Origin of the sequence: Streptomyces sp. NPDC094032 (assembly GCF_040303965.1) — a bacterium.
Lineage (GTDB): Bacteria > Actinomycetota > Actinomycetes > Streptomycetales > Streptomycetaceae > Streptomyces.
This window is the reverse complement of record NZ_JBEOUE010000001.1, coordinates 680,636-723,280: the sequence shown is the minus strand read 5'-3', so window position 1 is coordinate 723,280 and position 42,645 is coordinate 680,636. Positions and strand designations below refer to the sequence as shown.

Annotated in this window: 29 protein-coding genes and 1 pseudogene (1 of these 30 running past the window's edge); 17 read left to right on the top strand and 13 right to left on the bottom strand. The window is 71.3% G+C overall.

Features of this window, described 5'->3' with window-relative positions:
- Window positions 1-109 precede the first annotated feature (109 nt).
- A complete protein-coding gene (locus ABTZ54_RS02880) occupies window positions 110-937 on the bottom strand; it encodes an AraC family transcriptional regulator (protein WP_351656349.1) in 828 nt (275 codons plus the stop codon).
- Between the two features lie 77 nt (window positions 938-1,014).
- On the opposite strand from ABTZ54_RS02880, the gene ABTZ54_RS02875 reads away from it, so the two are divergent.
- Together ABTZ54_RS02875 and ABTZ54_RS02870 are read left to right on the top strand one after the other, a co-directional pair.
- Window positions 1,015-1,854: an alpha/beta fold hydrolase gene (locus ABTZ54_RS02875; RefSeq protein WP_351656347.1), complete on the top strand. Its 840-nt coding sequence runs from the start codon at window positions 1,015-1,017 to the stop codon at window positions 1,852-1,854.
- 222 nt (window positions 1,855-2,076) lie between these two features.
- Window positions 2,077-2,919 (top strand): hypothetical protein, encoded by an 843-nt coding sequence (locus ABTZ54_RS02870; RefSeq protein WP_351656344.1) that lies wholly within the window; start codon window positions 2,077-2,079, stop codon window positions 2,917-2,919.
- 55 nt (window positions 2,920-2,974) lie between these two features.
- Here the strand turns inward: ABTZ54_RS02870 and ABTZ54_RS02865 are convergent, their stop codons facing one another.
- Window positions 2,975-3,472: a hypothetical protein gene (locus ABTZ54_RS02865; RefSeq protein ID WP_351656342.1), complete on the bottom strand. Its 498-nt coding sequence runs from the start codon at window positions 3,470-3,472 to the stop codon at window positions 2,975-2,977.
- Between the two features lie 215 nt (window positions 3,473-3,687).
- Between ABTZ54_RS02865 and ABTZ54_RS02860 the strand changes: the two genes are divergently transcribed.
- Window positions 3,688-5,316, top strand: coding sequence for a multicopper oxidase family protein (locus ABTZ54_RS02860; RefSeq protein ID WP_351656340.1), 1,629 nt, complete (start codon window positions 3,688-3,690; stop codon window positions 5,314-5,316).
- Here ABTZ54_RS02860 and ABTZ54_RS02855 read toward each other — a convergent pair whose 3' ends face one another.
- Entirely contained in the window at window positions 5,317-7,446 is a 2,130-nt protein-coding gene (locus ABTZ54_RS02855; RefSeq protein ID WP_351656337.1) for a LamG domain-containing protein, read from the bottom strand.
- A gap of 131 nt (window positions 7,447-7,577) precedes the next feature.
- Entirely contained in the window at window positions 7,578-8,786 is a 1,209-nt protein-coding gene (locus ABTZ54_RS02850; RefSeq protein WP_502997171.1) for a CAP domain-containing protein, read from the bottom strand.
- A gap of 932 nt (window positions 8,787-9,718) precedes the next feature.
- Here ABTZ54_RS02850 and ABTZ54_RS02845 point away from each other — a divergent pair.
- From ABTZ54_RS02845 to ABTZ54_RS02820, 6 genes are all read left to right on the top strand, one after another.
- Window positions 9,719-10,630 (top strand): sterol desaturase family protein, encoded by a 912-nt coding sequence (locus tag ABTZ54_RS02845; protein ID WP_351656331.1) that lies wholly within the window; start codon window positions 9,719-9,721, stop codon window positions 10,628-10,630.
- 79 nt (window positions 10,631-10,709) lie between these two features.
- Entirely contained in the window at window positions 10,710-20,030 is a 9,321-nt protein-coding gene (locus ABTZ54_RS02840) for a non-ribosomal peptide synthetase/type I polyketide synthase (protein WP_351656329.1), read from the top strand.
- Entirely contained in the window at window positions 20,017-21,738 is a 1,722-nt protein-coding gene (locus tag ABTZ54_RS02835; RefSeq protein ID WP_351656326.1) for a phytoene desaturase family protein, read from the top strand. Before ABTZ54_RS02840 ends, ABTZ54_RS02835 begins: the two co-directional genes overlap by 14 nt.
- An 11-nt stretch (window positions 21,739-21,749) precedes the next feature.
- Window positions 21,750-23,393 carry a phytoene desaturase family protein gene (locus tag ABTZ54_RS02830; protein WP_351656464.1) on the top strand — a complete coding sequence of 548 codons (1,644 nt, stop codon included), beginning with the start codon at window positions 21,750-21,752 and terminating at the stop codon, window positions 23,391-23,393.
- On the top strand, window positions 23,390-24,445 hold the full coding sequence (locus ABTZ54_RS02825; RefSeq protein WP_351656323.1) for an MDR family NADP-dependent oxidoreductase: 1,056 nt from the start codon (window positions 23,390-23,392) through the stop codon (window positions 24,443-24,445). The genes ABTZ54_RS02830 and ABTZ54_RS02825 overlap by 4 nt, the downstream gene beginning before the upstream one ends.
- Window positions 24,442-25,527, top strand: coding sequence for a Rieske 2Fe-2S domain-containing protein (locus tag ABTZ54_RS02820; RefSeq protein ID WP_351656321.1), 1,086 nt, complete (start codon window positions 24,442-24,444; stop codon window positions 25,525-25,527). The genes ABTZ54_RS02825 and ABTZ54_RS02820 overlap by 4 nt, the downstream gene beginning before the upstream one ends.
- A 112-nt stretch (window positions 25,528-25,639) precedes the next feature.
- Here the strand turns inward: ABTZ54_RS02820 and ABTZ54_RS02815 are convergent, their stop codons facing one another.
- Window positions 25,640-26,119 (bottom strand): hypothetical protein, encoded by a 480-nt coding sequence (locus ABTZ54_RS02815; protein ID WP_351656318.1) that lies wholly within the window; start codon window positions 26,117-26,119, stop codon window positions 25,640-25,642.
- A 158-nt stretch (window positions 26,120-26,277) separates the two neighbouring features.
- Between ABTZ54_RS02815 and ABTZ54_RS02810 the strand changes: the two genes are divergently transcribed.
- Both ABTZ54_RS02810 and ABTZ54_RS02805 read left to right on the top strand, forming a co-directional pair.
- Complete coding sequence (locus ABTZ54_RS02810; protein WP_351656316.1) at window positions 26,278-27,432, top strand: hypothetical protein; 1,155 nt, start codon at window positions 26,278-26,280, stop codon at window positions 27,430-27,432.
- An 81-nt stretch (window positions 27,433-27,513) separates the two neighbouring features.
- Window positions 27,514-27,894, top strand: coding sequence for an FKBP-type peptidyl-prolyl cis-trans isomerase (locus tag ABTZ54_RS02805; protein ID WP_351656313.1), 381 nt, complete (start codon window positions 27,514-27,516; stop codon window positions 27,892-27,894).
- Window positions 27,895-27,933: 39 nt separating this feature from the next.
- On the opposite strand, the gene ABTZ54_RS02800 is transcribed toward ABTZ54_RS02805, so the two are convergent.
- Window positions 27,934-28,581, bottom strand: coding sequence for a DUF1963 domain-containing protein (locus ABTZ54_RS02800; protein ID WP_351656310.1), 648 nt, complete (start codon window positions 28,579-28,581; stop codon window positions 27,934-27,936).
- 517 nt (window positions 28,582-29,098) lie between these two features.
- Window positions 29,099-29,929 carry a DUF4253 domain-containing protein gene (locus ABTZ54_RS02795; protein ID WP_351656307.1) on the bottom strand — a complete coding sequence of 277 codons (831 nt, stop codon included), beginning with the start codon at window positions 29,927-29,929 and terminating at the stop codon, window positions 29,099-29,101.
- A 363-nt stretch (window positions 29,930-30,292) separates the two neighbouring features.
- Between ABTZ54_RS02795 and ABTZ54_RS02790 the strand changes: the two are divergent.
- Window positions 30,293-30,670: pseudogene (locus ABTZ54_RS02790) on the top strand (transposase); the annotation flags it as partial.
- Window positions 30,671-30,702: 32 nt separating this feature from the next.
- On the opposite strand, the gene ABTZ54_RS02785 reads toward ABTZ54_RS02790, so the two are convergent.
- The 4 genes from ABTZ54_RS02785 to ABTZ54_RS02770 all read right to left on the bottom strand — a co-directional run bounded on the left by ABTZ54_RS02785 (window position 30,703) and on the right by ABTZ54_RS02770 (window position 32,566).
- Complete coding sequence (locus ABTZ54_RS02785; RefSeq protein ID WP_351656303.1) at window positions 30,703-31,224, bottom strand: hypothetical protein; 522 nt, start codon at window positions 31,222-31,224, stop codon at window positions 30,703-30,705.
- A gap of 81 nt (window positions 31,225-31,305) precedes the next feature.
- A complete protein-coding gene (locus ABTZ54_RS35665; RefSeq protein ID WP_502997163.1) occupies window positions 31,306-32,010 on the bottom strand; it encodes a transposase in 705 nt (234 codons plus the stop codon).
- 66 nt (window positions 32,011-32,076) lie between these two features.
- A complete protein-coding gene (locus tag ABTZ54_RS02775) occupies window positions 32,077-32,304 on the bottom strand; it encodes a S1 RNA-binding domain-containing protein (protein WP_351656300.1) in 228 nt (75 codons plus the stop codon).
- A gap of 34 nt (window positions 32,305-32,338) precedes the next feature.
- A complete protein-coding gene (locus ABTZ54_RS02770; protein ID WP_351656298.1) occupies window positions 32,339-32,566 on the bottom strand; it encodes a hypothetical protein in 228 nt (75 codons plus the stop codon).
- A 541-nt stretch (window positions 32,567-33,107) separates the two neighbouring features.
- Between ABTZ54_RS02770 and ABTZ54_RS02765 the strand changes: the two genes are divergently transcribed.
- From ABTZ54_RS02765 to abc-f, 4 genes are all read left to right on the top strand, one after another.
- Window positions 33,108-34,169, top strand: coding sequence for a hypothetical protein (locus ABTZ54_RS02765; RefSeq protein ID WP_351656295.1), 1,062 nt, complete (start codon window positions 33,108-33,110; stop codon window positions 34,167-34,169).
- A 988-nt stretch (window positions 34,170-35,157) separates the two neighbouring features.
- On the top strand, window positions 35,158-35,307 hold the full coding sequence (locus ABTZ54_RS02760) for an SflA family class IV lanthipeptide (RefSeq protein ID WP_351656292.1): 150 nt from the start codon (window positions 35,158-35,160) through the stop codon (window positions 35,305-35,307).
- A gap of 2 nt (window positions 35,308-35,309) precedes the next feature.
- Window positions 35,310-37,901 (top strand): class IV lanthionine synthetase LanL, encoded by a 2,592-nt coding sequence (gene lanL / locus ABTZ54_RS02755; protein ID WP_351656289.1) that lies wholly within the window; start codon window positions 35,310-35,312, stop codon window positions 37,899-37,901.
- 211 nt (window positions 37,902-38,112) lie between these two features.
- The gene (gene abc-f, locus ABTZ54_RS02750; protein WP_351656286.1) at window positions 38,113-39,771 is read left to right on the top strand and encodes a ribosomal protection-like ABC-F family protein; all 1,659 of its coding nucleotides are present in this window, start codon (window positions 38,113-38,115) and stop codon (window positions 39,769-39,771) included.
- A 19-nt stretch (window positions 39,772-39,790) separates the two neighbouring features.
- Here the strand turns inward: abc-f and ABTZ54_RS02745 are convergent, their stop codons facing one another.
- Together ABTZ54_RS02745 and ABTZ54_RS02740 are read right to left on the bottom strand one after the other, a co-directional pair.
- Window positions 39,791-40,669 (bottom strand): isocitrate lyase/PEP mutase family protein, encoded by an 879-nt coding sequence (locus tag ABTZ54_RS02745; RefSeq protein WP_351656283.1) that lies wholly within the window; start codon window positions 40,667-40,669, stop codon window positions 39,791-39,793.
- Between the two features lie 63 nt (window positions 40,670-40,732).
- The gene (locus tag ABTZ54_RS02740) at window positions 40,733-41,791 is read right to left on the bottom strand and encodes a hypothetical protein (protein WP_351656280.1); all 1,059 of its coding nucleotides are present in this window, start codon (window positions 41,789-41,791) and stop codon (window positions 40,733-40,735) included.
- Window positions 41,792-41,865: 74 nt separating this feature from the next.
- Between ABTZ54_RS02740 and ABTZ54_RS02735 the strand changes: the two genes are divergently transcribed.
- Window positions 41,866-42,645: the 5' portion of a class I SAM-dependent methyltransferase gene (locus ABTZ54_RS02735; protein WP_351656277.1), read on the top strand. The gene runs 48 nt beyond the window's last position; the window shows 780 of its 828 coding nt (coding positions 1-780); its start codon is at window positions 41,866-41,868; the stop codon falls past the right edge of the window.

Here is a 42,645-nt window from a genome sequence, read left to right as displayed (position 1 = left end):
CAGACCTTAGCGAACCGAGCTGACAGTGCAACCGACGGGTGAACCGCAACGAACCGATCACCCAGAACCACAAGATCCGCCGGACAGGCCGTAGGCCGCTCCCGGCCGTTCAGTTGGGCCACGCGATGTCGTCCACGGCCAGGAACGGTTCGGCGGACACCGTTGCGGGGGTTCTCCCCGTGTATGTCATCACGTCCCTGTGCAGGTGCGACTGGTCCGCGTAGCCGGATTCGGCCGCTACCCGGGCCGCGGGCACGCCTGCCAGCAGGCGGTGGGCCGCGTGGTCGAAGCGGATCAGTTTGATGGCCTGCTTGGGTGGCAGGCCGAGTTGTACGTGGAAGCGGGACCACAGGCGCTTGCGGGTCCAGCCGGTTTCGGTGGCCAGGGCGTCGACTCGGGTCCGGCCGTGTGTGGTGGCGATACGGTGCCAGGCCCAGGCGATCTCCTTGTCCACCGGACGCTGCGCCGCGTACCGGCGGGCGAGCAGCGCGTCGGTCAGGGCGAAGCGTTGCTGCCACGATGTCGTGTCCGCGAGTCGTTCGCGGATGCGGGGTGCTTCCCGGCCCCACAGGGCGTCCAAGGGGACGATGGCGCCGTCCAGGTCGGCGAGGGGGACGCCCAGGACGGCGCGGGCGATCACCGGGGACAGGCGTACTTGTACGCACTCGATGTTCTTCCCGCTCGCCTGGATCGCTCCCCTGGAACCGGCGCCCGTCCCGGCCGCCACGCATCCCTGCTGCCGCTCGCCGGAGGCCGATTCGACCACAGGTGAGCCCGCGCCGAACTCCAGGATCAGGGTCACGGCCGGATGCGGGACCATCCGGAGGGTGTCCAGTTCACGGATGCCGAAGCCGGCCATAGTGAGGCCGGGCACCCTGCTGGGCCGTTGCGGGCGCGCGATGTCCCACGCCGTCGCGCCGCGTGTGTAAGTCGGCATTCTTGGATGGTAGTTGAGGGCGAACCCGGGAACATTTGTTCAATCTCTGTGTGGGTGGGGGCGGTGACAGTGGGGGCATGACTGCTTCTGACTCCCGGCCTCTCTTGGGTGAGGCCGGCCTCCTATCGATAGATGACGGCGATATCTATGTGTGTCAGGGTGGGGTTGCTGACGGACCCGTCCTTCTCCTCATCCATGGGTCCGCCTCCTCCACCCGGTCCTGGGATGCTCTGGTCCCGCTCCTCGTCGGATCGCACCGTGTCATCCGTGTCGATCTCCTTGGGCACGGTCGGTCCGCCAAACCCGTCGACGCCAGCTACACGGTTCCTGAGCAGGCTCATCGGGTCGGTGCTGTGCTGGATCGGCTCGGGGTCGACCGTGTCGTGGTCGTCGGGCACTCCAGCGGTGGCGTCGTCGCCACCGCCCTCGCCTCGCAGCGGCCCGAGCTCGTGGCGGGGCTCGTGCTCATCGGCACCGGGCCCGGCCTGGACGCCTTCATCGCCCCGCAGACCGAACCGCTCGGGCTCTCGTCGTGGCCGCCGAGCGACGAGCAGCTGCGCCGGTTCGCCGGCACCGCCTTCAGCCGGGCCGGTTACCGGATCCCCTCGGAGATCCTCGATGATGTGCGGCGCATGAGCCCACACACGCTCGCGGCCGCCATGCAGGGCACCCTCGACTACCTGGCGCGTCAGGCCCTCCCCGAGCGCCTGACGCCGCTCGGCAAGCCGCTGCTCGTGCTCTTCGGCGAGGAGGATCGCAGGTGGCGGCCCTCCTCCGCCGCCGACTACCGCGTCGTACCGGGCGCGAAGGTCGAGTTGCTGGCCGGTCTCGGGCACTCGCCCATCCTCGAAGATCCTCCGCGGACCGCCGTCCCCCTGCTGGCCTTCGCCGCGCTCCACTCCGTACGCATGGACTGAAATGACACGTGTGAGGAGGAGAGGTGCCCTGCGCCTCCTCGTCTCCGCTCTCCGTCCTGCCCCCGGGACCGAGACGGGCCCTCCTCCGGCTCGCTGCCAAGTACGCACGTCTCTACGACTCCATGGTCGTCGACGACCACCCGCCGCCTTCCGCCCCAGCGCGTGGACACGGGGACGGCGTTGCTCTCGGGTGATGTCCCGCTGCCCGACTAGGGTCGGCCCGTGGGCCAGCCCGAGCAGCGCGCCGAAGGCGTGGGACCGTTCATCACCCGCCTCACCTGGCGGCCGCCCGGCGGCGGCACCGCCACCTGGGAGTCCCGGCCCGCCCGGCGCCGCGGGCTCATCGTCGTCCGTCCGCCCGGTGCGGGCGGTGGACGTCGTGCCAGGGCCGACAGTGCCGTCCTCGCCCGGCTGCGCAGGCTCAACGCCGTGGCCGCCACCGCCTTCGTCATCGGCGGGGCGCTCTTCGCGGCCGGTGCCGCCGTCGCCCAGTTCGGGTCCGGCGACGCCACCACCTGTGCCTCGATCTACTTCGCGGGCGGCCTGTTCTTCAACACCGGCGGATACGTGTCGCTGCTCCAGGTCGTCAACGCCCCGCGCCACGTGCCCGGAGGGGAAGGGGTCCTGGTCGCCCGACGGTGGCGGTGGTGGGCGTATGAACCGATGCGGGTCGACTGGCTGAGTGCCTTTGTCCTGTTCGCCGGCACCCTCGTGTTCGGTGTCGACCTGCTCGATTCCTTTCTCCAGGGCCTGAGCGTCCAGCAGGTCAACCGTCTGATCTGGGCTCCTGACGTGATCGGCTGCGTGCTCTTTCTGGTCTCCGGGCATCTCGCGTTCGTCGAGATCTGTCATGGACGGCCGTGCGTCCGGCGGCGTGATCTCGGCTGGTGGATCGTCGCCGTGAACCAGCTCGGCTCCGTCCTCTTCATGGTCTCGGCGCTTGCCGCCTTCACACGGCCCGCCACCGGCAGCCTGATCAATGCCGACATCTCCAATTGGGGGACGCTGATCGGCGCCCTCTGCTTCTCCGCGGGCGGCATCCTCCAGCATGTCGAACGCCCCTGACCCCGCCCCCGCTCGCAAGGAGAGCGGGGGCGGGGCCGCCATCAGCGATCAGCCATCAGCAGGGGCGGATGTGGTAGACCGGGGTCCAGGACGCGGTGCCCGTGCCCTTCGCCACGTGGGACCAGCGCTCGCTGCCGTCGCTGTTGTAGAAGCGGGCGCGGGTGCCGGGGGTCTGGTTGTTGTTGAAGGTGCCGTCGCCGATGCCGTCGAAGTCGTAGTAGCCACAGCGGTAGTAGTCGTAGTTGACGCCTCGGCCGTCCGTGATGCACAGGTGGCCTTCGTTGCAGGCGCGGGGCGCGCCTGCGGGCTGTCCGGGTACGGGGAGCGTGACGGTGGCGCCGGGGATCGCGAGGGTGTTCGCCGAGGTCTGGCGGGCCTGGGGGTCGCGGGCGAGAACGGCGTCCACCTGCCGCTGGAGCTCTCCCGCCTGCTGGTCGGTGAGGCCCGCCGCCCGTGCCTGCTCGATCGGGGCGGTCGGGGCGGTCGGAGTGGTCGGGGTCGCCGCGTAGGCGGACAGGGCGGGGCCCGCGAGCAGGGCCACGGCGGCGACCATCAATCCTGCGGACCGACGGAAATCAACACGCTTCAAGGTCTTCTCCCTGGGTGGGGTGTGCACCTCGTTCGAGGTAAGGCCACCCTTTCCAGCCCGGCGTCCCTTCAATGACCGGTGGCGAGGGTGCGCCACTCGGTGTGAGCGGGGTCGGCACCAGGGCGTCGTTGCGGCGCGCCATCCAGGATGATGGGCAGTTTGAACTACATTGCCCGGTTATGGGAAAAGGTGACGGGATCAGCCGTCGATCCGTACTGAAGGCCATCCCCGCCGCAGGTCTCGCGGTGGCGCCCGGCCTCATCCTCGCCCGGCCCGCGGTCGCGGCGCCGAAGTCCTTTCCGCAGCCCGCCGTGTCCGCCGTGTCCGCCGTGTCCGCCTCGCGAGCGGTGCCCGGCTCGGCGCGGGTGCTGGAGCAGACGCTGACCGTGCGGTACACGGACGTCTCCGTACCCGGGTTCGGGAAGGTCACCACGCGTACGTACAACGGGACGTTCCCGGGTCCGACGCTGCGGGTACGCGCGGGGGACACCGTGCGGCTGACGCACGTCAACGGCCTGCCGCCGAACCCGGACCACATGGGCCGCAGCAACACGCCGCACCACCCCAACAGCTTCAACGTGCACACCCACGGGATGCACGTCTGCCCGTCCGGGGAGGCCGACAACGTCCTGCGCGAGTTCGCGCCGCGCACCTCGGACGAGGTCGCCGCCGGTGCGCCGGAGCCCCGTTACACGACGACCATCCACGTACCGGCCGATCACCCCGCCGGAACCTACTGGTACCACCCGCACCTGCACGGATCCATCGCCGAGCAGATCGCCGGGGGCATGGCCGGGGTGATCGTCGTCGAAGGCGACGTCGACGACGTGCCCGAGATCAGGGCCGCCGACGATCTCGTCGTGTGCATCAACGAGCTCAAGGTCAAGGACGGCAAGGTCCCCGCCTTCACCTCCGGTGGCTGGGTGGCCGGCATCCCCTCCACCTTCACCGTCAACGGCACCGTCAACCCCACGCTCCGGCTGCGCCCGGGCCAGGTGCAGCGGTGGCGGCTGGTCGCGGCGACCGCGTTCTCCGCCCTGCGGCTCCAGGTCACCGGCGGCAGCGGGGGCAGCGGGGGCCTGAAGCTGCACCAGATCGCGCAGGACGGCGTCACGCTCACGAAGACCGTCGCCCTGGACCAGGTGGACCTGGCCATGGGCAACCGTGCCGACGTCCTGGTCCGGGGCGGCGCGCCCGGCCGGTACGAGCTGCGGGCCGACAAGGTGGCCGGGCCGCTGATGACGATCGAGGTCGCGGGAGAGCCCGTACAGCCGGCGATGGAACTGCCCACCTCCCTGCCGCCGGGCCGGCCGTTCCTCGACGAGAGGGACATCGCCAACCCCGACGCCGACCGGGAGGTAGTCTTCCACGCCGACTCCAATGTCTTCTCGGGGGCGTTCACCAACGCGTATCGCATCCTGGGCAGCAACCCCACCCCACCGGCGGACCCCAAGGGCGACCTCACCCGCGACCCCGCCTACGGCCTGTTCGACCCCGACTACACCAACCACACCCTGCGTCTCGGCATCGTCGAACGATGGACCGTCCGCACCGACGAGACCCTGCCGCCGCACCACCACCCGTTCCACCTGCACACCAACCAGGTCCTCCTCACCCACCGCAACGGCAAGCGGCTCGACCCGCCGGTCTGGCACGACACCATCGGCCTGGCCGGCGGCGCGCCCGGTGACTCCGCCACGTTCCTCGTCCGGTACGAGGACTTCACCGGGCGCGCCATCGCGCACTGTCATCAGCTCCAGCACGAGGACCTCGGCATGATGCAGACCGTCGAGTACGTCCGGGAGTGATCAGGCCGCCGGGGCCCTGAAGTGGCAGTTGGTGGAGATGGGCGAGGTGGTCGTGCCGTCGGTGGTGCGGACGCGCCAGCCGTACGCGTGGCCCGGGACGAGCCGCGGGACCGGGACGGAGACGGTGCCCTGGCCTCGGACCTTCGTGCTGGCCGAGCCCGCCTCGCCCATGGTGATCGGCTGCGGCTGGGTCTGGTCGGTGTTGTCCCAGATGGAGAACTCGGCCCAGACCTCCTTCGACGGGTCGGGGTGGGTGACCGTCGCCGTCAGGGTCGGGGTGAGGGTGGTGGCCGTGCCGTAGTCGGCGCCGAAGGGGTCGAGGTTCTGGTGGCAGCCCTGGGACAGCGGCTCACCCGGGACCTCGCGCAGCGCCGTGCTCCTGCCGGTCGGCGGCATCAGCCTGCCGGCGTACGCGGCGATCTGGTCGTCGCGCAGCGGGTAGTCGAACGCCGCCACGCGCTGCACGGAGCCGTTGAAGTAGGCGTTGTACGCGCCCTTCACCTTGTCCCGACCGACGACGAACGGACCCGTGGCGGCCCAGCGATCGGCCTCCGCGTGGACGGCCGTGGCCTTCTTCACGCCGTCGACGTAGAGGCTGACCGCGCCGGTGGTGGCGTCGTACACGCCCGTGAGGTGGGTCCATGTGCCGGTCGCGGCGGCGGGGGCGATGGCCTGGTCGACGCTCCACGTGGAGCTGTCGGCCTTCGGCAGGGCGAAGCGCCAGGTGCTGTCGCTCGCGTTGTACCAGAGCATCATGCCGCTGATCGTCGTGCCGTCCTGGGAGAGGACCACCGACGTGCCCGCGCCCGGGTTCACCTTCGCCCAGGCGGAGACGGTGAAGCTGTACGTGGTGTCCACGACGGGCCCTGACGCGGTGGCGGCGCCGGTGGCACCGTCCAGCGCGAGCGCCCCGCCGTGCTCGCCGGGTGCCCAGGAGGCGCCGCCGGTGAGCGTGCCGTCGAATCCGGCGGGGCTGCCGTCGAGCCGCCAGGACAGCTTCCCGCCGCCCTGGGTGTGACCGTACAGCGGGGTGTGGTCCGAGTAGCCGGTCGCGCCCGGCCTGCACGGGTCGGGGACCGTCACGGGCGTCGCTTCCGTGCAGGTCGGCTGGACCGCGAGCCGGTAGTCCGTCTGGTCCGCGAAGTCGGTCCGTGAGTCGCAGCCGGTGAAGCCGCCGGTGGCGAAGAGGTAGTCGATCTTCGAGGTCTGGTAACCGGCGTACGACAGGATCCCGCCGCTCGCGTCCTTCGTCACGCCGTCGAGCGTGAACTTGGTGGGCTCGTTGGAGGCGTCGCCGGGCCCGTACGCCCGCTGGTCACACTCCGACATCAGGCTGTAGAGCGGCTGGAGCCGGTCCTGGAGCCGGGTGTTGAAGTCACCACCGAGGACGACGGACGGGAACTTCCTCACCACGTCCGCGACCGTCGCGATCTGCTCGTCGTAGTACTGGTCGGCCTGCGCCTGCGTCAGCTTCAGCGGGACGGAGGCACCGAAGTTGGACACGTGCGTCGTGCAGACGTGGTTCTCCCAGCCGGCCACCTCCACGCACAGCACGGAGCCGCGCCCCATCGACAGGCCGAGCGGCGTGGTGAAGTCCGTCTCGGTCTTCCACGTCATCCGGCCCTTGACGCCGATGGCCACGCCCAGCGTGCCGGACAGCGCGCCTCGGCACTTCGAGCCCTGCTTGTCGATGAACTCGACTCCCGGCACATCCGGTTGGTACGTGTCGTCCGGGCGTGTGTCGCCCGCGAGCGCGAACGTCCAGTCGGAGCCCGGATCGTCGGCCTCCAGCTTCGCCTCCAGCGGGACCAGGTGGCTGACCGAGCACACCTCCTGGAGCATGACCACGTTGAGGTCGCGGTCCTTGACCAGCTGGGCGATGCCCTCGATCTTCTTGCCGGGCACGTTGCGGTACGGGCAGTAGCCGGCGTCCGAGGCGACCCGGCCGCCCGCCTCCCCGCAGATGTTCCAGGTCATCGCCCGGACCGACTCCCGGCTGGTGGCCGTACCGGCGGCGTCCCCGGGAATCGTCGTGACCGCGACGGCGGGCGCCGTCTGTCCCCCGACCAGGACGACTGCCGCGAGGACAGTCGCCATGACATGCAGCCCGTAGGCCGCGATTCTTCTCATGCGTCGTCTCTTACCGGCGGACCTTGGGGGGTCCGCTCCTCCCCCGCCCCGAGACCGGGGCAGTGGTCATGACTCTGCCATCCGCATACGCGCAGGTCGACGGCCCACCCGGCGTGACGGACCCCTCCGGGTCAGCGGGCGCCGAAGACCTGGGTCCAGTAGGGGCCGCCGGAGTCGTGGATGCCGATGCCGATCTCCTTGAAGTCGCAGTTGAGGATGTTCGCGCGGTGGCCGGGGCTGTTCATCCAGGCCTCCATGACCTGTTCGGGGCCGCTCTGCCCCTTCGCGATGTTCTCGCCGTACGTGGACCAGGGGTATCCGGCGGCCGTCACACGGTCGCCGGGGCCGGCACCGTCGGGGTTGGTGTGGTCGAAGAAGTCACGGGCGGCCATGTCGTCGGAGTGGCCCTGGGCCGCCCGGGTGAGGGTGGCGTTGGCGGTCAGGGCGCCGCAACCGGCCTTGGCGCGCTCGGCGTTCACCAGGGCGATGACCTGGTCTGCCGCCGAGGACTGGCCGGTGTCCTTACGGGTGCCACGGGCCGGGCCTTGGTCGGTGCCCTGGGCGGGGGCGGTCTTCGGCGCGGTGCCGGTCGTGGCGGTGGACGCGGGAGCGGTGGAGCGCTTCGGGGCAGGGGGCGCCGTGGTGGGCCGGGGGGCCTTGCCCGGTGCGGTGGTGGACGTCGTGCCGGGGGTCTGCGTCGCGGAAGCCGAAGCGGACGTGGAGGTGGAGGTGGAGGTGGAGGTGGTGGACGGCGGGGCGGTGAGGGTGCCGGGTTCGTTCGCCAGCGGGAGGTCGAGGCCCCCGGCCGCTGCCCGGTTGGCTCCTTCGTCGCCGCCACGGCCGGCGTTCAGCGTGAACGCGCCGCCGGTGACCGCGACGACGGCCAGGCCTGCCGCGACCACCGCGCGGCGGCGGTTGCGGTCGTCCGCCTGGCGACGGCGCCGAAGGTCGGCCCTGGTGCCGCGCCGCCCGGCGGCAGCGGTGGGGCGGGGGCTCGCGTCGGAGGGAACGGCCGTGAACGTCTCGGTCGGGGCGAGGGCGTCGGCCGCGCCGGGTCGGCCTGGGGCGCCGCCTGTCGAGAAGTCCCGGCCGACCGGGCCCTGGGCGGCTGCCGCGTACACGGGCGGCGTGACGTCGGCCGCCGTCACGACGAACCCGGTGGCGCAGTGCCCGCAGTGCGCGGTGTGCCGGGCCAGTTGATCGCGCCAGACGGCGCCGGGGTGTCCGTCCCAGGTGGCGGCCTGCTCGTCGAGGGCCGGGCAGCGGGGGGTGCGGGCGAGGGCGGTGGTCACCGATCGGGCGGCCTCCAGGCGTACGCGTACCGCGTCGAGGCGCAGCATCGTGTCCTGCGGGGACCAGTTCAGCGCCGCCGCCGTCTCGTATCGGCCGAGGATTCCCTCCTGCTCCAGGGACCAGAGGGCCGCCAGTACGGCGTCCTCGATGTCGAGCCAGCGCAGGGCGTCGGACGGGGCCGTGGAAGCGGTGGTCTGAACGGGGAGGCCGGCCGCGTGGGCGAGGGTGGTCGCCACGCCGATGCCGACGAGCCAGGGGCGGAAGGCGTCCGGCGACGGGAGGGTCCCCAGCGCGAACTCCGCACGGCCCAGCGTCTCGCGCACGATCGCGTGCACGGCGGCGTCCGCGCCGCGGCGGCCGTCGAGGGCGCGGGCGGCGAGCGCGTGGACGAGGGGCCGGCAGGCGCCGATCAACTGCTCCCGCGCCCACGGGGCGCCGTACTGCGCCCCCCGTATCAGCTCCGCATCCGTCTGCTGCTCGAAACCCGTGGTCCGCTGCACGCCGTCCGCCCTTCGCTTGCCTCGTGTGGAGATCCTTGTGGAGGGGAGAGCCGCCGCCCAGGGCCTGGACAACGGAAAAGCGGAGTCCAGAGTCGTGACGTGCGCCACACGGGTCGGCCTGGGCGCCGTTTTCGGGCGTTTCCCTTCCCTGGCCACTCCCCCGGGGCTGCGCCGCTCGGTCGCGAGTCAACGCCTTGCAAAGGGCTGCCGGGCGGCCCGTCCGCCCTCCCCGCGCGCGACGGCCGGTGGCGGTGGCCGCTTCCTGGAGCCGCTGAATCGTTGCTGCCGCGATCCGGCCGACGTGAATCGGCCTCCCGCAATAGGGCCGCGATTATCGCCGTAAAGCATCTCTTCCTATCAGTCGGATTACGGCGACCCCCTTCGCGCACTGGCCAGAAAGCATCGTTGAGGAATCAACGGGCGCCCGCACCCGCTGCTAGTGTTCAGTCCCTCATTCGGACGCGATGGAGATTCTCCGTATGGAAAATCGACCCGAGATGGGGTCACTGCCGGCGAAATCGTGGGCCATGGGGACTTCCTTGCGCGGGGTTCTCCGATGCGCCGCATACCCGGCCCTGGCGCTCTCCGCGGTCTGGCTGTTCGCCTCGACCCTGCGCTACGGCTGGGACCGCGGGCAGGCCGTGCAGGTCTTCCTGGTCGCCGTCATCCTCTATCTCGCGGCGCTGGAACGACTGATCCCCCATCGTGCCGACTGGCATCCGAGCGGTCGCGAACTCTGCTGGTACGCGGCCTACTTCGTGTTCACCATGGCGGGAGCCGTGCTCGCCCAGACGGTGGTCGCGGTCGTCGTCGCGGCGGCCGCGAGAGGAGGGCTGAGGCTGGGGCTCGCGCTGTGGGTGCAGATTCCCCTGGCCCTGCTGGCCTCCTCGCTGGCCGGGTACCTGGCGCACCGGCTCGCACACACCCACCGGTGGCTCTGGAAGGTCCATGGAATTCACCATGTTCCGCAGAAGGTGAATGTCGCCAACAACGGCGTCAATCACGTATTGGACGTCGCATTCAAACAGGGCGCGGTCCAACTGAGTCTCGGACTGCTCGGATTCTCCGCCGACTGCCTTTTCGCGGTGGCGCTCTTCACCATTGTCCAAGGGTATTTCGTGCATGCGAACATCGAGGTCCGCCTCGGTCCTTTCAACCATGTCCTGGCCAGCCCCGAACAGCATCGGCTGCACCACAGTGCCGACGTGGCCGAGGCCGGGCACTTCGGCGTCGACCTCTCGGTCTGGGACCGGCTCTTCGGCAGCTTCACCTGGCGGCCGGACCGTCAGCCGGCCGTGGTGGGCGTCCAGGATCCGGCCTCGTTCCCGGAGACCGGGGCGGTGCTCGGCGGCCTGCTCCACCCCTGGCGCCGCCCCACGCGCACCGCGTAGCCCCGTGCCGTACGGGCGACGCGCCCGAAACCGCCCCCGCCTGGCCCGTACCGAGGCGCCATCACCTCCGGATTGGATCATGACCGACTCACCCAACGCCGCCCTCCGTGACAAGGTCGCCATCATCGGCATCGGCTGCCGCCTCCCCGGACACGCGGGTGACCACCGGGCCTTCTGGCGGAACCTGATCGAGGGGCGGGACTGTCTCGTCCCCACCCCGGCGGACCGGTACGACACCACCACGCTCGGCAGCCGGGACAGGGCCAAGCCGGGCCGGCTGATCGGTGGCCGGGGCGGGTACATCGACGGCTTCGACGAGTTCGACCCCCATTTCTTCGGCATCAGCCCGCGCGAGGCGGAACACATGGACCCGCAGCAGCGCAAGCTGCTGGAGGTCTCCTGGGAGGCGCTGGAAGACGGCGGGCAGAAGCCCGGTGAACTGGCCGGACGGAACGTCGGGGTGTTCGTCGGCGCCTTCACGCTGGACTACAAGATCCTTCAGTTCGCCGACCTCGGCTTCGAGACCCTGGCCGCGCACACCGCCACCGGCACCATGATGACGATGGTGTCGAACCGCATCTCGCACTGCTTCGACTTCCGGGGGCCCAGCCTCTCCATCGACACCGCGTGCAGTTCCTCCCTGGTCGCGGTCCACCTGGCCTGTCAGAGCCTGCTGCGCGGCGAGAGCGAACTGGCCCTGGCCGGTGGCACCCTGCTGCACCTGGCGCCGCAGTACACGATCGCCGAGACCAAGGGCGGCTTCCTCTCCCCCGACGGGCGCTCGCGGGCCTTCGACGCCTCCGCCGACGGCTATGTGCGCGCCGAGGGCGTCGGCGTCGTGGCGCTCAAGCGCCTCTCGGACGCCCTGCGCGACGGCGACCCGGTGCACGCGGTGGTGATCGGCAGCGGGGTCAACCAGGACGGGCGTACCAACGGCATCACGGTGCCCAGTGCCGACGCCCAGGCCATGCTGATCGAGCGGGTGTGCGCCGAGGCGGGAGTGGCGCCGGGCAGCCTCCAGTACGTCGAGGCGCACGGCACCTCGACGCCGGTCGGCGACCCGATCGAGGCGGAGGCGCTCGGCCGGGTCCTGGGCATCGGCCGGGCGCCGGGGGCCCGTTGCTACGTCGGCTCGGTCAAGACCAACATCGGGCACACCGAGTCCGCCGCCGGAGTGGCCGGACTGATCAAGACGGCGCTCGCCCTCCGGCACCGCCGCATCCCGCCGCACCTGAACCTGGAACGCCCCAACCCCGCCATCGACTTCGCGGCGCTGCCGTTCGAGATCCCGACCGCCGCGGTCGACTGGCCGGAGCACGAAGGCCCCGCCCGGGCGGGCGTCAACTCCTTCGGCTTCGGCGGCACCAACGCGCACGTCCTGCTGGAGGAGGCGCCGCCGCGCCAGGAGGAGACGCGGAGCGAGGCAGGCCACGCCCCGGCCCACTCCGTGCTTCCGTTGAGCGCCCGCCACGCGGCGGGGCTCGCCGAACTGGCCGGTGGCATCCGGCGGGAGCTCGCCGCCGGGGTGCCGCTCGCGGATCTCGGGCACACCCTCGCGCACCGCCGCCAGCGCTTCGAGGAACGGCTGGCCGTCGTCCACTCCTCCCGCGAGTCCCTGGACGAGGCGCTGGCCGCCTGCGAGCGCGGCGAGCCCCACCCCCGGGCGGTACGGGGCCGCCGACGGGAGGCCGGGGAGCGGCGCCTTGTCTGGGTGTTCACCGGCATGGGGCCGCAGTGGTGGGGCATGGGACGTCAGCTGCTCGACGCGGAGCCGGTCTACCGGGCCGCGGTGGAGCGCTGCGACCGGGAGATCCGCCGGCAGGCAGGCTGGTCGCTGCTCGACGAACTGACCCGGCCCGAGCCGGAGTCCCGGATGGCCGAGACCTGGCTCGCCCAGCCCGCCAACTTCGCCGTCCAGGCGGGTCTCGCGGCGCTCTGGGAGCACTACGGGGTGCGGCCCGACGCGGTGGTCGGGCACAGCACCGGCGAGATCGCGGCCTTCTATCAGGCCGGGGTGTACGGGCTTGAGGACGCGGTACGGGTGGCGCTGGGGCGCAGCAGCCTTCAGCACCGGCTCGCCGGAACGGGGGCCATGCTGGCGGCGAACCTGCCCGAGGAGGAGGCCGAGCGGCTCGTCCTCCCGTACCGGGACCGGGTCTCGGTGGCCGCCGTGAACAGTCCGGCCTCGGTGACGCTCTCCGGGGACCGCGACACCCTCCGCGAACTCGCCGACCGGCTGGGCCGGGACCAGGTCTTCACCCGGTTCCTCGACGTGGAAGTGCCGTACCACAGCGTGCGGATGGACCCGATCCGCGACGAGCTGCACGAGGCGCTGGCCGGGATCGAGCCGCGTCCGGCGACGCTCCCGCTGTACCTGACGGCCCGGGACGGACGGGCGCACGGGCCCGAGCTCGACGCCGGCTACTGGTGGGAGAACGTCCGGCAGCCCGTCCGGTTCCGTTCGGCGGTCGACCGGCTCGTCGACGACGGGTACAGCCTCTTCCTGGAGCTCGGCCCGCACCCGGTCCTCGGCCACTCGATCCGGGAGTGCCTGGACGGCCGTGGCGCGGACGGGCTGACGCTGCCTTCGATCTGCCGCCGGGAGGACGAACCCGAGCGGTTCGCCCGCTCGTTGGCCGAGCTCCACACGCTCGGCGTCGAGGTGGACTGGACGGTGCTCCAGCCCGAGGGGCGGCCCGTACCGCTGCCCCGCTACCCGTGGCAGCGGGACCGGTACTGGGTCGAGCCCCGGCCGGTGGAGCAGATCCGCCTCGGCCGGCTCGACCATCCGCTGCTCGGCCGCCGCACCGCCTCGCTCCAGCCGACCTGGGAGAGCCGCCTCGACACCGAGCGGCTGGCGTACCTGGCCGACCATCGCATCGAGGGGAGTACGGTCTTCCCGGCCGCCGGGTACCTGGAGATGGCCGCCCAGGCGGTGCGCGCGATGACCGGCGGCGCGCTCGCCACCCTGGCCGACGTGGAGTTCTCCCGGGCCCTGTTCCTGCCCGAGGGCGAGTCCGCCACCGTCCAGCTCTCCTTCTCGCCGGAGGGGGCCGGGTTCACCATCGCCTCCACGGCGGACGCCGGAGCCGGGGGCGCGGAGCTCGTCGTCCATGCGAGCGGAGTCGTACGGACCGGCCAGCCGCGCCGGGTCGCGGGACCGCTGGACGCCGATTCCGTCCGTGCCCGCGGTGGGCGCCGTCTCGACCGGGCCGAGTGTTACGCGGAGCTGGCGGCGCTCGGCTATCAGTACGGCCCGGCCTTCCAGGCCATCGACGAGGTGTGGACCGGGCCCGGCCAGGCGCTGGCCCTGATCCGTCCCACGGCGGAGATCGGCGGCGACGCGGCGGGCTGTCACGCGCATCCCGTGCTGCTGGACGCCTGCTTCCAGACCATGCTGACCGCGGTGTCGGCGGACGGCGACCGGTCCGGTGGCATCCGCCTGCCGGTCGCGATCGAGGAGGTGCGCCTGGACCCGGTCGGGGACCGGGCGCTGTGGGCGCACGCCACCGTCACCGAGCAGAACGACGCGGAACTGGTCGGCGACATCGCCCTGTACGCCGAGGACGGGACTCCGCTCGGCGCGATCACCGGCTTCCGCGCGGCGGCGGTGGATCGCGTGGCCTCCGCGGTGAAGCTCAGCACCATCGACGGCTGGCTGGCCGAGGTCGGCTGGGAGGAGCAGGGCGCGGAGGGGGCGGAGGAGGCGCCGGCGGAAGTGACGGTGACGGAGGCGCCGGTCCCCGACCTGCTGCTGTTCGCCGACGCGGACGGCCTCGCCGATCGGCTGGCCGAGCTGGTCGGGGAGCGTGGCGGGCGGTGCCGGCTCGTGCGTCCCGGCCTCCGCTACCGGCGCGGTGCGCGGTACACGACCGTCCGGCCGGACTCGGCCGCCGATCTGCGGAGGCTGTTCGCGGACCTCGACCCGTCGATCCGGACCGTGGTCCATCTGTGGAACCTGGACCTGCCGCCACTGGACGCGGTCGCCCCGGAGGATCTCGCCGGGATCGGCACCATCGGCGCCTTCTCCCTGGTGCCGCTCGCGCAGGTGCTGCCCGAGGCGCGGCCGGACGGGCGGCTGCACATCGTCACGCGGGGCGCCCAGGCCGTCCGGCCCGGCGATCCGGTGGAGCCGTTCGGCGCGCCCGCCTGGGGCATCGGCCGGGTCCTCTGGCAGCAGGAACTCGTCGGTCACAGTGGCAAGCTGATCGACCTCGGTCCGGTCGCGGGACCGGCTTCCGGGTCGGCGGCGGAAGCCGAGGCACTGCTGGGCGAGCTGGCGGCCGACGACGGCGAGGGCGAGGTCGCTCTGCGGGACGGCCGCCGTCATGTCAGCCGACTGCGCCCGCCCGCCGGGCTCACCCGCCCGTTGCCGCTGCGGCTGCGCGCGGACGGCGGCTATCTGGTCACGGGCGCGTTCGGGGCGCTCGGGCGCCTGCTCTGCCGCACCTTGGTCCGGCGTGGTGCCCGGCGCCTGATCCTGCTCGGCCGCACCGCCGTGCCCGAGCGCGGCGACTGGCCCGGGATCGATCCGGCGAGCCCCGCCGGGCAGCGGATCGCGTTCCTGCGGGAGCTCGAAGCCCTGGGTGCCGAGGTGCTGGTCGCGGCAGTCGACGTGACCGACCGGGCGGCGATGGAGCGCTGGCTGGCCGAGCGGAGGAGCGGCGGGCTGCCGCCGGTGCGGGGTGTGTTCCACCTCGCCGGGCAGGTACGGGACGTACTGCTGCCGTCGCTGGACCGTGCGGCGTTCGACGCGGGCTACGGGCCGAAGGTGCACGGCGGGTACTTCCTGCACCGGCTGCTGTGCGAGGAGCCGGTGGAGCACTTCGTGCTGTTCGCGTCGGTCGCCTCGCTGCTGACGACGGCGGGTCAGGTCAACTACGCCGCGGGCAACGCCTTCCTGGACGCGCTCGCGCACCGCCGTCGTGCGGAGGGCCTGCCCGCGCTCAGCCTGGACTGGGGGCCGTGGGCCACCGGCATGATCGAGGAGCTCGGTCTCGTCGCCCACTACCGGGACGCCCGGGGCATGAGCTCGCTCGCGCCGGAGACCGGGATGGCGGTCCTGGAGCGGGTGATCGGTCAGGACCGGGCCCAGTTGCTCGTCGCCACGGTGACGGACTGGCCGGTGTTCCTCTCCTGGTACCCGACGCCGCCGCGGCTGGTGTCGGGTCTCGCGGCCGCCGCCGCGCGGGCGACCCCGACCGGGCAGGGCGGCAGCCTCCTGGACACGTACCGCCGCTCCGACGAGCCGGCGCGCGTGGCGCTGGTGGCCGAGCGTTTCGCGGCGCTGGCCGCGGGCGTGCTCCGGGTGGCTCCGGAGCTGGTCGACGCGGACAGCCGTCTCGGCTCCCTCGGTCTCGACTCGCTGCTCGCGATGGAACTGCGGGCCCGGGTCCACACCGAACTCGGTGTCTCGCTGCCGGTGGTGGCGCTGCTCAGCAACGGGCCGGTCGGTGAGCTGACGGACCGGCTCCACGCGGGTCTCGCCGAGCTGTTGTCGGCCGACGGAGTCGCGCAGGAGGCGGCGGTGGAGCTGTTCACCGACGAGCACTGCCACCCGCTCACCCACAACCAGCAGGCCCTGTGGTTCCTGCGGCAGCTGAACCCGGACGGTTTCGCGTACAACATCGGCGGCGCGGTGGAGGTCCGTGCCGAGCTCGACCCGGAGCTGCTGTTCGAGGCGTTCCGGACGCTGATCGCGCGGCACCCGAGCCTGCGGGCCGCCGTCACCACCGAGGCCGGCCGTCCCGTGCAGCGCGTCCGGAGCGAGGTCCGCGCCGACACCGGCCTGTTCGACGTCGAGGGCCGACCGTGGGAAGAGGTCCGCGCGCTGCTGGTCGGGGAGTACCGCAAGCCGTACGACCTGGCGGCCGATCCCCTGGTCCGGCTGCGGCTGTTCCGGCGCGCGCCGGACCGCTGGGTCGTCATGAAGGCCGTCCACCACATCGTGTCGGACGCGATCTCGACGTTCACCTTCATCGAGGAGCTGTTCGAGGTCTACCACGGTCTGCGCACGGGCAGGCCCGTGGAGCTCGCCCCGGTGCCGGCCCGCTACCTCGACTTCCTCAACCGGCAGAACCGCTTCCTGGCCGGGCCCGAGGCACGGCGGATGCTGGAGTACTGGCGCGGCCATCTGCCGGACGAGGTCCCGGCACTCGACCTGCCCACCGACCGGCCGCGCCCGCCGGTGCAGACCGACAACGGGGCCTCCGAGTTCTTCCTGCTGGACGAGGAGCTCAGCGCCCGGGTGCACGCGCTGTCCCGGGAGCACAACGTCACCGTGTACATGGTGCTGCTCACCGCGTACTACCTGCTGCTGCACCGCTGGTCGGGCCAGGACGAGATCGTGGTCGGCAGCCCTGTCACCGGGCGGACCGAGGAGGAGTTCGCCTCCGTCTACGGCTACTTCGTCAATCCGCTGCCCCTGCATGTCAGCCTGGCCGGTGAGCCGACGGTGTCCGAGCTCCTCGGCCGGGTGCGGGACACGGTCCTCGGCGGGCTCGACAACCAGGAGTACCCGTTCGTGCTGCTCGTCGAGCAGTTGGGCCTCCAGCACGACCCGAGCCGCTCGGCGGTCTTCCAGGCGATGTTCATCCTGCTCACCCACAAGGTGGCCACGGAACGCCTGGGCTACGAGCTGGAGTACATCGAACTCCCGGAGGAAGAGGGGCAGTTCGACGTCACGCTGTCCGCGTACGAGGACCGCTCGGACGGGCGCTTCCACTGTGTGCTCAAGTACAACACCGACCTGTTCGACGCGCGGACGGTCCGGCGGATGTCCGAGCACTACCGCAATCTTCTCGACGGGCTCACCCGCGCGCCCGCCGAGCGCCCGGCCGGCCGGCTGCCGATGCTCGGCGCCGGGGAGCGGGAGCGGATCGTCGCGGAGTTCAGCGGCGCCGCCCGCAGGATCGACCACGACGTCCCGGTGCACGAACTGATCGGGAAGATCGCCGCCCAGTGCCCGGAGGCGGTCGCCGTGTCCGTCCCCGGCGGGCGGCGGCTCGGCTACCGGGAGCTGGAGCGCCGCTCCCGGCGCATGGCGGCCGCGCTGCGCGAGCTCGGCGTCGGGGACGGCACCGTGGTGGCGCTCTGCCTGGACAAGTCCCCGGAGCTGGTGACCGCCCTGCTGGCGGTGGTCCGGGCGGGCGGCGCGTATCTGCCGCTGGATCCGGAGCATCCGGCCGAGCGGCTGGCCGAGCTGATGACCCACGCGGGCGCTGGGCTCGTCCTGACCGACCGGCACCGGGAGGGGGCCTCCCGGCTGCCCGGCCGGGCGGTGACCCTCGACGAGCTGGACCGGCCGGAGCTCGACGCCCGGCCGGAGCCCGTCGTGGGCCTCGACCAGGCCGCGTACGTGATCCACACCTCCGGTTCCACCGGCCGCCCCAAGGCCGTGCGGGTCAGCCACCGCAACCTCGCCTCGGTGTTCGTGGCCTGGCAGTCGGAGTACCGGCTGGACACCGAGGCCCGGGTCCATCTGCAGATGGCGGGCGTCTCCTTCGACGTCTTCACCGGCGACGTGGTCCGGGCCCTGTGTTCCGGCGGCACCCTGGTGCTTGTCGACCGCGACCTGCTGTTCGACACCGCGCGGCTGTACCGGACCATGCGGTCCGAGGGCGTCGACTGCGGCGAGTTCGTCCCGTCCGTGGCGCGCGCCCTGCTGGCGTACTGCGAGCGGGAGGGTCTGGGCCTGGACTTCATGCGGCTGCTGATCGTCGGCTCGGACGCGTGGAAGGCGGGCGAGCACCAGCGGCTCAAGGCCCTGTGCGGTCCGGGCACGCGGGTGGTCAACTCGTACGGCCTCACCGAGGGCACCATCGACAGCGCCTGCTTCGAGGGCCCCACCGGCCACCTGGAGGCGGGCCGGATGGTGCCGATCGGCCGGCCGCTGCCCAACAGCGAGGTGTACGTCCTCGACCGGCACGGCGAGCCCGTGCCCCCGGGGGTGACCGGCGAGCTGTGGATCGGCGGCGCCGGGGTCGCCGACGGGTACCTCGGCGAGCCGGAGCGGACGGCGGAGCGCTTCGTCACCCGCACGCCGGGCCGCGAACCCGTACGGCTGTACCGGACGGGCGACCTCGGTCACTGGGACGCCGACGGTGTGCTGCACCTCGTCGGCCGGGCCGACGGGCAGGTCAAGGTCCGCGGCCACCGGATCGAGACCGGCGAGATCGAGGCCCGGCTCGCCGCCCGGCCCGAGCTCGCCCAGGTGTGCGTCACCGTACGGCGGGACGAGACCGGCGAGAACCTGCTGTGCGCCTACTGCGTGCCCGCCGAGGGCGCCGGGCTCGACGCCAGGGAGCTGCGCCGCCACCTCGCGGAGCAACTGCCCACGTATCTGATCCCGGCGCACTTCACCGAGCTGACCGCCCTGCCGCTCACCGCGAACGGCAAGGTCGACCTCGCCGCGCTGCCGGAGCCCCGCGCCGAGTCCGGGCCGGACCGGCACGAGCCGCCGGTGACGCTGTACGAGCGGCGGATGGCCGCGCACTGGCAGGCCCTGCTCGGGCTCGAACGGCCGGGTCTGCGGGACGACTTCTTCGAGGCGGGCGGCAGCTCGATCAAGCTGATCGAGCTGATCCACCACCTGCGGACCGAGTTCAACGCGGCCGTCCCGGTCGGCGCGCTGTTCCGGACGAGCACCCTGCACGGCATGGCCCGCACGCTGGAGGACGTCGTCACCGGACGGCTCCCGGGCGCCGAGCCGTACCTCTGGTTCAACCCCGGCGCGGACCGGGACCGTACGATCCTCTGCCTGCCACCGGCGGGTGGCCACGGTCTTGTCTACCGGGAGCTCGCGGCCCGGATCCCGGAGTACCGCTTCGCCGCGCTCAACTACCTCTCCGGCACGGACAAGGCCGCCCGCTACGCGGATCTGGCCGAGGAGCTCCGGCCGGAAGGCCCGTACACCCTGTTCGGCTACTCGCTCGGCGGCAACCTGGCCTTCGAGATCGCCGAGGAGCTGGAGCGGCGGGGCCGTGTGGTGAGCGCGGTGGTCATCATGGACTCGTACCGGATCACGGAGGCGGTCACCCTAGGCGAGGAGCATCTGGCCGAGTTCGAGCGGGAGTTGGCCGGGCATCTGCTGCGGCACACCGGGTCCGAGATCGTGGCGCGGGAGACCGTGGAGCAGGCCCGGGAGTACCTGGCGCACTGCGGTGCCCATCCCGCCTCGGGCGTGCTCCGCGCCCCGATCGTGGTGATCTCGGACCAGGACAAGCTGCGGCACTTCGCGGCGGGCGAGCCCGGCAGCTGGCACAGCGCTTCCGCCGCCGGGTGCGCGCTGCACCAGGGGCACGGGCCGCACGCCGAGATGCTGGACGGAGCCTTCCTCGACGCCAACGCCGAGCTGGTCCGGACGCTGCTCGCGGGAGGTGCCCCGCATGGCGGCGCGTGACACCGGGCCCCGGTGGGACGCCCGGCCCCCCGGCGGCACGCCGCGCGTCATCATCATCGGCGCGGGCATGTCAGGTCTGGCCGCCGGCTGCTACGCGCAGATGAGCGGTCTGGAGAGCCGGGTCTTCGAGAAGCACGTCCTGCCGGGCGGCTGCTGTACCGCCTGGGCCCGGCAGGGCTATCTCTTCGACTACTGCATCGACTGGCTGATCGGCACCGCGCCGGGCACCGGGGCGAACGACGTCTGGCGTGAGCTCGGGGCGCTGGACGGCAAGCGGATCACGTTGTTCGACCAGTTCAACCGGGTCGTCGACGAGCATGGCAGGTCGGTCACCTTCTACAACGACCCCGACCGGCTCCAGCGCCACCTCCTGGAGATCTCGCCCGCCGACGCCCGGCTGATCCGGGCGTTCTGCCGGGACCTGCGGCGCTTCGCCGCCCTCGATCCGCGCTGGGAGCTGAAGCCGCCGCCGCTGAAGTCGGCGGCGGAGAAGGCACGGACGCTGCTCGGGATCCTGCCCGCGTTCCGTCTGTACTGGCGTACGGCCGCCACCCCGATGCGCCGCTTCGCCGACCGCTTCGAGGACCCGCTGCTGCGGCAGGCGTTCCCGAACATGTTCCTCCAGGAGCTGACCGGGTTCCCCCTGCTCCCGTACCTCTTCACGATGTCCTGCGCGTTCAACGGCAACGCCGGTTTCCCGGAGGGCGGTTCGCTGGGGCTCGCGCGGTCGGTCGAGGAGCGGTACGCCGGGCTCGGCGGGCGCGTCGACTACCGCGCCCGGGTGGAACGCGTCCTCGTCGAGGACGGGCGCGCCGTCGGCGTACGGCTGCGCGACGGGCAGGAGCACTTCGCCGACCATGTGATCGCCGCCTGCGACGGGCCTACGGTCCTGGACCGGCTGCTGGAGGGGCGGTGGACCAGCCCGCGGACCGACCGCCTCTACCGCGAGCTGCTGGACAGCCCGGACAACCTGTACCCGGCGGTGGTGTCCGCGTTCGTCGGCCTGGACGGGCCCCTGCCGGCCGGTGAACCGCACAGCACCACGTACCTGCTCGGCCCGGAGCAGGGGGCCGCGCTGCCGGGCTGCCTCCAGAACAGCCTGGTGGTCCAGCGGCGTTCGGATTACGCGGGCGGCTTCGCGCCGGCCGGGAAGTCGGTCCTGCACTGCACGTACTTCACCGACCACCGGTCCTGGCAGGAGCTGCGTACGGCCGACCGCGGGGCGTACCGGGCACGCAAGCGGGAGGTCGTCGGCTTCGTCCGCCGGTTCCTCGCCGAGCGGCACCCGGGCATCGAGGAGCGGATCGAGCTCGTCGACGTGGCCACCCCCGCCACCACGGAGCGGTACACCGGCAACACCTACGGGAGCATCCTCGCCTGGAAGGCGTTCTCGGAGGCCGACGACGTGTCGACGGCGCTGGTCAACCGGGACCGGATGCGGCTGCCGGGCCTGAGCGGCTTCTCGATGGCCGGGCAGTGGACGGGCATGGGCGGCCTGATCCGGGCGGCCACCAGCGGCCGCTACGCCGTCCAGTACCTCTGCGACGAGCTGGGGCTCGATTTCCGGGCCTGGCCGAGCGAGGGGACCGGACCCTGGCATCCCGGGAAGCTGGGCCGGCTGCCGCAGCTCGAACCGCGAAGGACCGACCGAGGGACCGGACCGGGGACCGACCGAAGGACCGCCCGGAAGGCGACGGTGGCCGAATGACCAGAAGGACGATGCTGATCGTCGGCGGGGGGCTCGGCGGCCTGTCCACCGGCTGCTACGCCCAGATGAACGGCTACCGCAGCAGGGTGCTGGAGATGCACGACATCCCCGGTGGTTCCTGCACCTCCTGGGACCGGGGCGACTTCACCCTGGACTCGTGCGTCAGCTGGCTGCTGGGCAGCGGCCCCGGCAACGAGATGCACCAGATCTGGCTGGAGCTCGGCGCCCTCCAGGGCAAGCGGATGCGCAACTTCGACGTCTTCAACACCGTACGCGGCCGGGACGGCCGGGCGGTCCACTTCTACTCCGACCCGGACCGTCTCCAGGCCCATCTGCTCAGCCTCTCGCCCGCCGACGCCCGGCCGATCCGGGACTTCTGCGACGGACTGCGCACCTTCCGCCGGGCCCTGGCCCGCTACCCGTTCCTCACCCCGGTCGGGCTGATGGGCCGGCGGGAGCGCTGGCGGATGCTGGCGTCGTTCGTCCCGTACTTCAACGTGATCCGTCGCTCCCTGACCGTCCTGATGCGGGACTACTCCCAGCGGTTCAGGGATCCCCTGCTGCGCGAGGCGTTCAACTTCATCCTGTACGAGAAGCACCCCAACTTCCCGGTCCTGCCGTTCTACTTCCAGCTCGCCGCGCACGCCGGGCAGTCGGCCGGAGTGCCGGAGGGCGGCTCGCTGGGCCTGGCCCGGTCGATCGAGGAGCGGTACCGCGGGCTCGGCGGGGAGATCACGTACAACGCCAAGGTCGTGGAGATCCTGGTCGAGGAGGACCGGGCGGTCGGGGTCCGGCTCAGCGACGGGAGCGAGCTGCGGGCCGACATCGTGGTCTCCGCCTGCGACGGCCGCACCACCCTGATGGAGCTGCTCAAGGGCCGGTACCTCACCGACGCCTACCGCGAGCTGTACACCAGGACCATCACCGAGCCGGGCATGGTCTTCCCCGGCTATCTGACCGTCTTCCTCGGTCTGCGCCGCGCCTTCCCGGAGGGCGCGCCCTGCACGACCCATCTGCTGGACGAGGAGTTCGCGGCCCGGCTCACCGGGATCCGGCACCCCAGCATCAACGTGCAGTTCCGCAGCCGCCACTACCCCGAACTGTCTCCCCCGGGCACCTCCGTCGTGTACGCCACGTACTTCTGCGACATCGCGCCCTGGCGGGAGCTGAGCACCGGCCCGGAGCAGGCCACGCGGCTGCGGCGCGGCGAGGAGCTGCACACGCTGCCGGTCGGCCGCGGGCGCGAGTACCAGCGGGCCAAGCGGCAGGTGCGGGACGCGATCACGGACTTCCTCGACCAGCGGTACCCGGGGCTGAGGGACGCCATCGTGGTCCGGGACGTCTCGACCCCGCTCACCCAGGTCCGCTACACCGGCAACCACGACGGCACGGTGCTCGGCTGGCAGCCGTTCGTGGCAAGCGGCGAGACCGTGGAGCAGGAGGTCAAGCGCCATGGGCCCGGCCTGCCCGGGCTCTCCGGCTTCTACCTCTCCGGGGTCTGGGCCACCACCGGCGGCCTGATCAGGGCCGCCGCGTCCGGGCGGCACGTCATGCACTTCGTCTGCCGTGACGACGGCCGGCCGTTCACCGCCTCCGTCGACCACGGCGCCCCCCTCCCCGTCCAGATCATCGAACCGGCAGGAGCAACCCCTTGAAGACCGAGAAGTGGATCGTCAGCGAGCACAACGACGGTGTCCCGGACGTGGACCGGATGTACGTGAAGGTGGTGGAGGACCTCGACACCGACCTGGCGGAGGACGAGATGCTCCTGCGCACCCGGTACGTCTCCGTCGACCCGTACCTCCAGGGCATCGCCCTCGACACCCCGGTCGGCGACCACATGGGCGCGGACTCGATCATGGAGGTGCTGGCGGCGGGACCGCGCGCCAGGTTCGCCGTGGGCGACCTGGTCCAGGGCTTCGGCGGCTGGCGCACGCACCTGGTCAGCACCGGTGCGCCCGCGCTGTGGCAGACCGGGACCTTCCCGATGGTGTTCCCCGCCTACCGCCGGCTTGACCCGGGCCACTACGACGACGCGCTGCCGCTGAGCACGGCGCTCGGCGTCCTTGGCGGTGCGGGCATGACCGCCTGGGGCACCCTCAACCGGTTCATGACCATCCGGCCCGGCGACACTCTGGTGATCAGCGGGGCGTCCGGCGCGATCGGCACGCTGGTCGGCCAGTTGGCCAAGCGCTCGGGCGCGCGGGTGGTCGGCACCACCGGATCGCCGGAGAAGGCGACCCGGCTGACGGCCCTCGGCTTCGACGCGGTCGTCCTGTTCCAGCACGGCGGGGACGCCGCCCAGCTCCGCGAGGATCTCGCCAAGGCGGCGCCCGGCGGGGTCGACAAGTACTTCGACAACCTCGGCGGGGTCCTCACCGACACCGTGTTCCCGATGCTCAACGTGGACAGCCAGGTCGCGGTCTGCTGGCAGTGGGCCAGCCAGGTCGGCGGCGAGTGGACCGGGCCGCGCCTGCTGCCGTACATCATGTTCCCGCGCACCACGATTCGCGGGATCTTCGCGCTGGAGTGGTTCACCGACGAGAACTGGGCCGCCCTGCACGCCGAGATCGGCCCGCTGGTCCGGGGTGGGGACGTCCGGTACCAGCAGACCGTGCACCGGGGCTTCGACAGCATCCCCGCCGCCTACCGCAGCCTGTACACCGACCGGGCGGCATCCTTCGGCAAGGTGCTGGTCGAGCTGTGAGCCGTCCGCACACCCGGCCCTTCACCGAGGGACCGAGCCCGGCCGACGCGCACGCGCCGACCCTCCCGTACCCCGACGGCTGGTTCGCGGTGGCCTTCTCCTCGGAGCTGGTGCCGGGCACGGTGCTGACCCGGCCGCTCCAGGGCGAGGACGTGGTCCTCTACCGGCTCCGCGACGGCGGCGTCCGGGCGGTCCGCCCGTACTGTCCGCACCTGGGGGCCCACCTCGGGCTCGGCTCGGTGGAGGGCGACGACCTGCTCTGTCCCTTCCACCGCTTCGCCTTCGGCCCCGACGGCTCCTGCGTGCGTACGGGGTACGGTACGCCTCCCCCGCCGTCGTCCGGCCTCACGCTGCTGCCGGTACGCGAGGTCAACGACGCCGTCTTCGTCTGGCGGCACCATGACGGGCGGGCACCGGACTGGGAGCTCCCGGCCTGGCACACCCTCGGCACGCGGGCCCCCCGCGTCGCCACCTGGGAGATGGCGGGGCACAGCCAGGACGTGGTCGAGAACGCGGTGGACCTCGGGCACTTCACGCCGCTGCACGGCTGGGGCGAGTCCGAGGTCGCCGAACCCGCCGTGTTCGAGGGCCGCAGCTTCCGGGTGTCGGTGCGTTCGCGCGAGCGGGTGCCGCTGCTGGGCGAGAGCCCGCTGGAGGTGACGCTGGAGGGCTGCGGCATCAGCCGCGTCCACGTGTGCACCGCGCTGCCGAGGTTCGGGGTGCGCACTTGTGCCATGTACGCGGCCACGATGATCACGCCCAGCGCCTTCCAGCTCCGGCAGGCGAGCTACCTCGACGTGGCCGAGCCGGGCGCGCTTCCGGCGCCGGTGGCCCGGTGGGTGAGCCGGTCGGTGACGCGGCTGCTGGGCGGGGTGATGTTCCGGGGGAACTGCGAGTTCGTGGCCCAGGACTTCCCGGTGTGGGCGACCAAGCGGTATCAGTCGCCGCCTCGGCTGGCCCGGGGGGACGGGCCGATCGGGCCGTTTCGGCAGTGGGCTCGGCAGTTCTATGCGGCGGATCCTTTGCGGGCGCAGGTGCCGTCGTCGGCCGTGCGTGCGGTGGAGGGGAGCAGGGTGAACTGAGGGGGCTGGGGTGTGTCGTGCGGCCGGGTTGGGGCGGTCGGGGTGGTCGGGGCGGCCTGGGTGGTCGGGCCGGCCTGGGCGGCCTGGGCGGCCCGGCCAGGTCCGGTGGCCCTCACTCGATGCCCAGGGGGCCGATGCCCAGGTCCTCGCGCATGAGCCGACGCATCCGCGCCATGGCCGTGCGGCGCCGCTCGATCAGGGGCGCGTCGTCGGTGGAGCCGACGGCCGCTCCACGGGCGTAGGCGTCGCGGAGCGCGCGCAGGCAGTGGAAGGCCTCGTTGCCCGCCTCCACCACCTGGGGCGGGCCTACGAGCCAGAGGCGTTCGCTCGCCGTGTAGATGCCGGTGCCGCGCACGGCTTCCCGTACCGCCGCGTCGCGGGCCGCCTCCGACAGGTGGTCGCCGAGGGCGACGGCGCGTATCTCCTCACCGGCGGCTTTGAGGGCGGTGACGTACTCCGTGTAGACCTCGCGCCGGACGTCCAGGCTGTGCCGGGCCTCCTCCCGTCGCCACCGGTTGCGGTCGGCGATCAGCGTGGCCGCGATGCCGATCACGGCACCGGCGAGGGTGGAGAGCAAGGGCGTCCAGTCCATGCGGGACAGCTTGGCCAAGGCGCCTGGCCCGCACCAGTGGATGAGCCGGGTCGGCATGAGGGCGCATCCGATTCGCGGCGGCGTGGACGGGGTACCGCTTCCCTCGCCCGGGCCACGGACCATACTGGTCAGGTCCTCATCACACACTGAACGGTTCCATGGCCAAGAACAGCGTTTCACCGACCGCCGTCCCCGACACCGCGTGGCTCGGGCGTGGGCGTCACCTCGGGCCCGAACCCGAGCGGGACGTCCGGCGCAACCTGATCGCCCTCAAGGCGGCCCGGGTGATCGACGACTTCCTGGACCTCGACCCCGTCGAGGCGGCCCGCTCCAGCGACCTGTACCCGCGGGACGAGTCCGCCGACCCCGGACCGTTGGCCCGGCGCGTCTTCGAGGCCCGCTGGCGCGTGGCCGACGATGTCACGGTGCGGGCGCAACTGACCACGTACGACCCCGAGTCCCGCCGTTCGGAGAGCGAGGGCGTCGTGTGGGTCCTCGCGGCCGAGGCGGAGCGGGCGTGGGAGGCGGGGTGGCCTTCGCCCGCCACCGTGTTCTGGCCGGACAGCGAGCAGGTGGCGTGGGACCACGTGACGGTGCCGGGGGTGCGTCTGCGGTCGACGAACCACCTGCCGAAGGACGACGACGAGTTGCGCCGCCTGGTGCGGGAGTGCAGCCGGCAGAGCTGGTTCATCCATGTCCTGGTGCACGAGGCGATGACGCCGGAGCCGCTCGGGCGGCAGCCGATCACGGCGTTCCTGCCTCCGAGCCTGCGGCACCGGGTGGTGGAGCACCGGGCGACGCCGGATCAGGCGCTGACGGCGGACTTCGCGTTGAAGCGTGAGCTGGGTGGTGTGGGGATACCGCGTGGCGGCGCGGTCGTGCTGCCTGCCGAGCCGCGGGTGCCGGGGTACGAAGCGCAGCGGTTCACGGTACGCAATGTCTTCCTGGACGGTACGGCGCCGACCGAACTCCTGGAGAAGATCGTGGAGTTCGCCTCGCTGCCGCAGCCGATGCCGGCGGACGCCGAGCAGGCCCTGACGCGGCTGCGCGAGGGCTGGCATCTGCTCACGCCGGACGAGGAGCTGGTCCACGCGCGGGCCATGGTGACCCGGTACGCGAAGGCGCTGGAGGCGATGACCTCCTCGTGCGACCTGTACAAGGAGGCGGCCGAGTCGGCGCTCGCGGCGCTCGCCGAGGCGACGGGCGGGGAGGGCGCGCCCCGGACGCCGTCACCGGCGACGGCCAAGCCGGACGCGTCACCGCTGAAGGCCCTGACCAAGTCGTTCGGGATCTTCCGCGGCCCGTCTCGGTAGCGTGATCGACCAGCGCGTGGAGCGACCATGCGCCCGGGTGGTCCGTACGCGGGTCCCCGGCAGAGAGCAAGCGAGGATGCAATGAGCGAGCCGGTGAAGCCCGAAGTCCACGTCCCGGAAGGTGACGCCCCCACGGAGCTGACGATCCGCGACCTCGTCGTCGGGGACGGCCCTGAGGCCAGGCCGGGCAATGTCGTCCAGGTCCACTACGTCGGAGTCACCTTCGCGTCCGGCAAGGAGTTCGACGCCTCGTGGGACCGGGGGCAGCCGTTCAAGTTCGCCGTGGGCGGGGGCCGGGTCATCAAGGGCTGGGACCGGGGCATCCGGGGCATGCGGGTGGGCGGCCGACGCGAAATCGTCGTTCCCCCGCGCCTCGGCTACGGCAACCAGTCGCCCTCGTCCCTGATCCCGGCGGGTTCGACGCTGGTCTTCGTCGTGGACCTCATCTCCGTGGTGGCGTGAGGGCTGAGTGTCACGGCCCATCCGGCGTGAACGACTTGCTCACGAACAGTCGAACCAGTGCCCGATGGGGCGCTCGGGGCACGTACGGCACTCGAAGATGTAGACGCCTCCGGCGTCCCCGAGGCACAGACCGGCGGGGTTGTGGGCGTGCGCTTTCCAGCGCGGGCCGTCGGGATCGCTCTCGTCGGCCCGGTCCTCCTCGGGAAGCCATGTGCGCCAGGACTCGCCGTCGAATTCCCAGCTGGCCACGGTCAGGAGATGCTCCATCTGCCGGCCGCACCCGTCGCAGTCGGGCCAGTACGGTTCCTGCGTCCAGCCCGGGTAGCCGCCCAGCTTGATCCCCGGGGCCTCCGCGAGGTGGTGGGAGTACTGCAGGCCGGCTTCGGCGAGCAGCGTGTCGAAGCGGTCGCTCAGGGCGCCGTGGACGTCATCGGGAAGGTCCCAGCTCGGGTACTCCGTCACCTGCTCGGGGTGGACGACGCAGGGACCCGGGTACCAGTCCCCGGAAAGCCCGGCCGCCGGTTCCGGAGTCGGCCGTACGTCACCGATGGCGCCGGAGTCCCGCCAGTGGACCTGGGGCAGGGGGTAGCAGAACTCCCCGTGGGCGTGAGGACACCACAAGACCTGAAGCAGGTCCGTCCCCTCGGGAAAGGGCACGCCGGGCGCGTCGACACGATGGACCTGCACGACGGGAACCAGGGGCACAGCGGGCTCCGGACCGCTCCCGGTGTTGATGTCGTAGTGCTCTTCATGACACATCGGCCATGGCTCCGCGGCGGGCCAGCGCAGAGGACCTCCGACGGAACTGTCCTTGAAGGTCGGCGAACCGGGACGCGGGTGCAGACGGACGGACTCACGGCGGAAGGGGAGCAGCTCAGGAAAGAGGCTCTCCATGTCCACCGGACGGGTGGGGGTGTTACGGGACATACGGCGGACTCTAGAGCCGGGGTATGACAACCGACGCTTCAAGCTCTTCACTCAGGGGCCCTATCGCGCGGGTCGGGGCGGTTCCTGGGCAGTCCGAGGAGCGTTCCCGATTCATGTCGTGCTGTGAGGACGAGGTGGGAGTTCAACCGCAGATCACCCAGCTGGGCCGCTTCTGCCTATGCCGGCAAACTCGTGACCGGGGCTTACGACCGCCTCTGGCTCACCCTCCGGACCGATCTCATGACCAGGCAGCTTGTGCGTAAGCGCTGATCAGCTCTCAGTCCCACCAGAACGTCCAGTGTGTGTTCCCCACCAGGGCTTCCTCCGCATAGAGGCGCAAGGTCTCATGTTCCTGCCAGATGTTGTCGGGGCAGAAGGCTAAATGCTCAACCGCAATCGCGAGAGCTTCTTCTACCGTCTGCGGAGGCGCCGCCACGGACAGGTCCAACCGGTCGTGAGAGAGGGCAACCACCCTGACGCCGAAGCGGTCCTCCCATGATCGGAGCACGGCGCATAGGCGAGCCACGTCGTTCTCATAGTTGATCGGCCCCGTCCAGCCGATCGCTGCCAGAAGATCCGCAGAGCGGACTGCGGGGACCAGCGCGATCCGAGGGCTCGAAAGCCGGTGCTCCGTGAGACCGGCGGCAACGTGGGCAGCGGTCGCGTCCGGGGCTGTCGCCGCGGATAGCCGCAGGGCCAACCCGGGCCAGCTACCGGTATACGGAATGATGGTCTCGCCCTCGTCCCCGGCATCCTCGTTCTCCTCCGTGTCCGCCACCGCAGCGTTCCAGAACTCTTCGAGAACCGCCTCCGCATCGTGATCGCCGGGAGCCGACATCCTGGCGGGATCCAGGTCGCTGTTCCACCAGCCGTCAAAACCGGCGTCTACCGCGAGAAGAACGGGCTGAAGCCCCACAGCATCCCGGGCCGGCGCGTACTGGGCCCAGGCATCCGAAGTGGCGACTCCGTCGGCAACCCAGAGCAGCGGCTCGGGCCACCGGCCCGAGTGCGTTTCGGTGGTGAGCGAGCCTGGCGGCAAGCTGAGGCCCAACTTGTCACCGGAAGGATCGGTTGACAGCACGGACAGGGGGTTTGCATCCATCGCCATGACGCCGAAGGTAGCGGCACCCACTGACACTTCAACCGCCTTCAACGACCCCGGGATCGAGCACATCTGGAGGGCCTCTCTCTTTCCGTAGCCGCGCGCCCTGCTGTGCTCTGAGACCTCCCCAGGGCCGGGGACGGGAACAGACCCTTCGAGTCCGAACGGCGTGCGTGGTTCATCGATGCGGGGTCGCTCACGAAAAGTTCGTCCTTGGCGTCACCACAGGTCGTCAGATCCGCTGCGCACTCGAGCCCGGATTGTGCATCGTCTGCGCGTCCGCAGCCGACATTGCGCACCGACTCGCGGATACTAGGCCGTGTCCGGCGGGTCGAGTGACTCGCGGAGGGGTGAATTGTTCTGCTTGGTGTGGGGCGTGGTGATCCCTCCGATGCCGAGTGGGCTCAGTTGGAACCGCACCTGCCGCCTCACTTTGGGACGTGGCAGACGGTCTATGACCGGCATCGCAGGTGGTCAGCCGATGGCACGTGGGAGAGGATCCTACGTGCCATCCTCGCCGCCGCTGACGCTGCGGGCCGGATCGACTGGAGTGTGGTGAGCGTGGACTCCACGGTGTGCCGAGCTCATCAGCATGCGGCCGGGGCTAGTCGTCGGCCGGCCCATGTGCCGGGGCGACGCCGCCGTCCCGCAGAGCATCGCTCCTACGAGGCGGTCGGCCGCTCGCGGGGTGGCCTGACGACGAAGATTCACCTGGCCAGTGACGGGAGCCGACGTCCGCTGTCGGTAGATGCCCTTCCACAGTAGCCATGCCCACCGACTCAGTCGTCAGCCGCGACGAGGAGAGTGATCCGTCCAGCTGAGCGGTCGATGAGCACGAACTCGTGGAAGTCCTCGTGCACACGCCCCCAGTCATGAATGGCCTCATCCCCGAGCCCGCGCAGGTAGTGGATGTGGTCGGCCGCCGCCAAGCGGTCGAACACCTCCTGCTGCAGATCCGCCTCCAGCTCGTAAGGAACGTCCCCGGACTGCTTCACCCACCCCCACAGGATGTGCGCGCTCTTCTCCCGACTGACGGCTTCGTAGACGTCGGGGGTGACCAGCCTCAGCCAATACGGGCCGTGCCTGAATCCCTCCGGCAGGACTCCGCCGCCCGCGTAGTCGTCCCGGAACTGTTCATGCCCGATGAGCGCCGCGAGCAGTTCCTGGGCGTCGCCGGACTCAGCTGGGATCCGCAGGTGCTTGATGTCGACCCACCTGTAGCCGTATGACCTCGGATCTTGGAACTGGTAGCTCCGAAAATTGATGAAGGCACTGGCCTCATGGGTGAGCTGGTTCTCCATAGCGCCACAGCTTAGGAGCCGACCAAGGTCACTCTGCGGAGCCATCGGACAGGCTCTAGAGCTGGGGCTCGTCCCCGTACGTCAGCGCCTGTGCGAGTCCGTCGATCGACTCGCCCGACAGCCTAGCGAACGAGTCGAGAGCTCGGGCGTCCCCGAGGACCAGGCCGCACCGGTCGATCGGCAGGCCACCGAGTGGGATCGGCTCTCCGCCGGGGTCGCCCGGCCAGGGCACGCCGAGGTCGACCTCAAGTACGGTGACGACCGGCCCGTCGTACGACGCCCCCCGCTTCGGCGCGAACCTTCAGCAGCCGGTCGGGAGCGGCCTGCACCACGACCGCCTCGCAGGACCATTCCCGGCTCGGGCTGTCCACCGGCTCGTGCAGATGGCCACCAATGTCCTGTCGGCAGCGAGACTGTCCGGCTTCTTGTGGGGCCTCCCCGGCCCCCTCCACTAGACGGGCGGGAGGGCTCTGCCACGATCACTCGTTCGGTGTTCTGCCTCAGAGGCCCCTTTGCAGCAGACGTCGGTGGGAGATCACTGCGGGCGCCAGCCGCGTGCTGATGCGCGCGGACTGTCATGGCGTTCACCGGGATGTCCGAGTCGATCCCACCCGCCGCGCCGGCCGCGGCCTGCACCTGCTGGAGCAGCCGTTCCCAGGTGCCGTCCGCCGACCACAGATGGCGGCGTGCGTAGACGGTCTTCCACGAGCCGAACGGTTCGGGCAGGTCACGCCGCTGGACCCCAGTCCGAACCCGTTGCCGACCGGCAGCAACGGCCGGAGCCACTCCCCGTCGGCATCACTCAGATCACCCCGCGCCATGCTCACATCAACGGCTTGGGCACGCCTGCAGTCACCTGGCCGGCGCGACACCTCGGTGCCGACCGGCCTCCGGCCTGGAGAGGAACACCCGGCGGGTCGACAGCTCGATTTCCGTGACGACGACGGCGATCTCCTCTCCGACCTCGCAGTCTTGCATCGGACTCGCCGCAGGACGGCCGTGAACTTCTCTGAAGGGGACCAGCCCGACGATTCCGTCCGTGAGGCGGACGAAGACGCCGAAGGGAAGTATCTTCTCCACCGTCCCACGCAGTTCCTGGCCCACCGTCGTGCGGTCAGCGAAGGCTCGCAGGGGGTCGGTGCAGTGCCCTCAAGGACAGTTCGGGGATGACGATGAACCCCACACCGGGCAGAGTGGGATGGGCAGGCCCGTCGTCCAGGGCCACGAAGACCCCGAAGCTCTTGACCGCCGCGACCGTGCCGGACAGGATGTCGCCGCGGTGCAGGGACTCCAGGAACGCCCAGAGTTCCGGGCTTTCAGACTGCCAATCCATGCCTGCCACCCTGGCACACGACATCGTGGGCCGACTATGCCCTCGACGAGCTGCGGCCCCCGCCAGGTCTCAGCAGCCGGGACGGTGATCGGCCGGACAAATCCTCGTCGTAGCGCTGCTGTCCAGGATGGTAAGTACGGTGGCGGTTCCCGGCTCAACGAGAACGACCGCCGGTGCGCTTCATCATCCCCACGGTTTCTTCCGGTCGGCCTCGTCGTAGTCGCGGAACTCAAGATCGTTCACGTCTGGGAGGGGTTGCTCGCGGCGACAGCCCCTCGGGGCCGTGTAGGAAGGTCGCGGCCCCGGCGTCACCGGCCTAGCGGGGCCGCGCTCGGTGAGGTTGGTCCGGTCATGACGATCGGAGAGGGTTTCCCGCGCGGAACGACACCGATGCGGACCTGCGCGAGAATGAGCCCGACATAGACCAGATCCGTGCTGACCTCACCGCCGTGACCAGCATCGCGGCGTTCACGGGCTTTGCCGATAAGGTGCCGATCGCCTGCTGTTCACCTTGCCGCGGGGGCCACACGGGCGCACCGAGGGGATCAGCATGGCGACGATCACAGTGGACGTGGCAGTTCCCGAGGCGCTGCGGCCGGTCGTGGATGTGGCAGCGTTGCCAGCGGCCCTCGGTGACGCGGGGTCGGCATGGCTGGTGCTGTCCGAGGACGGACGGCTGGCGCGGTGGACGCCGACGACCGGCGAGGTGCGGGACGTGGCCCGGTACGCCGAGGAGAGGCGGGCGTCCGAAAAAAGTGGCGGCGTTCGGCTGCGGCTTCATGTGTCTCGATGTGGCCGATGGGCTGGGGTGGTTCAAGACCGCGGTCGGTACGGCACCGTCATCGATCTCACCACCGGTTCGCCGGTGCTGGAGTTGGACGGCCGGGACTACTGCTGTGAAACCGTGCCGTTCGCCTTCGCGTTCGCCGAGCACGGTGGCCGACCGGTTGTCGTCCATCGCACGGACTGGAACCGGTTGGATGTCACCGACCTCGCGTCCGGCGAGGTGCTTACGGCGCGGGACAGCCCGGATCGAGATGCCGAAGACGCGGAGCACGACCTCGACTACTTCCACGGCGCGCTGTCGCTGAGTCCTGACGGGACCCGTGTCTATGACGGCGGTTGGGTGTGGCATCCGTGGGGGATGCCGGCGGTGTGGAGCCTCACCACCTGGCTGAACGGCAACCCGTATGAGTCCGAGGACGGGCCCAGTTATGCGGTGTATCCCGAGGTCTCGGAGTGGAACTGGCCGGTGGTGTGGATCGACGACGAGCGGATCGCGGTGTACGACCGGGATGCCGGCGGCGGTACGGTCCACGTCCTCGACCCCACCTCGATCGAACTGCGCTCGCCGGGCGTCCGATGGATCAAGGCGGTCGCGACGTTCCCCTGGCCGGTCGGCGATGTCGGCTTTTTCACCGACGGAGAGCATCTGCTGATCGCCGACGAGGCCGGTCTGAAGGGCGTCGACATCACCAGCGGGCGGCAGGTGTTCGCGATCGACGGGTTCCGCCCGACGCGTCAGGATCGGCATACCGGAACGCTGATCCAGGTCGGCAGCACCAATGCCCGGTTGTGGACGCCGCCGAAGTGGACTGCGCGCGCTGGCTGAGCTGTCATTTCGTGGAGAGTGCCGAGCAGGAGAGCCTTCGCGATGTCCGCACTCGAAGGGCAAGCACGGCGGCCGATCGCCGGTCATCACCGACAGCATGTTGCACACCCTTGCTGCGGCGCCGCGCGAACGGCGAGTCCGTCGAGCAGATCCAGCCCGACCTGATCATCCCCACCGGCAAGCGCAAGGGGGCGCAACCCCATCGGTGGCCAGGACCTACCGGTCACTGGCCGAGCACGCCAAACGCGAGGCGTACTTCGGGAGAACACGGCCTCATGGGCGGCCCGCCTGGGACCATCTCGGACGCCTCCGCCGGCGCCAGCTCGCCTCGGTTCGTGGATCAGCACTCCCATCTCATGCCAGTCCTCCCCTCCGTGAGGTCTGTGCTCGTGAAAGGCCTGTCACCCGTCGGCGAGCGGGCTCGGGCCACGTCTTCTCTGTCGCCTGTAGAGGTGGGTGACGGTGACGGTCTGGGTGCGCGGGCCTGTGCCTGGGAGGTCGGTGATCGCGAACGCGATGGTCGGCCAGGTGGCGATTCTGTGCTGCGGGACGCTGACACGGGTGGTGACGGGCGCTGTGTGGATGGGGGTCCTCCGCATGGACTTCCTGTGGTTGTCGGGGTGGGCGCGGCTGTCGGACGGTGATGGGTACCGGGCGCTTGTTTCGGCGGCGGCTTTGGTTGGTGGCGGTGTGGGGAGCTGTGCGGCGGTGGGTCTGCGGTCCTGTGGCGGCGGGTTGCGGTGCCGGGGCGAGGGGGTGGGGGTGGGTGGTTTCGGTTCGCTTGGGTTTTGGTTTGCGAAGTGTTTTTGGTCTGTGTCTGGGGTCTCGTGGGTGGTGCGCGACCGGCCTTGGCGGGTGTCATCTGCCCTCTTGTCAGCGGGTTCGCCCCTCCTTACCTTTGTCCAGCGAGTCCTTGGCCCAGCGGGTCCACCGATCCGTGTCGGCCATTTCCTGCTCCTCAGCGCACGACCAGACATGGAGGCCTCACATGCCCGTAGCCGTGCAGGAACTGATTGAAATCGACGACGAGGCGATCTCGTTCGAGGACGACGACCGCAGTGACCGCGAGTACTCGGCGTGTCTCGCCGACCCGTGGGTGACCGCCACCACGCGTTTCGCGTGTGACCTGAACTCCTAACGATGCCCGCCGTTTCCATCACCGGCCGCATTGGTGGGGCCGATGACACGTGGTCGTATCTGAACGATCCGCGCATGCCGGCGATGGAACACGGCTGGAAGCTGCACATCTCGGCGCGTCCCGGCGACCTCGACGCCGTCACCCGGCTCGTACTGCCGGTGCTGGCTCGGCACGTCTGTCACGCGAAGTTCGCCCGTGACCCGGAGACGCTGCGCCGTCTCAACTCCGGGGTGGTGGGCGCCGGGGCCGTCGGGAAGGCGATCACCGTCTACCCCTCGGCCGACGCCGTGGTCCAGGTCGGACGGGAACTCGCCGCCGCACTGCGTGACCGGGAAGGCCCGCGGATCGTCAGCGATCGGCGGGTCGCTCCCGGGGCCCCGGTCTACTACCGTTACGGGCCCTTCACCGGCGACTACCGGACCGGGCGGAGCGGGCGGCTCGAATCCGTCATGACCGGGCCGGACGGCTCCGTCTTCGACGGCCTCGCCGTCGGCCGGTACCGGTGTCCTCCCTGGGCCGAGGATCCCTTCGCGTCCGGTTCCGGACGGGGTGACGGGCCGTCCAGGAGCGGGTTCGGCGGCGGGCGCTACGAGGTCACCGGCGGCATCACCCGTGCGGCCAGTGGCAATGTCTATCGTGCCGTCGACCGCGCGCACGGGCGGCCCGTGGTCGTCAAGCAGGCGCGGGCCTTCGTCGGCGAGGACGAGTCCGGTACGGACGCCCGCCATCGGCTGCGCAACGAGCGTACGGTCCTCACCGCGCTCGACGGGGTCGTGGGTGTACCCCGCGTTCTCGACTACTTCGCCCACCCGTCAGACGAGTACCTCGTGATGACCGACTGCGGCGGACGGGACCTGCGGAGGGAAGTGCTGAGCCGCGGTCCCTATCGGGGTGATGGCGCCCGGCACGCGAGCGTCCTCTTCCGTCTCGCCTCCCGGCTTCTGTCCGTCTTGGACGCCGTTCACAGCCGCGGTGTCGTCGTCCGGGATCTCAAGCCCGACAACGTCGTGCTCGACGACTCCGGGCCCGGCCACTGTCACGTCATCGACTTCGGCATCAGCGAATGCCACGGCGTCGGACCCGGAGGGGCCACCCCCGGATACGGCGAGCCCGTTCTGCGCGCGAGCGGGCCGGCCTCCCCCGCCGACGACTACTACGCCCTCGGCGCGACCCTCTACTTCGCCGCCACCGGCATGGATCCGGTGATCGTCGACACCGACCACCGGGTCAATCGGGACCGTACCCTGGCCTGCCTGGCATGGGCGCTGCCCGGGCGCGCCCACCGTGACGTCCGGGAGTCGATCACCGGCCTGCTCAGCTTCGACCCGGCCGTACGGACCGCCGCCGCCGACCGTCTGCGTACCGGGACGGCCGCATCGTCCGTCCGCCGGCCCGGGCATCCTCGGATCGACAGCGGCCTTCTGGAAGAGATCGTCGAGCATACGACCGCCTTCTGCGTCGGCGAGGCGCAGGCGATCGTGGATCCCGTGCGGGCCGCGCAGTTGAACGTCCCCACCTCGATCGACGTCTACGGTGGCAGCTCGGGGCTCGGGCTTGAGCTGCTCCGCCATCTTCACCGGCCCGGAGTGCGGTCCGCCGTCGCCGCGCTGGCGGATTGGACGGCGGAGCAGTCCAGGAACCTGCCCGCCGGGTTCTACACGGGACGCACCGGTGTTGAACTCTTCCTCGCTCAGGCGGGGTTGGGGGGTGGGAGTGAGGGTGGGGGTGGGAGTGGGGGTTCGGGCGATCTCGAGCCTGGGGTCCGGTACCCCGTTCTGCCGGAGTGCGCGCCGGATGGTGGGCCTCCTGAGGCCGACCTGATCGCGGGCGTCTCCGGGATCGGGCTCGGGCGGCTGTTGCTCGCCCGGCATGCCCTCCGGTCCGGTCGCCCGCTTGCCGCGGAGCGGCATCTCGGCATCGCCGCCGACTGCGACCGGATGCTCGCGTCCGGCACCGCCCGGCTCACCCCGGCCGGTGCGGACACGGCCGGCAGTGCCGCGCTCCGCGAAGGCATGGCTCATGGCGAAGCGGGCATCGTCCTCTTCCTGCTTGAGTACGGTGCCGCGACCGGGGACCCGGACGCGATCGGCCGGTCCGAGAAGGCCGCCGCCCGCCTGGCCGCCGTGACGCCGGACATCATCGCGGCGTCCGCCGCGCCCGGGGCGACACGCCGTTACGGCTCCTGGTGCCGGGGGCTGGCCGGGATCGGGACCGTACTCGTCCGGGCCGGCCTGCTCCTCGATGAGCCCGGCTATCTCGATCTCGCTCAGCGGGCCGCACGCGCCTGCGGCGCACTGGCACCTCGGATGCCGCTGGTCACACAGTGCTGTGGGCTGGCGGGGGTGGGTGAACTGATGCTGGACGTCGCGACCACGTCCGATTCCACTTCCGATTCCGAGGAGTTCTGGGAGGCGGCCGAGGCCGTCGCCCTCCTCATCCTGGGGCGCAGCGGCGGCACCTGGTCCCGGCCCGTGTTCCCGGACACCGGGCTCGCCCGGCCGAGTGCCACGTGGGCCGGCGGGTCCGCGGGGGTGCTGGGGTTCTTCAGGCGGCTGCACGAGCGGGGTGGGGTGCGCCTCGGGCACGTGGGCTGATCGCCCGACCGTCGATCGTCCGTCCGACCATCGACCGTCCGCCCGATCGCCCGATTCCACGAGCGCTTGAGCGCCTGCAATCTCATTCGAGGCGAGACGGTTCGTCTTGCTACGGTGGGGGCATGGCTTTCCTCTTCTTCGTCTGAGTCCGGGCACGGCCGCTGTCGCCGTTCGCGCTGCCCGTCGACCCTTCGTACGCCAGGAAAGTCCTATGCGCCATCACGCTCACACGCCCGTACCCAGTGGCTCTCCCACCCCCGCCTCCGTGGCTCAGCTCGCCGTCAACAACGTCACCAAGGTCTACGGCACCCGGACCGTGCTCGATCAGGTCTCCTTCGCCGTCCGGCCGGGCGAGAAGGCCGCCGTGATCGGCGAGAACGGGTCCGGCAAGTCCACCCTGCTGCGGTTGCTTGCCTCCGCCGAGACGCCCGATGCCGGGCAGGTCACCGTCCAATTCCCCGGCGGCACCGGCCACCTTCCGCAGATGCTCGACCTCACCCCCGACCGCACCGTGCGGGACGCCGTCGATCTCGCCCTCCGCGACCTGCGCGACATGGAGCGCCGGCTGCGCTCTGCGGAGGAGTGCCTGGGCGGGGCCACCGAGGACGAACTCACCGCGTACGGGGAGCTGTTGATCGCCTACGAGGAGCGGGGCGGGTACGAGGCGGACGTCCGGGTCGATGCCGCCCTGCACGGACTGGGGCTCGCCGGGATCTCCCGCGACCGGGCGCTCGGTTCGCTCTCCGGGGGCGAGCAGTCGCGGCTCGCGCTCGCCTGCGTTCTGGCCGCCGCCCCTGAGCTGCTGCTCCTCGACGAACCGACCAACCATCTCGACGCGGCGGCCGTCCACTGGCTGGAGGAGCACCTGCGCGCCCACCGTGGCACCGTCGTCGCCGTCACCCACGATCGCGCCTTCCTCGAACGCGTCGCCACCACGATTCTTGAGGTCGACCGAGAGGCGCGCACGGTGTACCGGTACGGCGACGGCTGGGCCGGGTACCGGGGCGCGAAGGCGGCCGCCCGGCGTCGCGCTGAGTTGCGGTACGTGGAGTGGAACGAGGAGGTCGCCCGTATCGAGGAGTTGCTCGAAGGTGCGACGAGACGGCTCGTCTCCACCGGCCGCGACCCCAAGCAGGGGTTCGGCAAGCACCGCCGCTCCAGTGAGGCCAAGCTGGGCGGGCAGGTGCGCTCGGCCCGGGAGCGGCTGACCGAGCTGCGGCGCCGTCCGGTGGCGGAGCCCACGCCGCCGTTGCGCTTCACGGCGGCGTTCGGCGCGGCCGGTGGCCCCGGTGAGGGGCCGCTCGCCGAGCTCGACGGCGTACGGGTCGGCGAGCGGTTGCGCCTGGACGGGGTGCTCTCGATCGCGCCCGGGCAGCGGCTGCTGGTCAGCGGCGAGAACGGTGCGGGCAAGACGACGCTCCTGCGTGTCCTGGCGGGCGATCTCGAACCGGACAGCGGTACCGCGCGCCGTCCCGCTCGGATCGGCTACCTCGCGCAGGAGCTGCCCGCCCACGCCCCGCACCTCCCGCTGCTCCGCGCGTTCGCCGCCGGGCGGCCCGGTCTGCCGGACGAGTACGCCGAACGGCTGCTGGCCCTGGGCCTGTTCCGCGAGGAGGACCTGCGCGTCCCGGTCGCCGCCCTGTCGGCGGGCCAGCAGCGGAGGCTTCAGCTCGCCCGCCTGGTGACCCGGGCGGCCGACCTCCTGATCCTCGACGAGCCGACCAACCACGTCACCCTCGACCTGGCCGAGGACCTCCAGGACGCGCTCATGGCGTATCCGGGGGCCGTCGTCGTGGTCTCGCACGACCGTCACTTCCGCGCGCGCTTCGGGGGTGAGCGGCTGGAGTTGCGCGCCGGGCGTCGGTGCTGAGCGGCGGCAGGTGGGGTGTCTAGTCGCCGAAGCGGTCGTCGAGGTCCTGGTGGACGTCCGTGCCGACGATGCGGGAGAACTCCTCGTACGTGTGCTGCGGCGGCCCGCCCTCCGGGGTGCCGGCCGCCCTGAGGTGGGCGAGGGCGTCTGCGACGGCGCGGGTGGCGGTGAAGAGGGCGGTCACCGCGTAGAGCGCCAGCGAGAAGCCCAGGTCCTGGAGGTCCTTGGCCGTCAGGGCGGCCGTCTCGTTGCCGTCCACGATCGACACCACCTTCGGGCCCTCGACCGCCGCCGCCACCGCCTCCAGGTCCTTGATCCTCTTGACTCCGTCGACGAAGACCAGGTCGGCGCCCGCGTCCCGGTACAGCCGGGCCCGCCTGACCGCCTCCGCGACGCCCGCCACGGGCAGCGCGTCGGTGCGGCCGATGACCAGCAGGTCGGCCGATCCGCGCGCTTGTACGGCGCACTTGAGGCGCTTGACGCCGCTGGTCGCGTCCACCAGGCGTACGCCGCTCGTCTGGCCGCAGCGCTTGGGCATGGCCTGGTCCTCAAGGTGGATCGCCGCGACGCCTGCTTGCAGGTATTCGCGTACCGTGCGGTCGATGTTGCTCGGTCCGCCGTAGCCGGTGTCGGCGTCCGCGATGACGGGGATCGACACCGCCCGCGTCATGTTCCGGGCGTGCTCCGTCATCTCGGTCTGGCTGAGCAGGCCGATGTCCGGCATGCCGAGGCGGCTGGCGGTCGCGCCGAAACCCGTCATGTACACCGCGGGGAAGCCCGCGGCCTCCACGAGTCGCGCGGTGAGCGCGTCGGGTGCTCCCGGCGCCAGGACGATCTCCCCTGTCTCCAGGAGTCTCCTGAACGGCTTGGCGGCGGTGGGCTTGTCTGTGGGTGACAACTGGACCTCCCCCGTCCCCGGCTGGACCTCAGCCTGCTACCCGACAGCGGCTCGCCGCACACCTCATGCGCAGTTGACTGTCACCTGACCGCTCCCGCCGCTGCTGGCGAACGAGAGCGTGAACCGGCCGCTCGCCGGCGGGTGCTCTGCCCGTCCGCCCAGCTTGATCTCCTGCACGCTGCCAGCGGGGAGGGATCCGGCCGTCTGGTTGACGGTGATTCCGGGAGGCAACTGGCCGATTGACCAGTTCAGGTTGCCGCCGCCGCTGTTGCGGACCTCCAGGGCGTTGGGCCACTCGCCGTTCGCGCAGTACTCCTGGACGTCGGTCGGACGGAGCGACAGCACCGGTGCGGCGGCTTGCACGGGCGGCGGGCTCGACGGTGTCGGTTCTGTCGGCGGCTTCGAGCGCGGCGGGGGCGTTGGGCGGGTCGGTGACGGGCTGCTGGTGCTGGTGGCGGTGGGCGGGGCGGAGGTGACGGGGGGTGGTGGGGCCGCTTGAGTGGGCGGGGCGGTCCGGGTGGGGTCGGGCGTGTGACCGGCCGACGGTGAAGCGGTGGGCGTCGCCGCCGCCCTCGGCAGGGTGGCGTCGGGGTCGTGACCGAGCTGCCGGCCCAGGAGCGCCCCGCCCACCGCGAGCACCATGACGCCGCCGATGACCAGCGCCATGGTCTTCATTTTCTTCTTGGCGCGTCTCTGCCGCGTCTTGTTGTCCGGATCCCGCTCCGGATGCCCCGTACGCCCGCCCTGGACGATGATGCCCTGGCCGAGCGTCCGGGGGTCGTCTTGTTTCGGGCCGATCGCCCGGGGGTCGTCTTGCTTGGGGCCGATCGCACGCGGGTCGTCCTGCTTCGGACCGATCGCGCGCGCCGATTCGTGGGTGTCGGGTGCCGTGCGTCCGCCCTGGACGATGATGCCGTCCTGAGCCGGGGTCGGGTCCGTGACGCCACCGCCTCTGGCCGGCGTGCTTGCGTGAGGTGTGCTTGGCGTGTGCTCGCCGGGCGCGTCCGGCCTTTCTCTACCGTCACTCATGGCGCGAAGTCCCCCTGCCGTCACGTGATGCCGGTACGAACGGGCCTCGTCCGTGGCGGCGAGGCTGCTTCTACTCAGCCACTTTTCAGCCATCAGGTCCAGCCCTCCGACACGACGACATCGACAGAACGTCACCGACTGGACACACTGAGCTCGGAGGTGTGCTCATGACTCAGGAAGACCGGCCCGAGGGCATGCGGGCAACTGTTCAGGAGACGTACGGTCCCGCCGATCTGAGCGCGGTTCCCGTGTTCGCCGGTGGGTTCATCAACTTCGGCTACTGGCGGCCCGAGGATCTCGACGGTCCGCCCACCGTGGAGGACAGGATCCGCACGCAGCAGGATCTCTACCGGCGGGTGCTCGACACCTCGGGCCCCCTCAGCGGCGCCCGGGTGCTGGAGGTCGGGTGCGGGCTGGGCCTCGGCTGCGCGCTGGCCCTGGAGGAGTACGGTCCCGACCTGGTCACCGGCATGGACATCCATCCCCAGCAGCTGGACCGGGCCCGCCGGGCCAACGCGGGCCTCCTGGAGGGGGCCGGCGCCGGGCGGCTGCGGCTGGTGCGCGGGGCGGCCGAGCGGATGCCGTTCGAGGACGCCGAGTTCGACTGCGTCTACAGCGTGGAGGCCGCCCAGCACTTCGACGACCTCGGGCTCTTCGCCGCGGAGACCGCACGGGTGCTGCGGCCCGGCGGACGGACCGCCGTGACCAGCTTCTTCGCGCCCGATCCCGGCGCCGCCCCTCGGCTGGCCGAGTTGCTCGACACCTTCGCGGACGGGCTGGACATCGCCCGGCCGCCGGCCGAACTGACCGACGCCCTGGTCCGGTCCGGCATGGCCGACGTCCGCTGCGAGTCCATCGGTCCCTCCGTCTGGCCCGGCTGGGACCACTGGCTGTCCGCCCAGTGGAAGCCCGGCACCTGGCCGAGGAACTTCCTGTACGCGTGGGAG

What these genes read in the sequence shown, in the direction of transcription:
- ABTZ54_RS02880 (WP_351656349.1), bottom strand. Translation starts at nt 937, where the DNA reads ATGCCGACTTACACACGCGGCGCGACGGCGTGGGACATCGCGCGCCCG.
- ABTZ54_RS02875 (WP_351656347.1), top strand. Translation starts at nt 1,015, where the DNA reads ATGACTGCTTCTGACTCCCGGCCTCTCTTGGGTGAGGCCGGCCTCCTA.
- ABTZ54_RS02865 (WP_351656342.1), bottom strand. Translation starts at nt 3,472, where the DNA reads ATGGTCGCCGCCGTGGCCCTGCTCGCGGGCCCCGCCCTGTCCGCCTAC.
- ABTZ54_RS02860 (WP_351656340.1), top strand. Translation starts at nt 3,688, where the DNA reads ATGGGAAAAGGTGACGGGATCAGCCGTCGATCCGTACTGAAGGCCATC.
- ABTZ54_RS02855 (WP_351656337.1), bottom strand. Translation starts at nt 7,446, where the DNA reads ATGAGAAGAATCGCGGCCTACGGGCTGCATGTCATGGCGACTGTCCTC.
- ABTZ54_RS02850 (WP_502997171.1), bottom strand. Translation starts at nt 8,786, where the DNA reads ATGCTGCGCCTCGACGCGGTACGCGTACGCCTGGAGGCCGCCCGATCG.
- ABTZ54_RS02845 (WP_351656331.1), top strand. Translation starts at nt 9,719, where the DNA reads ATGGAAAATCGACCCGAGATGGGGTCACTGCCGGCGAAATCGTGGGCC.
- ABTZ54_RS02840 (WP_351656329.1), top strand. Translation starts at nt 10,710, where the DNA reads ATGACCGACTCACCCAACGCCGCCCTCCGTGACAAGGTCGCCATCATC.
- ABTZ54_RS02835 (WP_351656326.1), top strand. Translation starts at nt 20,017, where the DNA reads ATGGCGGCGCGTGACACCGGGCCCCGGTGGGACGCCCGGCCCCCCGGC.
- ABTZ54_RS02830 (WP_351656464.1), top strand. Translation starts at nt 21,750, where the DNA reads ATGCTGATCGTCGGCGGGGGGCTCGGCGGCCTGTCCACCGGCTGCTAC.
- ABTZ54_RS02815 (WP_351656318.1), bottom strand. Translation starts at nt 26,119, where the DNA reads ATGGACTGGACGCCCTTGCTCTCCACCCTCGCCGGTGCCGTGATCGGC.
- ABTZ54_RS02810 (WP_351656316.1), top strand. Translation starts at nt 26,278, where the DNA reads ATGGCCAAGAACAGCGTTTCACCGACCGCCGTCCCCGACACCGCGTGG.
- ABTZ54_RS02805 (WP_351656313.1), top strand. Translation starts at nt 27,514, where the DNA reads ATGAGCGAGCCGGTGAAGCCCGAAGTCCACGTCCCGGAAGGTGACGCC.
- ABTZ54_RS02795 (WP_351656307.1), bottom strand. Translation starts at nt 29,929, where the DNA reads ATGGCGATGGATGCAAACCCCCTGTCCGTGCTGTCAACCGATCCTTCC.
- ABTZ54_RS02785 (WP_351656303.1), bottom strand. Translation starts at nt 31,224, where the DNA reads ATGGAGAACCAGCTCACCCATGAGGCCAGTGCCTTCATCAATTTTCGG.
- ABTZ54_RS02765 (WP_351656295.1), top strand. Translation starts at nt 33,108, where the DNA reads ATGGCGACGATCACAGTGGACGTGGCAGTTCCCGAGGCGCTGCGGCCG.
- ABTZ54_RS02760 (WP_351656292.1), top strand. Translation starts at nt 35,158, where the DNA reads ATGCCCGTAGCCGTGCAGGAACTGATTGAAATCGACGACGAGGCGATC.
- lanL (WP_351656289.1), top strand. Translation starts at nt 35,310, where the DNA reads ATGCCCGCCGTTTCCATCACCGGCCGCATTGGTGGGGCCGATGACACG.
- abc-f (WP_351656286.1), top strand. Translation starts at nt 38,113, where the DNA reads ATGCGCCATCACGCTCACACGCCCGTACCCAGTGGCTCTCCCACCCCC.
- ABTZ54_RS02740 (WP_351656280.1), bottom strand. Translation starts at nt 41,791, where the DNA reads ATGGCTGAAAAGTGGCTGAGTAGAAGCAGCCTCGCCGCCACGGACGAG.